Source organism: Hyphomonas neptunium ATCC 15444, from assembly GCF_000013025.1.
Lineage (GTDB): Bacteria > Pseudomonadota > Alphaproteobacteria > Caulobacterales > Hyphomonadaceae > Hyphomonas > Hyphomonas neptunia.
Window position 1 is genome coordinate 1,404,829 of the sequence record NC_008358.1, and the last position, 55,905, is coordinate 1,460,733.

The 55,905-nt window shown below is 62.4% G+C and carries 54 protein-coding genes and 1 tRNA gene (2 of these 55 cut by a window edge); 33 read left to right on the forward strand and 22 right to left on the reverse strand.

Annotated features, from left to right (window positions below):
* From HNE_RS06820 to HNE_RS06830, 3 genes are all read left to right on the forward strand, one after another.
* On the forward strand, positions 1-722 hold the 3' portion of the coding sequence (locus tag HNE_RS06820; protein ID WP_011646391.1) for a glutamate--cysteine ligase. The gene continues 655 nt to the left of window position 1, outside the view; only the last 722 of its 1,377 coding nucleotides appear in the window; the start codon falls outside the window, past its left edge; it ends in the stop codon at positions 720-722.
* A gap of 38 nt (positions 723-760) precedes the next feature.
* A complete protein-coding gene (locus HNE_RS06825) occupies positions 761-1,435 on the forward strand; it encodes an SOS response-associated peptidase (protein WP_011646392.1) in 675 nt (224 codons plus the stop codon).
* Between the two features lie 147 nt (positions 1,436-1,582).
* The gene (locus HNE_RS06830) at positions 1,583-3,607 is read left to right on the forward strand and encodes a peptide MFS transporter (protein WP_011646393.1); all 2,025 of its coding nucleotides are present in this window, start codon (positions 1,583-1,585) and stop codon (positions 3,605-3,607) included.
* A gap of 82 nt (positions 3,608-3,689) precedes the next feature.
* On the opposite strand, the gene HNE_RS06835 is transcribed toward HNE_RS06830, so the two are convergent.
* Both HNE_RS06835 and HNE_RS06840 read right to left on the reverse strand, forming a co-directional pair.
* Complete coding sequence (locus HNE_RS06835; RefSeq protein ID WP_011646394.1) at positions 3,690-4,976, reverse strand: mechanosensitive ion channel family protein; 1,287 nt, start codon at positions 4,974-4,976, stop codon at positions 3,690-3,692.
* A 105-nt stretch (positions 4,977-5,081) separates the two neighbouring features.
* Positions 5,082-5,618: an rRNA large subunit pseudouridine synthase E gene (locus HNE_RS06840; RefSeq protein WP_011646395.1), complete on the reverse strand. Its 537-nt coding sequence runs from the start codon at positions 5,616-5,618 to the stop codon at positions 5,082-5,084.
* A gap of 200 nt (positions 5,619-5,818) precedes the next feature.
* Here HNE_RS06840 and panD point away from each other — a divergent pair, with 200 nt between their 5' ends.
* Entirely contained in the window at positions 5,819-6,175 is a 357-nt protein-coding gene (panD, locus tag HNE_RS06845) for an aspartate 1-decarboxylase (RefSeq protein WP_011646396.1), read from the forward strand.
* A gap of 30 nt (positions 6,176-6,205) precedes the next feature.
* On the opposite strand, the gene HNE_RS06850 is transcribed toward panD, so the two are convergent.
* On the reverse strand, positions 6,206-6,586 hold the full coding sequence (locus HNE_RS06850) for a MerR family transcriptional regulator (protein WP_148205832.1): 381 nt from the start codon (positions 6,584-6,586) through the stop codon (positions 6,206-6,208).
* Positions 6,587-6,671: 85 nt separating this feature from the next.
* On the opposite strand from HNE_RS06850, the gene HNE_RS06855 reads away from it, so the two are divergent.
* On the forward strand, positions 6,672-7,466 hold the full coding sequence (locus HNE_RS06855; protein WP_011646398.1) for a MauE/DoxX family redox-associated membrane protein: 795 nt from the start codon (positions 6,672-6,674) through the stop codon (positions 7,464-7,466).
* Between the two features lie 36 nt (positions 7,467-7,502).
* Here HNE_RS06855 and HNE_RS06860 read toward each other — a convergent pair whose 3' ends face one another.
* From HNE_RS06860 to lgt, 3 genes are all read right to left on the reverse strand, one after another.
* Positions 7,503-8,507 carry an LLM class flavin-dependent oxidoreductase gene (locus tag HNE_RS06860; protein ID WP_011646399.1) on the reverse strand — a complete coding sequence of 335 codons (1,005 nt, stop codon included), beginning with the start codon at positions 8,505-8,507 and terminating at the stop codon, positions 7,503-7,505.
* A gap of 121 nt (positions 8,508-8,628) precedes the next feature.
* On the reverse strand, positions 8,629-9,675 hold the full coding sequence (locus HNE_RS06865; protein ID WP_011646400.1) for a class I SAM-dependent methyltransferase: 1,047 nt from the start codon (positions 9,673-9,675) through the stop codon (positions 8,629-8,631).
* The gene (gene lgt, locus HNE_RS06870) at positions 9,672-10,634 is read right to left on the reverse strand and encodes a prolipoprotein diacylglyceryl transferase (protein WP_233352013.1); all 963 of its coding nucleotides are present in this window, start codon (positions 10,632-10,634) and stop codon (positions 9,672-9,674) included. The genes HNE_RS06865 and lgt overlap by 4 nt, the downstream gene beginning before the upstream one ends.
* A gap of 74 nt (positions 10,635-10,708) precedes the next feature.
* Here lgt and HNE_RS06875 point away from each other — a divergent pair, with 74 nt between their 5' ends.
* From HNE_RS06875 to phhA, 11 genes are all read left to right on the forward strand, one after another.
* Positions 10,709-10,963 (forward strand): accessory factor UbiK family protein, encoded by a 255-nt coding sequence (locus HNE_RS06875; RefSeq protein WP_011646402.1) that lies wholly within the window; start codon positions 10,709-10,711, stop codon positions 10,961-10,963.
* A gap of 111 nt (positions 10,964-11,074) precedes the next feature.
* Complete coding sequence (locus HNE_RS06880; protein ID WP_011646403.1) at positions 11,075-11,578, forward strand: YbjN domain-containing protein; 504 nt, start codon at positions 11,075-11,077, stop codon at positions 11,576-11,578.
* 9 nt (positions 11,579-11,587) lie between these two features.
* Positions 11,588-12,394 carry a pyrroline-5-carboxylate reductase gene (gene proC / locus HNE_RS06885; protein ID WP_011646404.1) on the forward strand — a complete coding sequence of 269 codons (807 nt, stop codon included), beginning with the start codon at positions 11,588-11,590 and terminating at the stop codon, positions 12,392-12,394.
* 20 nt (positions 12,395-12,414) lie between these two features.
* Positions 12,415-13,041 carry a hypothetical protein gene (locus HNE_RS17890; protein WP_011646405.1) on the forward strand — a complete coding sequence of 209 codons (627 nt, stop codon included), beginning with the start codon at positions 12,415-12,417 and terminating at the stop codon, positions 13,039-13,041.
* A complete protein-coding gene (locus HNE_RS06895) occupies positions 13,038-14,129 on the forward strand; it encodes an oxidoreductase family protein (protein ID WP_011646406.1) in 1,092 nt (363 codons plus the stop codon). The genes HNE_RS17890 and HNE_RS06895 overlap by 4 nt, the downstream gene beginning before the upstream one ends.
* Before the next feature lie 282 nt (positions 14,130-14,411).
* Positions 14,412-14,684: a DUF1153 domain-containing protein gene (locus HNE_RS06900; protein WP_035591763.1), complete on the forward strand. Its 273-nt coding sequence runs from the start codon at positions 14,412-14,414 to the stop codon at positions 14,682-14,684.
* 96 nt (positions 14,685-14,780) lie between these two features.
* On the forward strand, positions 14,781-15,449 hold the full coding sequence (locus HNE_RS06905; protein ID WP_011646408.1) for a hypothetical protein: 669 nt from the start codon (positions 14,781-14,783) through the stop codon (positions 15,447-15,449).
* A complete protein-coding gene (locus HNE_RS06910; protein WP_011646409.1) occupies positions 15,446-16,402 on the forward strand; it encodes a FliG C-terminal domain-containing protein in 957 nt (318 codons plus the stop codon). Before HNE_RS06905 ends, HNE_RS06910 begins: the two co-directional genes overlap by 4 nt.
* Entirely contained in the window at positions 16,402-16,815 is a 414-nt protein-coding gene (locus HNE_RS06915; RefSeq protein WP_011646410.1) for a hypothetical protein, read from the forward strand. The genes HNE_RS06910 and HNE_RS06915 overlap by 1 nt, the downstream gene beginning before the upstream one ends.
* On the forward strand, positions 16,812-17,081 hold the full coding sequence (gene fliN / locus HNE_RS06920) for a flagellar motor switch protein FliN (RefSeq protein ID WP_011646411.1): 270 nt from the start codon (positions 16,812-16,814) through the stop codon (positions 17,079-17,081). The genes HNE_RS06915 and fliN overlap by 4 nt, the downstream gene beginning before the upstream one ends.
* 48 nt (positions 17,082-17,129) lie before the next feature.
* Positions 17,130-18,011, forward strand: a complete 882-nt coding sequence (gene phhA, locus HNE_RS06925) for a phenylalanine 4-monooxygenase (RefSeq protein WP_011646412.1) — start codon at positions 17,130-17,132, stop codon at positions 18,009-18,011.
* Here phhA and pth read toward each other — a convergent pair.
* From pth to HNE_RS06945, 4 genes are all read right to left on the reverse strand, one after another.
* Positions 18,008-18,631, reverse strand: coding sequence for an aminoacyl-tRNA hydrolase (pth, locus tag HNE_RS06930; protein WP_011646413.1), 624 nt, complete (start codon positions 18,629-18,631; stop codon positions 18,008-18,010). The genes phhA and pth overlap by 4 nt on opposite strands.
* Before the next feature lie 82 nt (positions 18,632-18,713).
* Positions 18,714-19,373, reverse strand: a complete 660-nt coding sequence (locus tag HNE_RS06935) for a 50S ribosomal protein L25/general stress protein Ctc (protein WP_011646414.1) — start codon at positions 19,371-19,373, stop codon at positions 18,714-18,716.
* 166 nt (positions 19,374-19,539) lie between these two features.
* Positions 19,540-20,580, reverse strand: a complete 1,041-nt coding sequence (locus tag HNE_RS06940; protein ID WP_083759031.1) for a serine hydrolase domain-containing protein — start codon at positions 20,578-20,580, stop codon at positions 19,540-19,542.
* Entirely contained in the window at positions 20,577-21,569 is a 993-nt protein-coding gene (locus tag HNE_RS06945; RefSeq protein ID WP_011646416.1) for an amidohydrolase family protein, read from the reverse strand. The genes HNE_RS06940 and HNE_RS06945 overlap by 4 nt, the downstream gene beginning before the upstream one ends.
* Positions 21,570-21,768: 199 nt before the next feature.
* Here HNE_RS06945 and HNE_RS06950 point away from each other — a divergent pair, with 199 nt between their 5' ends.
* The 4 genes from HNE_RS06950 (at position 21,769) to HNE_RS06965 (ending at position 26,970) form a co-directional block, all read left to right on the forward strand.
* A complete protein-coding gene (locus HNE_RS06950; protein WP_011646417.1) occupies positions 21,769-22,047 on the forward strand; it encodes a DUF4212 domain-containing protein in 279 nt (92 codons plus the stop codon).
* Between the two features lie 9 nt (positions 22,048-22,056).
* On the forward strand, positions 22,057-23,838 hold the full coding sequence (locus HNE_RS06955) for a sodium:solute symporter family protein (RefSeq protein ID WP_011646418.1): 1,782 nt from the start codon (positions 22,057-22,059) through the stop codon (positions 23,836-23,838).
* A gap of 113 nt (positions 23,839-23,951) precedes the next feature.
* A complete protein-coding gene (acs, locus tag HNE_RS06960; RefSeq protein ID WP_011646419.1) occupies positions 23,952-25,898 on the forward strand; it encodes an acetate--CoA ligase in 1,947 nt (648 codons plus the stop codon).
* A 94-nt stretch (positions 25,899-25,992) separates the two neighbouring features.
* Positions 25,993-26,970 (forward strand): glycosyltransferase family 2 protein, encoded by a 978-nt coding sequence (locus tag HNE_RS06965; protein WP_011646420.1) that lies wholly within the window; start codon positions 25,993-25,995, stop codon positions 26,968-26,970.
* Here HNE_RS06965 and HNE_RS06970 read toward each other — a convergent pair.
* Positions 26,967-28,568 (reverse strand): stimulus-sensing domain-containing protein, encoded by a 1,602-nt coding sequence (locus HNE_RS06970; protein WP_148205833.1) that lies wholly within the window; start codon positions 28,566-28,568, stop codon positions 26,967-26,969. The genes HNE_RS06965 and HNE_RS06970 overlap by 4 nt on opposite strands.
* 32 nt (positions 28,569-28,600) lie before the next feature.
* A complete protein-coding gene (locus HNE_RS06975; protein WP_011646422.1) occupies positions 28,601-29,065 on the reverse strand; it encodes a peptidylprolyl isomerase in 465 nt (154 codons plus the stop codon).
* A gap of 117 nt (positions 29,066-29,182) precedes the next feature.
* On the opposite strand from HNE_RS06975, the gene HNE_RS06980 reads away from it, so the two are divergent.
* Complete coding sequence (locus tag HNE_RS06980) at positions 29,183-29,656, forward strand: DUF3995 domain-containing protein (RefSeq protein ID WP_011646423.1); 474 nt, start codon at positions 29,183-29,185, stop codon at positions 29,654-29,656.
* On the opposite strand, the gene HNE_RS06985 is transcribed toward HNE_RS06980, so the two are convergent.
* The 3 genes from HNE_RS06985 to HNE_RS06995 all read right to left on the reverse strand — a co-directional run bounded on the left by HNE_RS06985 (position 29,653) and on the right by HNE_RS06995 (position 32,122).
* Positions 29,653-30,153, reverse strand: a complete 501-nt coding sequence (locus tag HNE_RS06985; protein WP_233352014.1) for a hypothetical protein — start codon at positions 30,151-30,153, stop codon at positions 29,653-29,655. The genes HNE_RS06980 and HNE_RS06985 overlap by 4 nt on opposite strands.
* 52 nt (positions 30,154-30,205) lie before the next feature.
* The gene (locus tag HNE_RS06990) at positions 30,206-30,898 is read right to left on the reverse strand and encodes a response regulator transcription factor (protein ID WP_035591755.1); all 693 of its coding nucleotides are present in this window, start codon (positions 30,896-30,898) and stop codon (positions 30,206-30,208) included.
* Positions 30,899-31,123: 225 nt separating this feature from the next.
* Positions 31,124-32,122: a pyridoxal-phosphate dependent enzyme gene (locus HNE_RS06995; protein ID WP_041298844.1), complete on the reverse strand. Its 999-nt coding sequence runs from the start codon at positions 32,120-32,122 to the stop codon at positions 31,124-31,126.
* A 550-nt stretch (positions 32,123-32,672) separates the two neighbouring features.
* Here HNE_RS06995 and HNE_RS07000 point away from each other — a divergent pair.
* On the forward strand, positions 32,673-33,950 hold the full coding sequence (locus HNE_RS07000; protein ID WP_011646427.1) for an energy transducer TonB: 1,278 nt from the start codon (positions 32,673-32,675) through the stop codon (positions 33,948-33,950).
* A gap of 30 nt (positions 33,951-33,980) precedes the next feature.
* On the opposite strand, the gene ilvD is transcribed toward HNE_RS07000, so the two are convergent.
* Together ilvD and polA are read right to left on the reverse strand one after the other, a co-directional pair.
* Positions 33,981-35,822: a dihydroxy-acid dehydratase gene (ilvD, locus tag HNE_RS07005; RefSeq protein ID WP_011646428.1), complete on the reverse strand. Its 1,842-nt coding sequence runs from the start codon at positions 35,820-35,822 to the stop codon at positions 33,981-33,983.
* 125 nt (positions 35,823-35,947) lie between these two features.
* Entirely contained in the window at positions 35,948-38,737 is a 2,790-nt protein-coding gene (gene polA, locus HNE_RS07010) for a DNA polymerase I (protein WP_011646429.1), read from the reverse strand.
* Positions 38,738-38,905: 168 nt separating this feature from the next.
* Here polA and HNE_RS07015 point away from each other — a divergent pair, with 168 nt between their 5' ends.
* The 5 genes from HNE_RS07015 to HNE_RS07035 all read left to right on the forward strand — a co-directional run bounded on the left by HNE_RS07015 (position 38,906) and on the right by HNE_RS07035 (position 42,277).
* Entirely contained in the window at positions 38,906-39,379 is a 474-nt protein-coding gene (locus HNE_RS07015; RefSeq protein ID WP_011646430.1) for a hypothetical protein, read from the forward strand.
* A gap of 84 nt (positions 39,380-39,463) precedes the next feature.
* Complete coding sequence (locus HNE_RS07020; RefSeq protein ID WP_011646431.1) at positions 39,464-39,904, forward strand: hypothetical protein; 441 nt, start codon at positions 39,464-39,466, stop codon at positions 39,902-39,904.
* 46 nt (positions 39,905-39,950) lie between these two features.
* Positions 39,951-40,976 (forward strand): NADP-dependent oxidoreductase, encoded by a 1,026-nt coding sequence (locus HNE_RS07025; RefSeq protein WP_011646432.1) that lies wholly within the window; start codon positions 39,951-39,953, stop codon positions 40,974-40,976.
* Positions 40,977-41,047: 71 nt separating this feature from the next.
* Positions 41,048-41,416, forward strand: coding sequence for a hypothetical protein (locus HNE_RS07030; RefSeq protein ID WP_011646433.1), 369 nt, complete (start codon positions 41,048-41,050; stop codon positions 41,414-41,416).
* Positions 41,417-41,503: 87 nt separating this feature from the next.
* Entirely contained in the window at positions 41,504-42,277 is a 774-nt protein-coding gene (locus HNE_RS07035) for a C13 family peptidase (RefSeq protein WP_011646434.1), read from the forward strand.
* Between the two features lie 2 nt (positions 42,278-42,279).
* Here the strand turns inward: HNE_RS07035 and metC are convergent, their stop codons facing one another.
* From metC to HNE_RS07050, 3 genes are read right to left on the reverse strand one after another with little or no spacing between them, the layout of a single operon-like run.
* Positions 42,280-43,449, reverse strand: a complete 1,170-nt coding sequence (gene metC / locus HNE_RS07040) for a cystathionine beta-lyase (RefSeq protein WP_011646435.1) — start codon at positions 43,447-43,449, stop codon at positions 42,280-42,282.
* 4 nt (positions 43,450-43,453) lie between these two features.
* Positions 43,454-44,296 carry a sulfurtransferase gene (locus HNE_RS07045; protein ID WP_011646436.1) on the reverse strand — a complete coding sequence of 281 codons (843 nt, stop codon included), beginning with the start codon at positions 44,294-44,296 and terminating at the stop codon, positions 43,454-43,456.
* Positions 44,296-45,303, reverse strand: a complete 1,008-nt coding sequence (locus tag HNE_RS07050) for a cysteine synthase A (protein ID WP_011646437.1) — start codon at positions 45,301-45,303, stop codon at positions 44,296-44,298. Before HNE_RS07050 ends, HNE_RS07045 begins: the two co-directional genes overlap by 1 nt.
* A gap of 142 nt (positions 45,304-45,445) precedes the next feature.
* On the opposite strand from HNE_RS07050, the gene HNE_RS07055 reads away from it, so the two are divergent.
* The 3 genes from HNE_RS07055 to HNE_RS17895 all read left to right on the forward strand — a co-directional run bounded on the left by HNE_RS07055 (position 45,446) and on the right by HNE_RS17895 (position 50,215).
* Positions 45,446-46,144 (forward strand): DUF6134 family protein, encoded by a 699-nt coding sequence (locus HNE_RS07055; RefSeq protein WP_148205835.1) that lies wholly within the window; start codon positions 45,446-45,448, stop codon positions 46,142-46,144.
* Positions 46,145-46,162: 18 nt separating this feature from the next.
* Positions 46,163-47,701, forward strand: a complete 1,539-nt coding sequence (locus HNE_RS07060) for a cryptochrome/photolyase family protein (protein ID WP_011646439.1) — start codon at positions 46,163-46,165, stop codon at positions 47,699-47,701.
* Between the two features lie 135 nt (positions 47,702-47,836).
* The gene (locus tag HNE_RS17895) at positions 47,837-50,215 is read left to right on the forward strand and encodes a putative bifunctional diguanylate cyclase/phosphodiesterase (RefSeq protein ID WP_011646440.1); all 2,379 of its coding nucleotides are present in this window, start codon (positions 47,837-47,839) and stop codon (positions 50,213-50,215) included.
* A gap of 35 nt (positions 50,216-50,250) precedes the next feature.
* Here the strand turns inward: HNE_RS17895 and HNE_RS07070 are convergent, their stop codons facing one another.
* On the reverse strand, positions 50,251-53,094 hold the full coding sequence (locus HNE_RS07070) for an AsmA family protein (RefSeq protein ID WP_011646441.1): 2,844 nt from the start codon (positions 53,092-53,094) through the stop codon (positions 50,251-50,253).
* Positions 53,095-53,301: 207 nt separating this feature from the next.
* Between HNE_RS07070 and HNE_RS07075 the strand changes: the two genes are divergently transcribed.
* Positions 53,302-53,378 (forward strand) — tRNA-Asp (locus HNE_RS07075).
* 436 nt (positions 53,379-53,814) lie between these two features.
* Here HNE_RS07075 and HNE_RS07080 read toward each other — a convergent pair.
* Entirely contained in the window at positions 53,815-54,408 is a 594-nt protein-coding gene (locus HNE_RS07080) for a hypothetical protein (RefSeq protein WP_011646443.1), read from the reverse strand.
* 334 nt (positions 54,409-54,742) lie between these two features.
* On the opposite strand from HNE_RS07080, the gene HNE_RS07085 reads away from it, so the two are divergent.
* Positions 54,743-54,973: a helix-turn-helix domain-containing protein gene (locus HNE_RS07085; RefSeq protein WP_011646444.1), complete on the forward strand. Its 231-nt coding sequence runs from the start codon at positions 54,743-54,745 to the stop codon at positions 54,971-54,973.
* A 152-nt stretch (positions 54,974-55,125) separates the two neighbouring features.
* On the forward strand, positions 55,126-55,905 hold the 5' portion of the coding sequence (locus tag HNE_RS07090) for a DUF6538 domain-containing protein (protein ID WP_035591654.1). Its footprint extends 618 nt past the window's final position; 780 of the gene's 1,398 nt are visible here — the first part of the coding sequence; the start codon lies at positions 55,126-55,128; the stop codon falls past the right edge of the window.

Consider the following 55,905-nt stretch of genomic DNA (forward strand, 5'->3'; position numbering starts at 1 on the left):
TGGAAGGCCGCCCGAACGGGTTCCTCTCCTATCGCTCGCATATCTGGACCGACCTTGACCCCGACCGGACGGGCATGTTGCCCTTCGTGTTCGAGGACGGGTTCGGCTTTGAGCGCTATGTCGATTACGCACTGGATGTGCCGATGTATTTCGTGCGCCGGGGCGGGAAATATCTTGACGCTTCGGGCCTGAGCTTCCGGGATTTCATGGAGGGCAAACTGCCCATCCTGCCGGGTGAGCGGCCGGCGATGGACGATTTTGTCGATCACCTCTCGACGATTTTCCCGGAAGTGCGCCTGAAGCGCTTCCTGGAAATGCGCGGCTCTGATTCCGGGCCGTGGGACCGGCTGTGCGCGTTCTCGGCGTTCTGGACCGGGATTTTCTATTCCCAGTCTTCGCTGGATGCGGCTTGGGATCTGGTGAAGGGCTGGAGCGCGGCAGAGCGCGAAGCGATGCGCCAGTCAGTGCGCACGCTGGGCCTCAGGACGCCGATCCCTGGCGGGCGGACGATGCAGGACCTTGCCAAGGACGTGCTGGCGATCAGCCGGGCGGGCCTGAAGGGGCGCGTGATTTCGTCGGCGGGCGACGATGAGACGGGCTTCCTGACCGAAATGGACCAGATTGCCACCTCCGGCGTCACACCGGCGGAGCGCCTGTTGCAGCGCTATTACGGGCCGTGGGACCGGGATGTGCGCAAGGTGTTTGCCGAAGAGGCGTATTGAGGCTGGCGCGGGCATCTCGCCCTCGCTAGCGTGACGCCATGTGCGGACGATTTTTCCGGGAAGGCGTGACCTGGGGCGAGTATTATACCTGGCTCAACATCATGGAAATTCAGGGTGTGGAGCCGCCCGAAGCCCACTGGAATGTTGCGCCGACGACGATCCAGCCGATCATTCGCCTGAACCATGACAAGTCTGCGCGCGAGATGGCGCCCGCCCGGTGGGGGCTGGTGCCGAGCTGGTGGACCAAGCCGCTTAAAGAGTGGCGGGCCCTTTCGATCAATGCGCGGGCTGAAGAGGTGGCGGAGAAGCCGACCTTTCGCGGTGCTTACCGGCACAAGCGCTGCCTGGTGCCGGTGTCGGGCTATTATGAATGGTCGGTGCAGGGGAAGAGTAAGACGCCGTTTGCGTTCCGCCTGCGCAACCGGCGGCTGTTCTGCCTGGCGGGTCTCTGGGACGCGGCGCTGATCGATGGCTCGGAAATCCAGAGCTTCACGATCCTCACTACCAAGCCCAATGACTTCACGGCTGGCATTCATGACCGGATGCCGGTGATCCTGCGGCCGGAAGATTATGACCGGTGGCTGGACCCGGCCTCGGGCGATCCGTCCGGCCTGTTCGAGCCCTTTCCCAACGAGGATATGGATGCCTGGCCGATTGGGCCGGCGGTGGGCAAGGTCAGCAATAATTACCCCGGATTGCTCGACGAGGTGTGAGGCATTGCCCCTGAAGCGCCGGGGCGGGGCATGACCGCATTGCCGGCGCCGCTGGCCTAACGGCAGAAACTGCCTTGAGCGCCCGCCCTCCCCGTGGTCAAACCTTTGACATAATTCAGCGCGCTGGGGAGCATTTACGTGACAGACATGACAGCACCGCCTTCGGAAAAGAGCTTTCTGGGCCATCCGCGAGGCCTGGTAATCTGCTTCCTCACCGAGATGTGGGAGCGGTTTTCGTATTACGGGATGCGCGGCCTGCTGCTGCTTTACCTGACGCAGCACTTCCTGTTTTCGGATGAGCGATCGAATGTGATCTATGGCGCCTACATTGCGCTGGTTTACATCATGTCGATTGTCGGCGGCGTGCTCTCTGACAAATATCTGGGCCAGCGCAAGGCGGTGACCTTTGGCGCGATCCTGCTGGTGCTCGGCCATTTCGGGATGGCGTTTGAGGGCAGCGGATCGCGCGAAACGATCATCACCGAAAGCGGCAATTACCTCGTCGAGGCCGAAGGGCGCGACAATCGCCGGCAGCTGTTCATCGACTATGAAGGCGAGCCGCGCCGGCTGATTTTTGACTCCACACAATTTGCGACGCTGGGCGATGACCGCATCCTGCCGATCAATGAGGCAGGCGTGGGTGACTATGAAATCCAGCGCGAAACGCGCGGGTTTATTCAGAATGTCTGCGCGCTTGTCGGGCTTGGCTGCGCCGGGCCGGAGCCGACCACGACGCTGATCCTCAATGGCGAAGCGTTTCCGGTTGAGGAAACCCGTGACGGCATGATGGTCGACCGTAACGGCCAGATGCTGCCGCTTGTGGAAAGCAGCGAGACCGACATTCTCGTGCTGGGTGACGCAACGACGGAAGGCGCGCCTGACATCTCCGCGCCGGTGGCGACCTTTGCCGATGGTGCCTACTCGACGCAGGTTGAGCAGGAGATGCTGTATGTGAACATCCTCTACATCTCGCTGGCGTTGATCATTGCAGGCGTCGGCTTCCTGAAGCCGAACATTTCGACCATCGTGGGTGATCTGTACCCTGAAGGGGACCCGCGGCGGGATGGCGGGTTCACGCTGTTCTATATGGGGATCAATCTCGGCTCGTTCCTGGCGACGTGGACGTGCGGTATTCTGGGCATTGTTTATGGCTGGGCCTGGGGCTTTGGCGCGGCGGGCGTCGGCATGCTGCTCGGCCTGGTCGTGTTCCACTACGGCCAGCATTGGCTGGACGGGAAGGCGGAGCCGCCATCGCGCGAGAAGCTGCGCGAGAAGGTGTTCGGGCTGATTACGGTCGAGACCGCGTGCTACGCTTCGGCGCTGGGCATCATTGCGGTGTCGATTGCGCTGCTGATGAATGCCGGGATTGTCGACACGCTGGCGATGATCACCGGCATCGGGATGTTCGTCGTGCTGATCGGATATTCGTTCCTGCGCCTCAAGGGCGCGGCGCGGACGCGGATGTGGGCGGCGGTATATTTTGCCATCGCGCAGATCCCGTTCTGGTCCCTGTTCGAGCAGGCCGGTTCCTCGCTGACACTGGTGACGAGCCGCCTGGTGAACACCAACATGTTCGGCTGGAACGTGCCGACGCCGGTGTTCCAGTCGCTGAATGCGGGCTTCATCTTCCTGTTTGCGCCGCTCGTGGCGTGGCTGTGGCTGGCGCTGGCCAGGCGGGGCTGGGAGCCTTCAACGCCCGTGAAGTTTGCCATCGGCGTGTTCGGGGCGGGGCTTGGCTATCTTGTGCTGGTGGGCGGCATGTCGAGCGTTGGCGCCGCGGCGCTGACGCCGGTGTTCTTCATCTTCGCCATCTACTGGATCCACACGATGGCGGAGCTGATGCTCTCGCCGGTTGGCCTGTCGGCGATGACGAAGCTGGCACCGGCCTCGCTGGTCGGCCTCTTCATGGCAGCCTGGTTTGTCTATTCGGGCCTGGGGAATGCGATGTCCGGCGTTATTGCGGCCGCTGCCGGTGCAGAAACCGTTGGTGGGCAGATTGTCGATGTGGCCGGGGCCAAGGCGAACTACATCCAGGTGTTCTCGTCCATCGGCTATATCGGCATGATCATCGGCTTCCTGATGCTGCTGGTGGCGCCGATCGTGAAACGCTGGATGGCCGAAGCGCAGATCGAGGAGCGCCCGCTGAGCACTGACTCCGTTGGGCATAACTGAAACCCGGTAAAAAGACGGCCTCAAATGAAACGGGGCGCTCCTGTGGGGCGCCCCGCTTTATTTCGTCCGGGAGGGGACAAAGTTATTCCTCGCCTTCTCCACGTTCTGAGTCTGAAGAAGCTTCGTCGCTCGTGGAGCCCTGCGCGCCGACTTTCCGATTGTCCGGGCCGGGGACGCGTTTGACCGGCGCCTTGTCGTCGGGTGGCGCCATGATCTCCGGCGGGTCGGACTGATCCATGTAGATCGTCTGGCTCGGGAAGGCGAAAGCTGCCCCGTTGCGCTCGATGATGTCCATGACGATGTAGGCGAACTCCTCCTTGATCTTCAGCCATTCGCCCCAGTTGGTGGTCTTGGTGAAGGTGTAGATGAGGAGGTCGATGGAGCTGGCATTGAACGCATCGACGCGCACGAAGAGGGCGACTTCCGGCGGCTTGGCGATGCGGTCGTCCTGCATCAGCCAGTCTTCGATTTCCTGGCGGATGGCTTTGAGCTGTTCCACCGTGGTCGAGTATTCCACGCCAACGGCCCATTTGATCCGGCGGTGGGTCATGCGCGTGAAGTTGGTGACGGCGGCGTCGGCGAGTTTGGAGTTGGGCACATAGACCGGGCTCTGATCGAAGCGGCGCACGAGGGTGGAGCGAAAGTTGATCCGCACGACAGTGCCTTCGACCACATCGTCCACAAGAATCCATTCGCCCGGCACGAAACGCTTTTCCCCGATGATCAGCAGGCCGGAGATCAGGTTGCGGAAGAGATCCTGCGCGCCGAGACCGACCGCGATGCCGAAGACGCCAAGACCGGCTAGCAGCGGCGCAACCGCGATGCCCCATTGCTGGGCCACCGCGCCAAGGCCAAGCGCGACCAGGATGAATTGCAGCGCCTTGATCATCCAGTCCACAGCCGGGCCGGAGAGGGAACGCTTCACATCCGACATCACATATTCCAGCATCCGCGTGGCGCGCGAGAGCGACCAGAAGATCGTCAGTGTAACGACTGACTGGATAATGCGGCTGGCATAAAGCTCCACGGCCGGATCGACATCCAGAACCTGGATGGAGGCATAAATGCCCGCGACGACCGGAATGATCTTGAGCGGTGTGGCGATGGCCTTGACCAGCGCGTCATCAATCTGTGTGGTGGAGCCGGCCGCCCAGCGGGTGACCCAGACGACCAGCGTGCGCGCGAAGAGGCCACGTATGAGGATCGCGACGCCCATGATGAGGACAACCATGATGATCTGCCCGAAGGTCAGCCCGTAAGCGCCCTCGTTCCAGATGCTGCCGATATAGTCGGTCGCATCACTGGCCCAGCGGGGCGCGTTGCGCTCCCACCAGGTTTCAAGTTCACTCATCACGGGAGGCGCCGCCATCATCAGTCCCCTTGTCTGGTTTCAGTTGCCTGAGGTGGCACCTAGGCCGGGTGGGCCGCGATGTTAACCGGCGAGGCTGTAAATTTTTGAATTTTTCGGGAATCTTCAGGCTTTGCGCCAGGCTCCGGGCGGAAGATTTTCGAGGTCCCAATCTCCAATCCGTAGGCGGATCAGACGCAGCGTCGGGTGGCCCGCGGCCGCCGTCATGCGGCGCACCTGACGGTTGCGCCCTTCGGTGATGGTGAGTTCGATCCACGTGTCGGGCACGGATTTGCGGTAGCGGATCGGCGGATCGCGCGGCCAGAGGTTTTCGGGTTCTGCGGCGAGGCGCGCCGTGGCCGGGCGGGTGCGACCGTCTTTGAGGTCCACGCCCTTGCGCAGCGCCTGGAGAGCTTCCTCTGACGGTATCCCTTCGACCTGGGCAAGGTAGGTCTTCGGGATTTTGTGTTTCGGATCGGCGATGCGGGCCTGTTCGCGGCCATCATCGGTGAGGATGAGGAGGCCCTCGCTGTCAAAGTCCAGCCGGCCGGCGGGATAGACGCCGGGAAGGGCGATAAACTCCTTGAGCGTGCGCTTGCCGCTGCCCTCATCGGTGAACTGGCTGAGGACGCCATAGGGCTTGTTGAACAGGATGAGGGTCATGAGCGCCCCTTTGCCTTGCCCGGTGGCGGGCCGTAAAGCCCTGCGAGCGCGCGATCATGCAGAATTGGTAACGCTCATGTTTACATACCGCGCCTTTACGGCCCGCATATTGCAATGCAATAAGCCCTTGCTCCGCTGTGGGGCGACCCCATATTCTCGTCGTGAGCAAAAGTGCTCACGGTGTTCTGGAGACCCGGTCCTTGATCCTCAGCATGCTCAAAGCCAAGCTTCACGGCGCAACTGTCACCCAGTGTGACCTGCATTATGAAGGCTCTGTGTCCATCGACCAGGACCTGCTCGATGCGTCCGGTATCCTGCCGCATGAGAAGGTGGATATCTGGAACGTGACCAATGGCGCGCGCATCCAGACCTATGCTCTGGAAGCCCCCCGTGGCTCCCGCACCATTGGCGTCAATGGCGCGGCGGCCCGCCACTTCGCCGTGGGCGACACGGTGATCATCGCGGCGTTCTGCGGCGTGGAAGCGGAAAAAGCCCGCCAGCATGCGCCGACCGTGGTGCTGCTCGGCGAAGGCAACGAGATCAAGCGCGCCTCCTGATTGCGCTGCCATTCCGGCTGATCTGTTTCGTCAGACTTCAAACGCGTCCAGGATCGGGCAGGAGCCGGACTTACCCGCAGCGCATTCTGTTGCCAGCCTCTGGAGGCTTTGTTTGGCGCGCTGAAGCTCGGCGATCTGTTCGTCGAGCTTCGTCAGGCGCGTTTCTGCCATTTCCCGCGCGCGATGATGATCGTGGCCGGAATCCAGTTCGATCAATTCCCTGATTTCTTCCAGCGTGAAACCGGCGTGCTGCGCCTTCCGGATAAAGCGGAGGCGGCGAACATCTTCAGTGTCATAACGGCGGATGCCGCCGTCCCGCGAAGGCGTACCGAGCAGGTTCCGGCGTTGATAGAAGCGGACGGTTTCGACGCCGACACCGCCGGCCTGGGCAAGTTTTCCGATGGTCAGCATCTTTTCCTCTTGATTCCGTACTATGGTACGGAACCTATATGTAAGCCGACCTGCTCCGCGACAAGGAAGAAAAGGAGGCACGCAAATGCCGGAACGTTCTGAAAAACTGGAAACCGTGAAAACGGCGCACCTCTACCTGATGATTATGCCGGGACACACATGCCCCTATGGGCTGAAGGCAAAGGATCTGCTGAAGCGGTCTGGATACGCGGTTGAAGATCATCCGCTCACATCCCGGGATGAGGTGGACGCCTTCAAGGCAAAACATGAGGTTGAAACCACGCCGCAGATATTCATCGGCGGTGAGCGCGTCGGTGGCCATGATGACCTGCGCCGGTTTCTCGGCAAACGGGTGGTTGATCCCAAGGCGCCCAGTTACCGGCCCGTCATCGCCTTATTCAGTATCACACTGCTGATGGCGCTTGCCGCGAGCTTTGCCGTCTACGGAACACCTCTTACAGTTCGGGCCGCCGAATGGTTCATTGCCTTCAGCATGGCGATACTTGCTTTGCTGAAGCTGCAGAACGTCGAGAGTTTTGCGACGATGTTCCTGAACTATGATCTGCTGGCCAAGCGCTGGGTGCGGTATTCCTACATCTATCCCTTTGCCGAAGGGCTCGCCGGTATACTGATGATCGCCGGCGCTTTAACGTGGCTGTCTGTTCCCGTGGCGTTGTTCATCGGAACGGTGGGTGCAGTCTCTATTATCAAGGCGGTCTATATCGACCGGCGTGAGCTCAAATGCGCCTGTGTGGGCGGGGGCAGTAACGTGCCGCTCGGTTTCGTTTCGTTGACCGAGAACCTGATGATGATCGCCATGGCGGTCTGGATGGCGCTGGGCGCGTTCGGTCTGCTGCCCGGTTGGGCGCATAGCATGTAGCGCCGCACTATTAGTCTGCTGGTAGGCTTGCAGCGCTCAGTAAGCGGGCGCTGCAACCTTCTTCCCGAGAACTTCCGCAATGATCTCGATCGAGCGGCGGCGCTTCTCGGGGTCGTACATATCCGACACGATCATCAGCTCATCGGCATGGGTCCGCTCCAGCAGCGCGTCGACGCCGCGGCGGACGGTGTCGTGGGCGCCGATGATGCTGAAGTTCAGCATGGCGGAGGCCTGGGCGCGTTCCTGCGGGGTCCAGTAGGTGTCGATGTCGTCTATGGGCGGCTGGGTCAGTTTGCGCTGGCCGCGCACGAGATTGGCGAAGGACATCTGCTGGGACGTTGCGAGGTAGCGGGCTTCCTCGTCCGTTTCGGCGGCGATGATGTTCACACCAATGAGGGCATAGGGCTTGGCCATCTTCTCGTTCGGCTTGAAGCGCGAGCGATAGGTGGAGAGGGCCTGATCGAGCGCCTGCGGGGCGAAGTGGGAGGCGAAGCCATAGGGCAGGCCAAGCTCTGCGGCGAGCTGGGCGCCGAAGAGGCTGGAGCCGAGAATCCAGATCGGGACGTTGGAATTGGAGCCGGGCACGGCTTCGATGCGCTGGCCTTCATTGACCGGACCAAGCCACATCTGCAGCTCCACCACATCCTGCGGGAAGCGTTCGGCTTCCTCGGGATGCACGCGCAGGGCGCGCAGGGTCATCTGGTCCGTGCCGGGGGCGCGGCCGAGGCCCAGGTCGATCCGTCCGGGATAGAGCGCGTCGAGCGTGCCGAACTGTTCGGCGATGATATAGGGCGCGTGATTGGGCAGCATGATGCCGCCGGCGCCGACGCGGATGGTCTTTGTGCCGGCCGCAATATGGCTGATGACGAGGGATGTGGCCGCCGTGGTAACGGTGGGCATGTTATGATGCTCGGCGACCCAGAAGCGCTTGTAGCCAAGGCTTTCGGCATGCTGGGCGAGGCGGCGGGCTTCGTTGAGGGCGTCGGTGCGGGTGAAGCCTTCGCGGACACGGCCGAGTTCGAGAATTGAGAGTTCGGCCATGGTTTTATCCTTTGATCGGGCTGGCTTCAGCCCTCCCTAGATGGGCACGCGGCGCCTTTTGCCAACCTGCGGCAGCGGTAAAGGGCCGGTTTAGCTCACCTGTCTTCAGCCGCTGAGACTGTCAGAAACCCGCCGGTTTCGGCAATCCCGCCGACGACAGGCAGATCGCCTTGAACCGTTCGCCCATCTGCTGGGGGTCAATCAGGCGCTGGGCGGCATTGTAGAGCGCTTCGGCTTCGTCCGGATTGGCCTGGATCAGCTGGTTCAGGCGGGCCTGCGCGCCGAGGCCCAGCAGGAACATGCCCTGCGGCGTGGGGCCGGAGACATCGAGGCCGATTGTGGCTGCAATCCGGGCGAAGCGGCCGAAATCGACGTCTACGGTCAGATCGCTCGCGCCAGGGGTTTCCATGGGCGAGACCTGCTGGCCTTCGCGATAGGCGCGCAGCGTGTCGCCGGGCGCGCGGTCGACCGGGCCATAATCAACGAAAAGGGCGCGGAAAGGATCTGTGCGGGAGACCAGATCGGCAATGATCAGATCCAGCCCGGATTGTACCTCGACGACATCGCCGGTCAGCGCCGTGCCCATGGGCGGGCGCGGCTCGTCGGCGGCGAGGCCCATGATGAGGCGGCGTTCGGGAGAGAGCCCGATGACGCATTCGCGCCATTGATCCCCATCGCGGCGGAACTGGCGGGCGGGCAGGCAGTCGAGATATTCGTTCGCCACAAGCAGCATCGGCCCGGCGGGCACATCGCTGAGCTGGGCGGCAAATTGCGGCTTGAAGCGTTGGAGGCGTTCGGTTTGCAGAAGGCGCAGGGCGGGGCTTGGCTCAATCAGCGTCAGCTGCAAAGCGCTGAGGAAGGCATCGCCACCGGCCAGCGCGGCGATCTTCAGCGCGTCATGCATCAGCAGGGCGCGGCCCGGGCCGATTTCGACGAGGTGGAAGGGCGAAGGCGCGCCCATCGCGCGCCACTCATGCACGATCCAGAGGCCGATCATTTCGCCGAAGATCTGGCTGGTTTCGGGCGCGGTTGTGAAGTCCCGGCCAATACCGGGACGGGCGGCATAATAGCCCTCTTTCGGGTCGTGCAGGGCGATCTGCATATAGGCCGAAAGCGGGATTGGGCCTTCGGTCTCGATCAGGCGTATCAGCCGGTCTTCCAGGCTCATTGTTGCGGGGTGCCCACCGGCGGCTTGCGCAGCGCGTTCCAGATGAGCCAGGCGCCGCCGAGCCACATGGGCGTGGAGAGAATCATGCCCATGGTCAGCCATTCCGGCAGACCATTCACGAACGCGTCGGGTTCCCGGAAATGCTCGGCGACCGAGCGGCCGAAGCCATAGAACAGGAGGAAGATACCGGCCACGAGACCGGGGCGTTTCAGCGCGCCGAACTTCCAGATGAGGACCGACAGGACCAGCAGCGGCAGCCAGCCTTCGAGCACCGATTCGTAAAGCTGGCTGGGATGGCGCGCGAGTTCGTCGCCGCGATACACCCAGTCACCTGTTTCCCAGTTATAGGCGGGCGGGGTGGAGCCGGGCACGTAGCCTTCGGGGAACACCATGCCGACGGAGGCGTCTGTCGGGCGGCCGTAGAGTTCGGCATTGGTGAAGTTGGCGATGCGCACGAGGCCGATGCCGATGGGGGCGGTCACGCCGGCGATGTCGCCTACGGATAGCAGGTTCACACCGCGCTTGGCTGCAAACCACCAGAGCACGACCGCGACGCCCAGAATGCCGCCATGGAAGGCCATGCCGCCATCCCATATGCGCAGCACCGTCATCGGATCGGAGACCAGAACGTCCATCTGGTAGGGCACCATATAGAACAGGATGTAGCCGAAGCGCCCGCCCAGGATGATGCCGATGATGATCCAGAACATCAGATCATCGAGGCTGTCCTTGGTCAGCGGCGCGGCGCCGCCGAACAGTTCGGGCCGCTTGAGCAGCTGGTTGGCATACGCCCAGGCCAGGCCGATGCCGGCGATGTAGCCGAGCGCATACCAGCGCAGATGAAACGTGCCGAGACCAATGAAGCTGAAATCGAGGGAAACGAGCGCGGGGCTCCATTCGGGGAATTTCAGAGCGGTCTGACCCATGAAAATCGTCAGTGCGGCGAGCAGTTCGGTCATGCGGCGTCTTTTCCCTGTCTGGCCGGCACCCTATCTGATAGGCCACCAGCTTACCCGGGCGAAGGAGTAGCCGCATGGCCAGCACAAATCCACTGCTTGATGACATTGCAGGCCTGATGACGGGCGCCCTCGGCGCCGCGCGCGCTGCCGGCGAAGAAGCCAGGACCGCCGCGCAGGCCCGCGTGCGCGCTCTGATTGCCGATATGGACCTTGCAGGGCGCGACGAAGTTGAAGCCCTGAAGGCGATTGCAACAGCGGCGCTGGACCGTGTGGATGCCCTCGAGGCGCGAATTGCTGCCCTTGAAGCGGCAAAATCCACTGAAAGCTGACCGTTAACTGCTTATGAACTTTGACATCCCCGGTACGCCCGGCGTTGAGTGCGGTTGGATTTGTGGTGCGAATCCGGCAGCTTATGCAAATCTCAACGCGGAGGCCCGCCCATGAGCCTGGAACTTAGCCGCAGCGACCTGCTGGCAATTGACCCCCTAGATGTCGTGGAAGACGTGCTGGAAGCCGCTGGCTGGCCAGCCGAACGCGACGAAGAAGGCACGCTTCAAGTGGTCGCCGAAACCCGCTGGGGAGATATGGGCGCGCTGTTTGCGCACCGTCCCGAGCCCGCCGCCGTGCATTTCTCGATGACGCTGGACGTGAAACCGCAGGACGGCAAACGCGCGCTGATCAACGAACTCGTGATCCTCGCCAATGAGCGCCTCTGGATCGGGCATTTCGATTTCTGGGCGGATGATGGCGTGATCGTGTTCCGCTACACTTTCCCGCTGGAAGGCCGCGAAGAGCTGACCGAGGGCGAAGTGAGCGCGGTTCTGGCCGCCTCCATCAGCGCCGCCGACCGGTTTATCCCGGCGTTCAATTTCCTTGTCTGGGCTGGCAAGTCTCCGCGCGATGCGATCGACGCGGTGATGTTTGAAACCCACGGCGAAGCCTGAGCTGACCCGATGAAGCCAGCAGCGTCCCTGACCCTTGTCGGCGCGGGCCGAATGGGCTCCGCGCTGCTGCATGGCTGGCTGAAGGGTCCCGAGCGCGAAATTTCGGTGATTGAACCTTCGCCGCGTCCCGAGATACGGGCGTTGGCGGAGGAGGGGCGTATCCAGCTCAATCCGGCGCCGTCTGAAAGCAGCATCATTGTGCTGGCGGTAAAGCCTCAGCAGTTTGCGGCGGTCTCCGAGCAGGCCAAAGCCTTCGTCGGCCCTAAATCGGTTGCCATCTCGATCATGGCGGGTGTGCGCCTGGCGCAGCTTTCGCGGCGGCTCGGCACGGAGCGGGTGATCCGCTCCATGCCGAACACGCCCGGCGCTATCGGGCAGGGCGTTACCGTTTTCACCGCGCCCGAAGGGGCCAAGCGCACCGATCTGTCTGCCGCGCGCGAGCTGCTCGCGCCGCTGGGCGAGGTGCATGGGCCGGTGGACGAGGCCATGATGTCGGCGGTCACGGCGCTGTCGGGCTCTGGCCCGGCTTATATTTTCCTGTTGGCCGAGGTGATGGCGGAAGCCGGCGTGGCGCAGGGCCTGCCGCGCGATCTTGCGCTTAGTCTCGCCCGGCGCACTGTCGAAGGCGCCGCCGCCCTGATGGGCGAGAGTGGCGACAGCCCCGAAGCGCTTCGCAAAGCCGTGACTTCACCCGGCGGAACCACCCAGGCGGCACTTGACATCCTTATGGACACGGGTGGGATGCCCGCCTTGTTCAGGAACGCTCTCAGCGCCGCTGCCAACCGCGACCGGCAGCTGTCCCAAGAGGCGGACTGACCTCACAGGAGGTAGTTCTGGTGGCCGTCACCAATACAGTCATAGAAGCCGGGCTGCTCGCAGCGCTGGAGCTTGCGGCTGAGAAACCCTGGCCGGAGATCACGCTCGCCGCGATTGCTGCCAGGGCGGGACGACCCTTGCAGGATTTTCACGGCCTCAGCGGGCGCGAAGATATTGTCGAGGCGCTGGACGGTTACTTTGACCGCGCGATGTCGGCAGAGGGCGTGCCCGAAGACAGCTCGGCGCGCGAGCGGATGTTTGATGTCATCATGAAGCGGTTCGAGGCGATGGAGCCTTACCGCGCCGGGCTCCGTGAGCTGATGAAATTCCGCGAGACATCGCTGACCCATGTGGTGCGCCTGCCGGCCCATCGCCATGCCACGGCCGCCTGGGCGCTTGCCTCTGCCGGCGTAGATGACGACAGCGGCGCGCCTGCGAGCCTGAAGCGCATAGCAATTGCCTTCGTCATTGCCGAAACAGAACGCGCCTGGCGCAGGGAAAAGAGCGCGGATTTCGCGCTCACCATGGCCGCGCTCGACAAGGGTCTGCGCCGCGCCGAGGACCGCCTCGGCCAGCTGCGCCGGTTCACGAACAGAAAACCAAGCACAACCGATACAACAGATAAACCTGATAAGGGGGAAGCATGAGCCGTCCGGGACTGGATACGAATCCACTGGAACTTGGGCCTGACTGGTTCAACACATTGTTTGCAGAGATCGGCATTGATGCCGAGGTTAAGTCTCTGACCTCAAAGTCGATCGGCACGGGCCAGATCGGCGAGAATGTGCGGTTCGTTTTCGAGTATGCCAAAGCTGGTCCGGGTGCGCCCAAAACGCTGGTCGGCAAGTTCCCGTCGGGCAACGAAACCAGCCTGATGGCTGCCAAGATGCTGAACCACTACAAGCGCGAAGTGTATTTCTACCGTACCTTCCCGAAGGTCGCCGGGCGCATCACGCCAAACGCGCTGTATACGGATTATGACGAGGCCACCAATCGCTTCGCCCTGATCATGGAAGACATGTCCCCCTCCGAGCAGGGAGACCAGCTGAAGGGTTGCGGCCTTGTGGAGGCGAAACTGGCGCTCTCCGCCGCCGCCGTGTTGCACGCTTCCCATTGGGAAGATCCCACGCTCGACGATTATGACTGGCTGCAGGGCTCCTCCAAGGCGCCGCCGCCAGGCCTCGGGCCGGAACAGGTCGCCGGGCTTTGGGGCGCCTTCAAGGAACGCTACGCCGCGCAGCTCAATGCAGACCAGATCGAAGTGGGCGACGCTTATGCCGCCAGCCTGCCCAAATGGGGCGACAGCTATACCGGCCCGCATGCGCTGACCCATTCCGACTTCCGGCTGGACAACATGCTGTTTGGCCCGCCCGGCGCGGCCAAACCGCTGGCGGTGGTTGACTGGCAGACCGTGGGCAGGGGCGCTCCGGCCAATGATGTGGCCTATTTCATCGGCGCGGGCCTCACCCGCGAGGACCGGCCCAGGCATGAGCAGGCCCTGCTGCGCTATTATCACGACTGCCTGAAAGCCGAGGGCATCACCAGCTACAGCTTTGAAGATCTCTACCAGCATTATCGCTGGTTCTCGTTCTACGGCATTTCGGTTGCCTTTGCGGCGGCGATGCTCGTGAAGCAGACCGAGCGGGGCGACGAGATGTTCCTTACGATGCTGCGCCGTCACACCGCGCAGGTGCGCGACAACAACTCGATGGAACTGCTCAAAACACTGGCCTGAATATCAGCCTGGTAGGCCAGGGGTTCATTTCCCGGTGCCTGTTATTAAGACCGCCCCCTCAAGGGGCGGTTTTTCTGTCTGCACTGTCATGATCGGGGCAGCAAAAAGGCAGGAATCCCCCCTTCGTCCCGCGCTGGAACAGCTTTGCAAACGGTATCCTAACGCAGCCTGCCAAACTGTCTTTCGAGGTTAGGGCTGGGCTTAAACTCACCTGTGTATGGTCGATTTTACAGACCCCGGAGAAGCCGGGTGTCGTGCCATCGCCAGGAACAGGTTATGCACATGGAAACGCAGAACGCTCGCCCCATCAGCGTTAAGGGGCCGGACGGCCAGAAGATGACTCTGGCTGATCTGCCTTCGCCGAACATTTCCCGTTGGGTCACCCGCCGCAAGGCTGAGGTTGTTGCTGCCGTTACCGGTGGACTGCTCACACGGGAAGCTGCCTGCGAACGCTACAACCTCACGGACGAGGAATATGAGGCGTGGGAACGCCTGTATGCCCGCCATGGGGCCAAAGGTCTCCGGACCACCCGCCTTCAGCAATACCGGCGTTAAGCGGGTATTAGCCACGTTAAACCCGCCTTAAGGCGGGGAATCTAGCCTCTCTGGATGTGTCGCAGCCTGATGGTCTGTGGCCATTCGGAGAGGTTGATGGCGTTTACTCATGCTGCAATTGCAACAGACACAGGCCGCGCGATCCGGCTTGCGGCGCTGGCAGTTGTCTTTCTGGCGCTTTCCCTCGGTGTCTGGCGGGCTTCCAGCCTGCTGACCGGAGGGGCCGATTCGCCCCGCAGCCCCGCCGAAGCCTCGCTTTCCACCCTCATCGATCCCATCGCCGGCCCCGGCAATGCGCGCACCTCCGTTGCCTTCAATGCCGAGGGCGGCCGCACCGTATTCGTGTTGCTGGATGCCCCGGCGGCCCCGGTCGCGGGCGATCTGCAACGCATTCTGCCTGAAGCGGCGGGCCTTGATTTTACACGCGGCGACAAGCTCATCATCGAACAGGCGGCGTTTGCACGCGGCCTTCCCGGCCGTCCGGACACCGCCGCCTGGCTGGAACTGGGCGCGCTGGGGCTGATCTCCTTCATTTCTGCGGGCATGGCGCTCGCCACCCTGCGCCGGAGCCCGGTGCCAGCCATCCCGGCGCCGGTGCGCGAGCCGGAAAGAGCCCATTCCGGGCCGCGCAGCGACATTCTGCGCCCCTCACGGCCCGTTATGCCCGCGCCTGTGGCCGAAGCCGGCGACGTGGCCAAACGTGACCCCGTGCGCTCAGCAGCCGTGCTGCGGGGCTGGATGACAGGCGGGGAGGACGCGTCGTGACGCTGCCCGCTACCCTTACAAGGCGCCCCGACGATGGCATTCTGCGCGCGGCGCGCCTGATGCGGGCGCTCGGCCCGGAAGCGGCCGGCATCTGGGCCGAGCTTTCCCCGGCTGAGGCCCGCGAGCTGACCGCGGCGATGGACAGCGTGGCGGATGATCCGGCCGCTGAAGCCGACGCGGCCCGCCTCTTTGCCGAGGCGGCCGGCCGGTTTGGTCAGGCCGAACAATTTCCCGCCAGCAGCCTGCACCGGCACAAGGATATCTGGTCGGCGCTCTCTGCCTTGCCAGTGGATACGCTCGTGGCGCTTGTGCGGCCCGAACGGGCGGCGAACGTTGCGCTCATCCTCTCCCGCCTCTCCAGCGAAACCTCGGCCCGTGTGCTGCGCGCCTTGCCACCGTCATTGGCGGTGGAGACGATGCAGCGCCTCCTGCATCTCGGCGCGCCCAGCACCGTGGCCGTGAAATGCCTTGAGGATTACCTCACGCGCCGCCTGCCGGCGCTGGCCTCTGAAGGCAGCCGCGGCGGTCATGAGCGCGTTGCCCGCATCTTTGACCAGCTCGATACGCGCGCTGAGTCCGTGTTCCTTGCCGCGCTGGACAGCGCCGAGCCGGGCGCTGGTCAGAAAGTTCGTGCCCTGATGTTCACTTTTGATGATCTTGCCGCGCTCGATGGCGGCGGCATGCAGACGCTGCTCTCCACAGCAGACCGCAGCGTGCTGATCCTCGCCCTGAAAGGCGCGCGCGAGACCACCGCCGCCGCCTTCTTCGCCAACATGACCCAGCGCGCCGGCGATCTGCTGCGCGAGGAAATCGCCGCCCTCGGCCCCCTGCGCCGCAGCGAAGTGGAGGCCGCCCGCCTCGAACTCGTCACGCTGACCCGCCAGCTGATCCAGCGCGGCGACATTCGGGGCGCCGCCGCCAGAGGTATTGCCGAGGACGAGTTGATCGAGTGATGACCCAGGCCGCGCGCACCCTTTCGCCCTTTGATTTCCGCCCGGACTTTACCCCGGCGCCGCCCGCTGAGGCAGGCGAGGTGCGCCTGTCCGCCGAAGAGGTGGTCGCGCTGATTGCGCGCGTGCGGTCAGACGCGCTGGCTGAAACCTCCCGCCAGGAGGCGCAGGAAACGCTCGACAGGCTGGACCGTGTGACGGCAACGATGCGCGACGTGCTCTCCGATCTGTTGAAGCTGATGCAGATCATGGATTCTGCCGCCTATGACACCGGCACCAGCGCGCAGTTGCGGAGCACCGTCACGGGCCTCGCCCAGCGCCTGCTCGACGGGCAGGGCGACCTCTTTGGCCTCACAAGAGACCTCAGTGAAAAGCTGGACAACGCCCCCACAGCCGGGCGAAGGATGGGGCAATGACCGAGCCGAAGAATCCCGCGCTTGAGAAGATGCTCATGGATGTACCCGTCCGCGTGGATGTTGTGCTGGGAGAGGCGCGCATTCCGATGGAGGAGCTGATGGCGCTTTCGCCGGGCGAGATCGTTGCCCTTGAGCGCCAGACCAATGAGCCTGTGGATATTTACGTGTCCGGGCGCCTCGTTGCGCGGGGCAAGCTGGTGGTCACTGACGGGCAATTGGGCGTCACGCTCTCGGAAATCATCGATTCCCGTCCGGAAGCGGCCTGAATTAGTTACATCTGGAACTAATTTTATTTCGCGGTTATAATTACCCGCATGGACACTGCATTTGCCAAGAATCGCTATCATGGCGCCCCCCGCGCGGACGATTACACCATCGACCAGGCGTGGGAGACCTATTCCCCCGCCGAGCATGACCGCTGGGACAGGCTGTTCCGCCGCCAGAAGGAGATCGCCACCGGGCGCGCTTCGAAGGTGGCGCTGGACGCAATGCACAAGCTGGAGCTTTCCCCCTCCGGCATCCCGCATATGGGCCGGCTGTCAGACAAGCTGGAAAAGATAACCGGCTGGCGCGTGGTGCCTGTGGCTGAGCTTGTGCCCGATGAGGTGTTCTTCGATCACCTCGCCAACCGCCGCTTTCCGGCAGGCGCCTTCATCCGCCCGGAGGAAGAGTTCGACTATCTTCAGGAGCCGGACATTTTCCACGACATCTTCGGCCATGTGCCGATGCTGGCAGACCCTGTGTTTGCAGACTTCATGGAAGCCTATGGCAAGGGCGGCCAGCGCGCGATGCGCCTCGGCCAGCTGCACAATCTGGCGCGCCTTTATTGGTACACGGTCGAGTTCGGCCTGATCCAGGAAGAGGACGGACTGCGCATCTATGGCGCGGGCATCCTCTCCAGCCCGCATGAAACCGTGTTCGCACTGGAAGACGCCAGCCCCAACCGTATCGGCTTTGACCTGCAACGCCTTATGCGGACGAAATACATTATTGATGATTTCCAGCAGACCTATTTCGTCATACCCAGCTTCGAGGCGTTGCTCGAAACCTGCTACAAGGATTTCGGCGATGTTTATGCCGAAGTGAAAGGCCAGCCCGACTATGAAGCCAATGAGCTTGCGCCGGGCGATGATGTGATCACCCGCGGCACGCTGAAATATTTCAGGGACGGCGGGCGTAAGGCCGGTAAGGCCTAAGCCTCGCCCTTGCGCGCCGTCTGCTTGGGATCATGCTTGGGCGCAGGCGCCAGGCGCATCACCTCGGTCTGGAACCGCTCATCGTCGCCCGCCAGCAGGAAGGGCAGGGCCTTGCACACGGCCTCAGTCATCGGTTCGAACCATTCCAGATCCACTTTGTGAAAATCCGAAAGCACATGCGGCATCACCATCGCCTTGTCGCCAGGATGGCCCACACCAATCCGTATGCGGCGGAAATTCTCGCCCAGATGCGCCATCATCGAACGCGCGCCGTTATTGCCCGAATGCCCGCCTCCGCGCTTCACGCGCAGCCGCCCCGGCGCCAGATCAATCTCGTCATGAAACACGGTCACGTCTTCGGGTTGCAGCTTGTAGAAGGTGACAGCCTTGGAAACAGACCGGCCCGTCTCGTTGTAGAAGGTCTGCGGTTTGATCAGCAGCACGCGCTGGCGGCCATTGGCCGTCTCAACCGTGCCTTCTGAAATCTCGGCATCAAACTTCGTGCGCCAGGGACCGAAGCCATAGGCATCATGAATCCGGTCGATCACCAGAAAGCCGGCATTGTGCCGGTTCTTGGCATATTTGGCGCCTGGATTGCCCTGGCCGGAAAGGATCAGCATGACGGTTCGCTCCTGACAGGGGCCCCGGAATCAAAGAGGCCGCCAGCTTGTGACTGGCGGCCCCTGAATTGTCCAGAAAGGATCAGTCTTTCTTGGGGGCGGCCACTTTGGTGGCAGGCACTTCAGCAGCTTCTGCCGCTGCGTCTTCCGCAGCGTCTTCAGCTTCGGCCTTGCCGCCACGGCCCGCGATGGTCGCGATGGTGAAGTCGCGGTCGGTGATCACGGGCTCAGCGCCTTCCGGCAGCGTGATGTTCGAGATCTTCACGTTGTCGCCAACTTCCAGTTTGGAGATGTCGGCTTCCAGCGCTTCAGGGATCTTCCCGGCTGGAACGTTGAGTTCGACCGAGTGGCGAACCACGTTGAGCGTGCCACCTTTTTTCAGGCCGGGCGAAGCTTCCATACCGGTGAAGTGAACCGGAACCTCAACCTTGATGATCTGGTCAACCTTGATGCGGCGCAGGTCGACGTGCATCGGCTGGTCGGTGACCGGGTGCATCTGGATGCCCTGCGGGATGACCAGCTGGCGCTCGCCCTTGTGGATGAGTGTCGCCGTCGCGCTCAGGAAGTGTCCTGTCTCGATCGCCTTGATCACTTCGTTTTTCTTGAGGCTGATGGCCACCGGGTCGATGCCGCCGCCATAGAGGACGCCGGGCACAAAGCCGTTATTGCGGGCTTCACGGGCGCCGCCGGTGCCGGTGCGCTCGCGCACTTCGACATTGAATACGATTTGAGATTTGGACATTTTGTTTCCTTTTCGCCCTGGACCGTATCTTCCCCCATGGGAAGGTCGGAACCTGACACGCACAGCCTTGCGCTGTCGTTTCTGAAGGGCGGCCTATACGCGGGAAGCAGGGGAATGGCAAGCTGGGCAGGCTGCCTGCGGCTAAATCCAAATAAAAACAGAGGCTTCATGCGCCTCTGAAGCAGTCCGCCACCGCGCCCATCCAGTCCATCACATTGTCCTTAAGCTCGTTGGGCGACTTGCCATTGCGCACCAGGATCAGGTCGAGCTCCGGCACCAGCACGGTAAACTGGCCCTCAAAGCCGTTCGCCGAGAAGCTGCCCGGCCCCGCCATGCCCAGCCACCAATGGGCGCCATAGCCAAGTCGTTCTGTCGGCGGCACCGGCGTCGGCGTGCGGGCATAGTCCACCCAGCCTTCGGGGAGGAGGCGCTGCCCCTCCCAGACGCCATCGCGCAGGTAAAGCAGGCCAAAGCGGGCAAAGTCCCGCGCCGTGCAATAGCAGAAGGACGAGCCGATAAACGTGCCGGCCTTGTCAAACTTCGGCTGGGCAGAGCGCATGCCGATGGGGCCGAACAGCTCCCGAACCATGAAATCCCGGAATGCCTCGCCTGAGGCGCCAAGGCTGAGCGCGGCAGCGCGGGCGACAAGATTGCTTGTCCCGCTCGAATAGCTCCACGCGCTGCCCGGCGGATGGATCAGCGGGGACTTGGCGGCATAGGCGGCCACATCGTCCTTGCCAGAGCCGAACAGCATCTCGATCACATCCGAGACGCCCGCATCCACATAGTCCTCAGCGAATTTAAGCCCGCTGGACATGCGCAGCAGCTGGTCCAGCGTGATCGCGCGGCGGGGATCGTCCGCCTGCTGCCATTCGGGCACATTGGCCGGAGCGTGAATATCGAGTCGGCCATCGCGCGCGAGGATGCCCACCAACGCCTGCGTCATGCTCTTGGCCTGAGACCAGGAATGATGCGTGCTCGTGGCGTCAAAGCCCGTCCAGTAGCGCTCGGCCACAATCCGCCCGCCCTGCACGGCGAGGAAGGCATGCGTCTCGCCCATCTGCGACGGCGCCGGGTCGCTGAACGCCATGTCCAGCAGCGGTTGCAGCTTTCCGGCGACAGCGGGCGCAAGCGTGCCCTCCGGCCATTCCTGCGTCGGCCAGGCAACGCCTGCAGGCTGGGCGGGCAGGGGCGGCAGCGCGCTCACAGCTTGTACACCTTCCGCGCCGTGCCGCTGAACAGCGCCGCCTGCGCGGGTTCAGGGTAATCGGCGGCAATCTTCTTCAGCCCGTTCCACAGCGTGCGATAGCTGATCGACAGCCGGTCGACCGGGAAATTGCTTTCGAACATGCACCGTTCCGGTCCGAAGCAGTCGATCGCATGGGCATACCATTTGCCCTGCGCCTCCACAAATTCATCCGAGGACGGCGGTTTCTCGCGCGTATTCCAGCCATAGCCATTGTCCGGCATCGCCATGCCGCCAAGCTTGGCATGCACATTCGGGCAGGCGGCGACCTCCGCAATGTCGTCCTTCCACTTGGCGAAAATCTCCTCCCGCTTGCCTTCATACCGGCCAACGCCCAGCGGCGTTCCGAAATGGTCAAGGATCATCGTTGTGCCGGGCACCGCGCGGGCCAGGGCGGCAAAGTCCGTTATCTGATGGTGATAGTTCCAGGTGTCATAGGTCATCCCCCGCTCGCCCAGCCGGGCGACGCCCCGCCGGAAATCCGGGTCCGCATAAAGCCCCGCCGGTGCCCGCCCGCCGATGCTCAATGCTTCGGGATTGGCGTCATAGGCTCCGGCATGGCGAATGCCCCGGAAGCGTCCCTTCGCGGCGGCTTCATGCGCGTCCAGAATGGCGTCCAGATCGTCCCGCCGCAGATCGGCATGGCCGATGATGGCCGCAATCTGCGCCTTCTCCGGCGCGGCGGCCGCGCGCTCCGCCGCAGCGGTCACAAACTCTGTCTCCCCCACGGGCCGCATCTGCTCCGGCCCCTCCTTGCGATAGGCAGAGCCGCATTCCATGAACACCGTCTGGACCACGTTGTGCCCATCCTGTGTGTCCGACCACAGCTCCTCCAGATCATAGGAGAGATGCGGGCGCGGCCAGAGGTGATGGTGGGGATCAACAATCTCGCGGCCCGGATCGACCACATCTTCGCGCACCTGGCTGAGCCATTCGGTATTGTTGAACATCCCGTCTTCCTCCCGCAACAGGCCGCTCTAGCGCGGCTTCTGCGGCCAACTTCACGCGGATTGCGCCATATTGGCAAGCAGGTTTGGCCTTTCCCCTAGGTCTTTTGGCCAGACTCCACCTGTACGAACGCCCCGGACTGTCGCAGGTTGGCCCCAGCGGAATACCGCATCAGCCAAAACGGCCAGGGAGGAACGCAGCATGTCAGAAACCCAGACAGATACCGCCGCCCCAATCGACGGAAAAGGCTATTGGAAAGAGGTGATCCGGCTGACGCTGGCGCTTCTCGCCATCTGGTTCCTCGCCTCCTTTGGCGCGGGCATCCTGTTCCGCGAAGTGCTGGACAGCGTGAACATCGGCGGCGCCCCGCTCGGCTTCTGGTTTGCCCAGAATGGCGCGATCTACATCTTCGTCGCGCTGATCTTCTACTACTGCTTCGCCATGAACCGCATCGAGCGGAAATACCGGATCGAAGGCTGAGGACGCGCGATGGACTGGACAATCTTCTGGGTCGCCTCGACCTTCGCCGTCTACATCGGCATCGCCATCTGGGCGCGCGCGGGCTCCACCAACGACTTCTACGTCGCCGGCCACGGCGTCCATCCCGTCGTCAACGGCATGGCGACCGCCGCAGACTGGATGAGCGCCGCCTCCTTCCTGTCGATGGCTGGCCTGATTGCCGTGCTCGGCTATGGCGGCTCGGTTTATCTGATGGGCTGGACGGGCGGCTACGTTTTGCTCGCCCTGCTGCTGGCGCCCTTCCTGCGCGAGTTCGGCAAGTTCACGGTGCCGGACTTTGTCGGCGACCGCTATTACAGCGACACCGCCCGCCTCGTCGCGGTCATCTGCGCCCTCTTCGTGTCCTTCACCTATATCGCCGGTCAGATGTCCGGCGTCGGCATTGCCTTCTCGCGCTTCCTCGGCGTGGATTTCAACACCGGCATTTTCATCGGTATGGGGATTGTTTTCATCTATGCCGTGCTCGGCGGCATGAAGGGTGTCACCTACACGCAGGTCGCCCAATATGTCGTGCTGATCTTCGCCTACACCGTCCCGGCGATCTTCATCTCCCTGATGCTGACCGGCAACCCCATTCCCCAGCTCGGCTTCCTCTCGAACATCAAGGGTGAAGACGTCTCGATGATCCAGAAGCTCAGCGACACGCTCACCAGCCTCGGCTTTGCCGAATACACCACCACCGACAAAACCACGTTCGACGTGTTCTGCATCACCGCGGCGCTGATGTTCGGCACCGCTGGCCTGCCACACGTCATCATCCGCTTCTTCACCGTCCCGCGCGCCCGCGATGCGCGCCTCTCGGCTGGCTGGGCGCTGGTTTTCATCGCGCTGCTCTACACCGTCGCGCCCGCCGTTGGCGCCTTCTCGCGCCTCAACGTCATCGAGACCGTCAACGAAACCACCTATGTGGCCCCGGGCGAGGCCTATGAAGCCGAAGCCGCCGCGCTCGCCGCGGAGGGCATCACACCCTCCCCAGACTGGTTCGCCCGTTGGGAGGCCACAAACCTCGTCGGCTTCGAGGACAAGAATGGCGACGGCGCCATGCAGATCCGCGGGCCAAACGCCCCGGACGGCCTCGCCAATGAAGTCACCATCAACAACGACATCGCCGTCCTGGCCAGTCCAGAGATTGCCCAGCTTCCCGACTGGGTCGTCGGGCTCATGGTGGCCGGGGGCCTGGCCGCAGCGCTATCCACAGCGGCGGGCCTCCTGATGGTCATCTCGTCGGCGATCAGCCACGATCTTTGCCGGCGCACCTTCTTCAAGGGTATGTCTGACAAGAGCGAGCTGCGCGTTGCCCGGCTCGCCGCCGCAGGCGCTGTGGTCGCCGCTGGCTTCATGGGCATTTATTCCGCTCAGCTTGCTTTCGTGGCGCAGGTCGTGGCGTTCGCTTTCGGCCTTGCGGCTGCGTCTCTGTTCCCGGTGATCCTGCTCGGCATCTTCTGGAAACGGATGAACCGGGAAGGGGCCATCGCGTCGATGCTCACCGGCCTCATCCCTACCTTCCTCTATATCTGGCACTTCAAGCTCGGCGCCGGAAAGGATGCCGGACCTGACGAATGGTTCCTGGGCGTCTCCCCGGAAGGCATCGGCTTTGTCGTCATGATCGCGTCGATCCTTGTCGGCGTTGGCGTGTCACTGGCCACGAGGGCGCCCCCGCAGGAGATTCAGGATCTTGTCGAGGACATCCGCGTTCCCGGCCGCCGCTCGCCCCATGGCGGTGGGGACGCCGATATGGCACCCGCCGAATAGGCGCGCCTGCCAGGTCCGCCGGGCAAGGGCGGTGCGATGGGGCGTTTCACCGTCTCGACAAAACATGCATTCTGGGGGAAAGCCCCGGAGAAATTACGAAGGGAATGCCGGTCATGAGCGACGATTCAAAAACGTATCCAGTTCCTGAAGCCTTTGCGAGCCAGGCAAACCTGACCCCGGAGAAATACCGGGAAATGTATGCCGCCTCCATCGCCGACCCCGCCGCTTTCTGGGGTGAGCAGGGCAAGCGTCTGGACTGGATGACGCCCTACACCGTCGTCAAGGACGTCTCCTGGGAAACCGGAGACCTGCATGTCCGCTGGTATTCTGACGGCGTCCTCAACGTCACCGCCAACTGCATCGACCGCCATCTGGACACGCGCGGCGACAAGGCCGCTTTCATCTGGGAAGGCGACAAGCCGGGCGAGAGCCACACCGTCACCTACCGCCAGCTTCACGCCTCTGTCAGCAAATTCGCCAACGTCCTGAAGGAACTCGGCGTCAAGAAGGGCGACCGCGTCACCATCTACATGCCGATGATCCTTGAGGCCGCCTACGCCATGCTCGCCTGCGCGCGCATCGGCGCGGTCCATTCGGTCGTCTTCGGCGGCTTCTCGCCTGAAGCGCTCGCGGGGCGCATTGTTGATTGCGGCTCCGAAGTTCTCATCACTGCCGATGAAGGCCTGCGCGGGGGCAAGAGCGTTCCGCTGAAAGTGAACGCAGACAAAGCCGCAGGCATTGCCGGCGGTACCGTTAAAAAGATGCTTGTCGTCAAGCGCACCGGCGGCAACGTCTCCATGACCGAAGGCCGCGACCACTGGCTGCACGAAATCGGCGCGACCGTTTCGGCAGATTGCCCGCCCGAGCCGATGAACGCGGAAGACCCGCTGTTCATTCTGTATACGTCGGGTTCCACGGGCAAGCCCAAAGGCGTGCTGCACACGACCGGCGGCTATCTCCTCTGGGCCTCGATGACGCATGAATACGTCTTTGATCTCAAGGAAAACGACATCTTCTGGTGCTCAGCCGATGTCGGCTGGGTCACCGGCCACACCTACATCATCTATGGCCCGCTCGCGAATGGCGCCACCAGCGTGATGTTCGAAGGCGTGCCGACCTATCCGGACGCCAGCCGCTTCTGGCAGGTGTGCGACAAGCATCAGGTCACGATCTTCTACACCGCGCCCACCGCCATCCGCGCCCTGATGCGTGAAGGCGAAGGGCCGGTGAACAAGACCTCCCGCAAATCCATCCGCCTCCTCGGCACGGTGGGCGAGCCGATCAACCCGGAAGCCTGGGAATGGTATTTCCATGTCGTCGGCGAAGCCCGCTGCCCCATCGTGGATACCTGGTGGCAGACCGAGACCGGCGGCACACTGATCGTGCCTCTGCCAAACACCACGGATATGAAACCCGGCGCAGGCTCTCACCCCTTCTTCGGGATCAAGCCGATCCTCGTCGATGCCGATGGCAGGGAGCTTGAAGGCGCTGCCGATGGAAATCTTCTGATCACCGATAGCTGGCCCGGCCAGATGCGCACCGTATACGGAGATCATCAGCGCTTCGTGGAAACCTATTTCACGGCCTATCCCGGCAAATACTTCACCGGCGATGGCTGCCGCCGCGACGCCGATGGCTTCTACTGGATCACAGGCCGCGTAGATGACGTGATCAACGTCTCGGGCCACCGGATGGGCACGGCGGAAGTGGAAAGCGCCCTCGTCAGCCATGATGCCGTGGCCGAAGCCGCCGTCGTCGGCTATCCGCACGACATCAAGGGGCAGGGGATCTATGCCTATGTCACCCTGCGGGCAGGCTGCGAGGCCGATGATGCCTTGCGCAAAAACCTCGTCGCTCATGTGCGCAATGAAATCGGCCCGATTGCCTCGCCGGATCTCATCCAGTTCGCGCCGGGCCTGCCGAAAACCCGTTCGGGCAAGATCATGCGCCGCATTCTGCGCAAGATCGCCGAGAACGAGTTCTCCAATCTGGGCGATACCTCCACCCTGGCTGAACCGGAAGTCGTGAAAGACCTGATCGACAACCGCCAGAACCGTTGATCAGGAACCGCTAAATCTTCGCGCGGCCATCAAGGCTTTATTATCCCTGTCATGGGCATAAGCTCTGCTTCTATGCCTGCTGAGGGGAGCCTGCATGGCCGCGCCAAAGGTTTCTGTTGTGATGCCCGCCTACAAGGCTGCCGGCTTCATCGCCTTGGCAATCGCCAGCGTGCGCGCGCAAACCCTGCCGGACTGGGAACTGATCATCGTGGACGATTGCTCGCCCGATGACACCGCCGCTGTGGCCATGGCGGCGGCTGGCGGTGATCCGCGCGTGAAACTCGTCCGGGCAGACCAGAATGGCGGCGTCGCCCGCGCCCGAAACCTCGGCAACAGCCATGCTAAGGGCGACTGGATTGCCGTGCTGGATTCCGATGACGCGTTCGAGCCCGCTCGTCTGGAAACGCTTGTCGCGGCTGCCGAAGCTGCGGGGCTCGATCTGATCGCAGACGATCTGCGCCTCGTCCCGTTCGAAAATATCACGGCGGAAGGCACCCCCTTTCTGGGGCGTGCGGACGAAACGCTTCAGCCCATAAATCTCGCGCAATGGCTCGACGGCAACCGCGCGGAGTCCAGATCGCCCATCCTTGGCTATCTCAAACCTGTTATCCGGCGGGCATTTTTGCTCCGCCACAACATTGAATATCTGCCCGAGCTGAAAGTCGCCGAGGATTGCTGGTTTGTGGCAGACCTTCTGGCCAACGGCGCCCGCTTCGCGATCCATCCGCAGGCGCTTTACCGCTACGCCATTCGCCCGGCCTCGCTTTCCCGCACCCGTGGCCAGAATGTGTTCACGATGCAGCGCCCGGTCTATGCGCCCTTCCTGGAGCGTCATGCCGCCCGCCTTTCCGAGGCAGACCGCCGCGCCGTTGCCCGCCATCAGGCTGCCCTGCGCGATGCAGAAGCGTTCGAGGGGTTCGTGATGGCTCTGCGCCAGCGCCAGCTTCCCGCGGCCTTCGGCTGGCTTGCCGGGCGCCCGCAGGCGCTGCGTTTCTTTGCAAAGCCCGTCGGTGTGCGGCTGGAGCGTGTGGCGAAACGTTTCGGGTATCGCCCGCGCGCGCGCGTCAGCTAGATCGCAGGCAAGTCTACCGTAAACCGCGCGCCGCCCTCTGGCCGGTTCTCCGCCCAGACTTGCCCGCGATGGGTCGCCACAATCTGTTTCACGATAGAAAGGCCAAGCCCGGAATTGTTGCCGAATGCTGTGCCTTTTGGCCTGTCCGTATAAAAACGATTGAAAATCGTTTCCACCTTATCTGCCGGAATGCCGGGGCCGGCGTCTTCCACCAGAATGCGGGCAATCGTGCGCGGCCCGTCATTGGTCTGCTCCAGGCGCACCTCAACCTTTGATCCCGGCCGCGAGAAGGAGCGCGCATTATCGACCAGATTGCGGAGCACCTGACCCAGCGGCCCTTCGCGGCCCCGCACCAACAGCCGCGCGCCCAGCGTCGCATCCGTAAACGCCACATGCACGGCCTGCGCGTTATCCGACAGCCCCTCATAGGTGTGAACCACATCGCGCACGAACCGGGCAATGTCGATGGTCTCGCTCGGCAGGCGCGTCATCTCGGCTTCCAGGCGCGAGGCGTTGGAAATATCCGTAATCAGACGGTCCAGCCGTTTTACATCCGACGCAATCACCGCCCGCAGGCGCGCCGCCGCGTCCGGGTCCTGCACCCGCTCCAGCGTCTCCACAGCCGAGCGGATGGAGGTCAGCGGGTTCTTCAGCTCATGGGCCACATCAGCGGCAAACTGCTCGTTCGCCTCGATCCGCTCGATCAGCGCTTCGGTCATGCCCTGAAGGGAGGTCGCCAGATCGCCGATCTCATCGGTCCGGCGCGTCAGCTGCGGGATATCCATTCGCGCCGATGAGCCTGCACGGATACGGTCTGCCGCAATCGCCAGCCGCCGCATGGGCCGCGCAATACCGATCGTCAGCAGGATTGACGTCACAAATGCCATCAGCACCGCCACGCCGACGAACGGCACCAACGCCACCCGTTCGGCCCGGATAATCTCGTCGATGTCGCTACCCTCAACGACCAGCACACCGACCACAGCGGACACCCGCTGAATCGGCATCGACACGGAAATCACCCGCAGGCCCCGGTCCGAAAAACGCTGGCTTGCCGCCTGCTCGCCCAGGGCGGCGACGCGGAACTCTTCCTCAAACGTCTGTGTCCGGAGCGCTTCGGAGCTGCGCCTTGGCGAGAAAACGCCAAACACTTCGCCCGCCCATTCGGAAAGGTCGCGCCCCGTGCGTGCAATCCAGCCCGGCTCCCTCAGAGGGGGCAGCGCGGCCACATCCACCATGTCGGACAGGAAATAGCTGTCAGCCACCATTTCGCCGGTTGGCGTATAGATGCGCGCGCGCACCCGTTCAGGCAGGTTCAGCCGGGCAATCGCCAGACGCGCCGCTTCGGGGTTGAGCGCGGGCTCGGGCGTGGTCGCATCATCGGAAAGCAGGCCGGAGAATACCTGCGCCTGCGCAATCAGATCCTGCTTCTTCGAAACCACGAAGCCCGCCCGCATCTCGTTCAGCACCATGGCGCCGACGATCAGAATGGCGAGCCCCGCAAGGTTCGAAGCAAAGATCAGCCGCGCAATGCGCGAGCCGAGGAGGGAGGGGCCACGCCTCTGGTTCTTCCGGCGAGGAGGGGTCGTCTCCGCCATCGCTTTCCTGCCTTGGCGCCCCCCGTCCGCCATCAGGTGTCGGCGGCGACCCGCATCGTCACGATACGGTCCGGATTGCGTGGCGGCTCGCCTTTGGCCAGCTGGTCAATGATGTCCATCCCTTCGCTCACCTTGCCCCACACGGTATATTGCCGGTCAAGGAAGCGGGCTTCGTCGAAGCAGATGAAGAACTGGCTGTTGGCCGAATGCGGCGCAGAGGTGCGCGCCATCGAGCAGGTGCCGCGCACGTGCGGCTCGGCATTGAACTCGGCTTTCAGGTCCGGCTTTTTTGACCCGCCGGTACCATTGCCTTTCGGGCAACCGGCCTGCGCCATGAAGCCGGCAATCACGCGGTGAAAGACGATGCCATCATAAAACCCTTCACGGGCGAGTTCCTTGATGCGCGCAACGTGACCTGGCGCAAGATCGGGGCGCAATTCGATGGTGATGCTGCCCTTGGAGGTTTCAACGAGAAGCGTGTTTTCTGGGTCGGACATAATTTTCTTTCCTGGCTGGGCCGTCGCTGGCACTGTGGCTATTCAATCGCGGCACTGGCGGCAAGCGCTACCTGCATGTATTATTAAGTCATTCTGGTTCGGCTGACGAGGACAACCGTGGCTCCGCTGCTAGGCACCCTTCTGGCGATTGTCCTGGGCTGCCTTGGCTTGCTCCATTTGATATGGGCGGCCGGGATCGCATTTCCATTCCCGAATGAGCAGTCTCTGGCCCGCTCCATCGTCGGCCGGCGCGGCATCACCCGGCTGCCCTCGCGCGCCTCGGTTGCGCTTCTGGGGGCGTTGCTCATCTGTGGGGCGTGTGCCGCCGTCATCATGGGGCATTACGCAGCCGCATTTCCGGCGCTGAAGCTCCTCCTCGTGCCCGTTGGCCTGTTCCTGTCGGCCATCTTCCTGCTGCGCGGCCTGGTCGGCATCCTGCCGGCCTTCGAGCGTGCCGCCCCCGAGCAGCCCTATCTTTCGCTCAACCGCCGCCTCTATTCTCCGCTTTGCGCCCTGATCGGGGTGGGCTTCCTCGCGCTCACCTTCTCGCTGCCCAACTGGGCGTGGCACTTCTCGCGCATCTTCGGCTAGGCTGGCGCCAGGGCTGCAAGCCAGTCCTCAGCTGATTTTCCGTCCGCCCCCTTCGCGGCCATCATCCCGGCGAAGTTCCAATGGTTCAGCCCCGTGGGGATGGTCACATCCGCCTCCCGCCAGGCGCGGTGAACCCCGCCGCCCGCCAGATAGCCGAACGATTTGACCCGGTCAGACCGGTCGGGCGCTTCGGCCACCGCATCCACATGCACCACAAACTGCGCCGAAGCGGGCCGCCCCTGCCAATAGGAGAGCGGCAGGGAAGGTTTGGCCACCGGGTCCGCCCCGATCAGAACCACATCGCCGTCAATCCGCCGGGCCACGCGCAACGCTGCGTCCGCGCCCCAGCTATGGCCGATCAGGGCCAACGGTTTCCCATCGGCCAGCAAGCTGCGCGCCAGCTCCAACGCCGCCACCGCCTTGTAATGAGGGAAATACCGAACCACACGGCCTGTGGGCTCCATCAACCGGCGGCGCGCCTCCGCATAGCTCAGCACAAGGCGTGAGCTTTCGTCTGCCGCGCCGCCGAGATAAAGCTCCGCAGGCGGTCTATTCGGTATAGCGGTAGCCGACACCATACAGCGTTTCGATCGCATCGAACTCGTCGGTCACTTCGCGGAACTTCTTGCGAAGGCGCTTGATGTGGCTGTCGATGGTGCGGTCGTCCACATAGATCTGGTCATCATAGGCAGCGTCCATCAGCTGGTCGCGGCTTTTGACGTATCCCGGCCGCGTGGCCAGCGCCTGAAGGATCAGGAACTCGGTTACCGTCAGGCGAACCTGCTTGCCGTCCCAGGTGCAGGCATGGCGGTTGGGGTCGAGCACCAGCTTGCCGCGCACGATGGCTTTCACGTCGCCTTCTTCGGGCACTGCCGACGCCCCGCGCGAGCGGCGCAGAACGGCTTTCACGCGCTCGGCCAGCAGGCGGTTGGAGCAGGGTTTGCGCACGAAATCATCGGCGCCGATATTGAAACCGATCACCTCGTCGATTTCTTCATCCTTGGAGGTGAGGAAGATCACCGGCAGCTCGGATGTCTGGCGCAGGCGGCGCAGCAATTCCATGCCGTCCATCTTCGGCATCTTGATGTCGAGGATGGCGATGTCAGGTGGGGAGTCGGTCAGCGCGGGCAGGGCAGATTCGCCATCATGATAGGCGCGCACCTGATACCCTTCGGCTTCAAAGAACATCTTCAGCGAGGCTACGATGTTTTCGTCGTCGTCCACGAGTGCCAGTGTGGTCATGTCCCGGTCCTTGTCTGCCAGCTTATGCTCAGCCCCTGCTGCGGGGCGGCCGCCATTGGTATGTTCAAACATTGTTCGCGTCATCGAGATAGCCCTCCTTCCTTGCTGTTGCAATGTAAGGCGGAGACTTCGGCGAGCGCTTGCTCACATTACGGTCTTTTAAGGGAGAATTGGGGCAACGCGGTGTTCGCCGGCCCGGCCGGGCTTGGCCGGCGCCGCAAAGGCTCAGGCCGCAACCTCAGGCGCCATAGACGCGATCACCGGCTCCAGCCGCGCGCGCGCCGCATCAAACGCGTCCGCGCCAACCGACGGGATATACCGGCTGTCGATCTCGTCCAGATACCGTTCGTCCCCATCGGCGCAGACGCACACCACCCGCCTGCGCTCACTCTGCCGCGACAGCCATTCCAGCGCGCCGACCACCACGCCCACGCTGGACAGCCCGATATGCGTCAGCCCGCGCGCTTCCAACAGGGTGAAGGCCGCCAGAACCGACGCCTCATCCACCCGCAGCATGCCGGGGTCTGGTCGCATCCCGGCAAAGCTGGATCGCCGCTGGCTGCCATAGCCCGGCACTTTCAGCTTGCCGCTCTCGCAAGCGGGCGCAAGGAAGGCGGAGGATGCTTCCGGCTCCACCAGAACCAGCTGCGTGCCGTTCCGCTCGGCCTTCAGATAGTCCGAAAAGCCCCGCGCCGTGCCGCCGGAGGAAGATGTGACGAAGCAGGCATCAAACGGCCCGTCTGCAAACACTTCCGGCGCCGTCCAGTGCTCGTGGGAGGCCGGGTTCATGAAATTGGCGTACTGGTTGAGGAAGGTCTGTCCCTCGGCGGCGCTGATCTCGCCCGCCACCCGCATCCGCGCCGCGTTGGAGCATTCTCCCGGCGCCGGCTCGGCGATCACCAGCCGCGCGCCCGCCCGCTTGATGCCCTCGGCATTGAACGCGCTGATCGAGGATGACGACACAATCGTCGCCGCGATGCCCATCTCCTGGCAGATGCTGGCCAGCGCGTAGCCGTAATTGCCCGAGGACGCATCCACGACAGCCTCGACAGGGCCCTTTTCAGCAATGGTCTGCGAGAGGATGTACCACGCCACCCGGTCCTTGACCGAGCCGAACGCGTTGCACCGTTCTTCCTTCAGCAACAATTCATGGCGAATGCCGTTCAGGGTGATGGAGAAGGGGGTCAGCGGGGTATTGCCGATTCCAAAAGGGCAATCCGTCATGTCTGTTCTGGCTGTCATCAGCCTGCCTCGATCTTGGTCTGTTGCGGCGCAGCACATGGCTAGCAGTCTCCGGCGCGTTCGGGAATGCGGCATCTGCTTTGTATGAATACGTAATGCGGAAAGGATTCGGGCGAAATTGCGGGGACAGGCAGAGGTCTTATCCTCGCCCGCGCGAATGCCCGAACCTCGAATTTTCAGCACATTGAGCGAGAATTTCCGGCGCGTTATCCGCCGGGGGGCGTCTGCCTTTATCTTCGGTATCAGGCTGGAAGTTCGCCCTTTCAGCCTCGGGTCCGGCGGTCTTCAAAGGAGGCTTGCCACGGCCGCCACTCTGCGGATGGGAACGCCACGGGACGCCGGGGACAAACCTTCCACCACCATTAAACCACTCCGTCCCCGGACCAACAGGGCCAAGCCCATCCGCAGGACCTGCCAGAAACGCAAAACCGGAAGGGGAGCCCCTGTCCGGGTTTTGGTGTGGGCGCCCTGAGGTTGAACTATGGGAGTACACACGTTAGACGTTTTCAGCATTTTACTGGGGGATGCTCTGATGAGCGTGAAAAAACTGCTTGCAATATCACTATTGGCTACGTCGTTTGCTCTTCCTGGATTTTCCGAAGAGCAAATTTGCGACCAGCCTACGCTAACTACACGCGAGTATTATGCGTTGCTCAATGCTGCGAGCTTAGATGAGAAGGATTTTCAGGACAGGCTCTCATTCTCTCTTCAGGTTCTCGAAGATGGTGGTTCGGAATGCGCGCTTCGTCAATTAGCTTTAATAGATCAAGCGATAAGCTTGTTTGCGCTTGAGCGTTTTTCGGAGATGGTTGATTTGCTAGGGCCAATATTTGAGGGAGATCTCATTAAGCGCCCTGAGATGAAATCTGCTCTTAAGTATCTTGCGGAAGCGGGGGCAGTGTCAGGTTACTGGAGCGGCAAGGCTGACGAAGTGGAGTCTGCCCTTCAGGGCCATATCAATGTGTTGTTGTCTCCAGCTCCTCAAGATGCCCACTGGATTGCCGAGTTCTTGTCAGTAACTAAAGGGTACAAGCTTGAAGCAGTTTCGATGGCATCGTTGATACTGGATGAACATCTAAGGCGGGCTTCACAAGCTGAGCGCAACAACTCACGCCCTTCATCTTCAGATCCTCAGTCGAAACGTCGCCTGAATGCGGCGCTGATGTCGTTATATAATGCTGGGGAAGCAGACAGATTTATCGATTATGTTTCAAGGATAAATTCCGCAGACGGAATTACTAATCTCGACCTTCTTGCATTGTCGGCTGTTCCTCAAACCTCTGATCCGGCATCCGCCTTGCAGAAGTTGCAAGTCAAAATTGACTATGTGAAGCTGCGTGACGAGAATGGATATGTATCTCCAGAATTTGGCGCGGCGTTAGCAGGGGCATCAGTGCTTGGTTATCGGGCTGCCGGTCGAATTGAGGATTCCGAGCGTGAACTTCGGAGTGCGAAAATGCGGTTTGGGGCCGAGTTTGATCCTGAAAAAGCCCTATCGACCGAATTGGTGTGGATGTCTCGCCCAGGAATGTCCCCACGTATAACAGCGTTTGAGGAAGCAACCCTTCTGGACCCAATTGCTCCGAACTGGCCGTGGGAAGTTAATGATCGAGCTGAAGCGAGCTGTGTGGCCCAGTTCAATATTGATGAGCAGGGAAAGCCTATCCGGATAAAAGTAGAATGTAGTGACGAGCGATTCGAAAAGTCCGCAACCAACGCGATCAAGCGCGCGCGATTTGCCCCGCTTATGATAGATGGCAAACCGAAAGTTAGGTATGGAGTAGTCCAGCCCTTGGACTATAAATTGTAATAATCTCTGTAGAGGGACTTTCCTGGAAAACTAAGGATCGAGCCGCACTGCGCCCAGAGAAGCATTCCCCACATGCGCCGCATAAACCTTCAGCGCACGGCTCACCTTGCGCGGGCGCTCTTCCACCGGCTTCCAGGCGGCCGCCCCCTTGGCGTCCATCTCGGCGCGGCGTTTGGCGAACTCTTCGGCTGAAACCTTCGCATTGATCGTCCGGTTCGGGATGTCGATCTCGATGATATCCCCTTCGTGCAGAAGCCCGATCGCCCCGCCTTCAGCCGCTTCCGGGCTGACATGCCCGATCGAGAGGCCAGACGTTCCGCCCGAGAAGCGTCCGTCCGTGATCAGAGCACATTCCTTGCCCAGCTGCATCGCCTTGAGATACGATGTCGGATAGAGCATCTCCTGCATGCCGGGGCCACCGCGCGGGCCTTCATAGCGGATGATGACGACATCGCCCGCCTTCACGCGCTTCTTCAGGATGCGCTCGCACGCCTCTTCCTGGCTCTCGCAGATCACCGCCGGGCCGGAAAACTTCAGAATGCTGTCATCCACGCCGGCCGTCTTCACCACGCAGCCCATCTCAGCAATGTTGCCAAACAGCACTGCGAGCCCGCCATCCTTCGAGAAGGCATGCTTGGCCGAGCGGATGACGCCCTTTTCCCGGTCCGTATCCAGATCTTTATACCGGCGCGCCTGGCTGAACGCCTGCGTCGTGCGAACCCCGCCCGGCGCCGCCAGGAACAGCTCCTGCACCTCGGGATTGTTCGTTACCGCAATATCCCATTTGCTCAGCGCCTCGGCCATCGTGTCTTCATGGATCGTGCGCACGGAGGTATCGAGTTTCCCCGCCCGGCCCAGTTCTCCGAGGATGCCGAAAATCCCGCCCGCGCGGTGAACATCTTCCATGTGCACATTCTGCACCGCGGGCGCCACCTTGCAGAGGCACGGCGTCACCCGGCTCAGCCGGTCAATATCGGCGAGCGTAAAGTCCACCTCGCCCTCACGTGCCATCGCCAGCAGGTGGAGGATCGTATTGGTCGATCCGCCCATCGCGATGTCCAGCGTGATGGCATTCTCGAACGCCGCCTTGGTGGCAATCCCGCGCGCCGAAACGCCGGTGTCGCCGCCTTCATAATAGGCTTTGGTCAGCTCCACGATCCGCCGTCCCGCGCGCCGGAACAGCGCCTCGCGGTCAGCATGCGTCGCCAGTGTCGAGCCATTGCCCGGCAGCGCGAGGCCGAGCGCTTCGGCGAGGCAATTCATCGAGTTGGCCGTAAACATGCCCGAGCACGACCCGCAGGTTGGGCAGGCATTCTTCTCAAACTCGTCGACTTCCGCGTCCGTGCGGTCAGGGTTTGCCGCTTCGATCATCGCGTCGATCAGGTCCACCGCGCGCAGCTCGCCATCGATGTTCACCTTGCCCGCTTCCATCGGCCCGCCGGAAACGAACACGACCGGAATGTCGAGGCGCATCGCGGCCATCATCATGCCGGGCGTGATCTTGTCGCAATTGGAGATGCACACCATCGCGTCCGCGCAGTGGGCGTTGACCATATATTCCACGCTGTCGGCAATGATCTCGCGCGAAGGCAGAGAGTAGAGCATCCCGTCATGGCCCATGGCGATGCCGTCATCGACCGCAATCGTGTTGAATTCCTTGGCCACGCCGCCGGCCGCCTCGATTTCCCGGGCTACAAGCTGGCCGAGATCCTTCAGGTGCACATGCCCCGGCACGAACTGGGTGAACGAGTTCACCACCGCGATGATCGGCTTGCCGAAATCGCTGTCCGTCATGCCCGTCGCGCGCCAGAGGCCGCGGGCACCGGCCATGTTGCGGCCGTGGGTGGAGGTGCGTGAACGGTAGGGGATCATGGGCTCAGGTCTCGCAGTTTCCGCAAAATTTTGCCTTCCGGAGCGGAAATGGGGCCGGAAAGCGGTGAATTCACCCGCTCTTTAACATCTGCGGGAAAGATTGGAATGGGGGGATGTAAGCGGTCCTAGTGCGCCGCCGCCCAAGTATCCGCCGCCTTGGCCTCCACCACCAGCGGCACGGAGAGCCTCAGCGACGGCCCATCGGCCGCCGCCATCGTCTTCTGCACCAGCTTGATCAGCTTCTCGGCCTCTTTCTCCGGGCATTCGAAGACAAGTTCATCATGCACCTGCAGCAGCATCTGAGCCTTCAGTCCCGCCTCTGCCAACGCCTCCGGCATCCGGATCATCGCGCGCTTGATGATGTCCGCCGCTGAGCCCTGGATCGGCGCGTTGATCGCCTGGCGCTCGGCAAAGGAGCGCGCCGGGCCCTTGCTCTTGATGTCGGGCAAATGGATCTTCCGCCCGAAAGCCGTCTTCACAAAGCCCGTCGCGCGCGCAAACTCCTTAGTTTCGTCCATATACTGACGAATGCCGGGGAAGCGCTCGAAATAGGTCTTGATATACTGGTTCGCCTCGCCCGAAGGAATGCCCAGCTGGCGGCCAAGCCCAAAGCCGGAGATGCCATAGATGATGCCGAAATTGATCGCCTTGGCCTGCCGGCGCACCATCGGGTCCATGCCTTCAATGGGCACGCCGAACATCTCGCTCGCCGTCATCGCGTGAATGTCGAGCCCGTCCTTGAACGCCTGTTTCAGCGCCGGAATATCTGCCATATGCGCCAGAATGCGCAGCTCGATCTGGGAATAGTCGGCCGAGACCAGCACATTGCCTTCCTCGGCGATGAACGCCTGGCGTATCTTGCGGCCTTCTTCGGTCCGTACCGGGATGTTCTGGAGGTTGGGATCGGTCGAGGACAGTCGCCCCGTCTGCGCGCCCGCCATCATATAGCTGGTGTGAACGCGGCCCGTCTTCTTGTTGATCGCCGCCTGCAACGCCTCGGTATAGGTTGAGCGCAGCTTCGACAGCATCCGCCAGTCGACAATCGTGCGGGGCAGGGCGTGACCGTCTGCGGCAAGGCCCTCCAGCACATCGCCATCGGTTACCCAGGCGCCGGTCTTGGTCTTCTTCCCGCCCGGCAAATTCATCTCGTCAAAGAGGATTTCGCCAAGCTGCTTCGGAGAGCCGATATTGAAGCTGCGCCCGGCCTGCTCATGTGCCTCGGCCTCCAGCGCGGCCATGCGCTGGTTGAAGTCTGCCGAGAGGCGCGAGAGCATGTCCCGGTCCACCTTGACCCCCGCCTGTTCCATCTCTGCCAGCACGGGGCCCAGCGGGCGGTCCAGCGTTTCGTAAACCGCCGTCACCTGCTCGGTGCGCAGGCGAGGTTTGAGCGCCTGCCAGAGGCGCAGGGTCACATCCGCGTCTTCAGCCGCGTATTCCGTCGCCTTGTCCAGCGCCACCTGCGCAAAGCTTTTCTGCGCCTTCCCGGTCCCTGCCACATCCTTGAAGGTAATCGGCTTGTGGCCAAGATAGCGCTCGGACAGATCGTCCATCCCATGGCCGTGAATGCCGGCGTTGAGCGCGAACGAGATCAGCATCGTGTCATCAATCGGATGCACATGGATCTTGTGCTGCGCAAACACGCTGAGATCATATTTAATGTTCTGGCCAATCTTCAGAACGGCCGGATCTTCCAGCATTGGCTTCAGCACTTTCAGCGCTTCGGCCATCTTGATCTGGCGCGGCGGATCGGCGCCAAACATATCGCCATCGCCCTTGGCTTCCGGGTCCACATGCGCCAGCGGAATGTAGCACGCTTCGCCGGGGGCAAGCGCCAGTGACACGCCCACCAGCCCGCCGGATACCGAATCCAGACTGTCCGTCTCCGTATCAACCGCTACATGTCCCTGCGCCGTCGCGCGCGCCACCCAGTCTTCCAGCGTTTTCAGGTCGCGGATGCAGGCATAGGCCGAAACATCAAACGGCTGCGCCTCGGGGGCGGGGGCCTCGATGGCGCCTTCCAGCTCCATCTGCTCGCGCACGCGCCGGGTGATGGTGCGGAATTCCATTTCCTCCAGAAAGCCGATCAGCACTTTGGGATCAGGATCCTGCACCGCCAGTTCCTCCACGGGAAGAACAACCGGAACATCCTCCTTGAGCTGAACAAGCTGTTTGGACACGCGCACCTGATCGGCAAAATTGATCAGCGTCTCGCGCCGCTTGGGCTGTTTGATTTCGCCCGCCCGCTCCAGCAGGGCCTCAACCGTGCCATATTCGCCAAGCAGCTGCGCCGCCGTCTTGATGCCGATGCCGGGCGCGCCGGGCACATTGTCCACGCTGTCGCCGGAGAGGGATTGCACATCCACAACACCTTCCGGCCCCACGCCGAACTTCTCGATCACATCGTCCCGGCCCAGCAGCTTGTTCTTCATCGGGTCCAGCATCAGCACCTTGTCGGTGATCAGCTGCATCAGGTCCTTGTCTGAGGAAACGATGGTCACCCGCGCGCCCTTGGCTTCGGCGAGCCGCGCATAGGTCGCGATCAGGTCGTCTGCCTCAAAGCCCGTCTGCTCGATCGCATGGGCGGCAAACGCCACCGCTGCGCGGCGCACGAGCGGAAACTGCGGCACCAGCTCCTCGGGCGGGTCAGACCGGTTGGCCTTGTAGAGGGGATAAATCTCGTTCCGGAATGTGTCACCCGAAGCATCAAAGATGCAGGCAAAATGCGTCGGGCGTTCCTTGCCTTTCAGGTCTTCCAACAGCTTGAACAGCATGTTGCAGAACCCCGCCACCGCGCCCACGGGCAGGCCATCAGAGGCGCGCGTCAGCGGGGGCAGGGCATGGAAGGCGCGGAACACATAGGCGCTCGCATCTATAAGGTAGAGGTGGCTGTCCTGAGTGATGGGCGCCGTGGCCATGTGCGATTCCTTTGATTTGTTCCCGGTTTAGCCCGCAAGCGCGGCCACGTCACCCGCCGGGTCAGAAATCGCGCGGATCGCCCGCCGTTTCGGCACCTGTCTCTTTCGTAACGCGCCGGATCGAAATTAGGCTTTTCCGTGGCAACGGGGGTGTGCTACTTTTATCACATGGACCGTGATCTGGACTTCGAAGAAGTGACGGCCCTCATTCCGGCAGTGCAGAAGCACGTGCGGAAGGCGCCGTGGCACTTGGCCCTCATAGGGGGCATCGCCGTGTTGTGGAGCCTGCTGGGCGTCTTCGACCTGCTGGCGATGGTCACCCGTTTTGCCCCCTATATGAACCAGATGCCGGAGCTGACGCGGGAGTTCATCTATGAGCTTCCCTTCTGGGTGCTCGGCCTGCGCGCGGTCGCCGTAGCTGCCTCGCTGATCGGCGCGGTGCTGCTGATGCGCAAGCGTCTCGCCGCCGTCCGCACGCTCGCGCTTGGCGCCACCGCCACCATTTTCGGCACCGGCTTCAGCTTCGCCGGCCATGTTCCCGATGACCCGACTATTCAGGCCGTATCGGTCTTCACCATCGTGGTGTCGGTACTCCTTCTCTACTACGCGCAGACCTGGGCCAAGCTCGGCGTTCTGAAATAGCGCCCCACCGCAAGCGATTGCCTCCCTCTGAATTCGGCGTACACTTACGCAGCGTCAATAGAGCTGTCTGGGGAGGCCGCGCACATGACCGAAGACACTTCCGTAATTTCACCGCGTGCCAGCTGGCACCTCTGGGCCGTCGGCATTCTCGGCGTCCTGTGGAACGGCTTTGGCTGTTTCGATTTCACCATGACCGTCACCCGCAATGAGGGCTACCTCGCCGGCTATCCCGAAGAGATGCTGGCCTATTGGTTCGCCATGCCCTGGTGGATCTTCGCCCTCTGGGCCGTGGGCGTCTTCGGCGGCCTTCTGGGCAGCCTCGCCCTGCTGATGAAGAAGCGCCTGGCCGTGCTCCTCTTCGCGGCCTCACTGCTGGCCGCCATCATCAGCAACATCATAGGCATGACGGATACCGACGCGCCGAAAATGGAAGGCACGGAGATTATCCCCGTCATAATCATCGCCCTTGCCGCAGCGTTCCTGGCCTATGCCTACTGGCAATCCCGCCGCGGCGTCTTGCGCTGAGCCGGATTCCCACTAGCCTCCCGGCCGAAAGTCTAGGGAGGACAACATGGTCAACGAAAAGAACCTGACATGGGTGCTGCGCAAGCGGCCCGTCGGCGATCTGCAACAGGGCGACCTGGAGCTGGTCGAAAGCGCGCTCACCCAGCTCGAAGACGGGCAGGTGCGCGCCAAGACCATCTACCTCTCGCTCGATCCCACCAACCGCATCTGGATGAGCGATGTGGACGCCTACCTGCCGCCCGTCGGCATCGGTGACGCCATGCGCGGCGGCGGCCTCAGCGTCATCACCGAGAGCCGCTTTGACGGCCTTGAGCCCGGCGACATCGTCAATACCGGCCTCGCCGGCTGGGCGATCTACAACACGCTGCCGGGCGCCTCGCTCGCCAAGCTGCCCAAGCTCCCCGGCGTCCCGCTCACAGCCTTCATGGGGCCCCTCGGCGCCACCGGCATGACCGCCTATTTCGGCCTGATGGACATCGCCAAGCCCAAAGCGGGCGAAACCGTTGTCGTCTCCGCCGCGGCCGGCGCCGTCGGCTCGATGGTCGGCCAGATCGCCAAGATCCAGGGCTGCCGCGTTGTCGGCATCGCAGGCGGCGCAGACAAATGCCGCTGGCTCACCGAAACGGCCGGCTTCGACGCCGCCATCGACTACAAGAACGAAGACGTCGGCAAGGCCCTCGACAAGCATTGTCCAAACGGCATCGACATCAACTTCGAGAATGTCGGCGGCAAGATCATGGACGAAGTCATCGCCCGCCTGAACGACTTCTCGCGCATGCCGCTCTGCGGCCTCATCTCCACCTACAACGCCACAGACCCCGTGCCCGGCCCCTACAACTTCTCAAACCTCCTGATGCGGCGCACGCTGGTGAAAGGCTTCATCGTCATCGACTATTTCCCCCGCTTCCCGGAGGGCATGCAGCAGATGGCGCAGTGGTTCATGGAGGGGAAACTCAAATACGAGACCGACATCGTCGACGGTTTCGAGAAAGCCCCCGCCAGCCTCTCGCGCCTCTTCGAGGGCAAAAATCTCGGCAAACTCGTCGTCCAGGTCAGCCCCGAGCCGGTTTAAGCCTCCGGTTCAGCTTGCATTCATTTCCCGCATTACCAAACTGTCATCAGCAGGTTGGTGGGAGGTGACACATGCTGAGACGAGTGACGGGGACCGCGCGGATATGGATTGCAGGCGCAGCGCTGATGAGCGTTGGCGCCTGTTCCCACTCAGACTGGGAGGCGATTGCCACCGGGCTCGACATGGCGGCAGACGACATGGCCGTCACGCTGACCCAGGTCGCCCCCTATGGCTGCGATTACAACGCGCAGGGCTATGCCGTCTGCGACGACACCGGCGACGGCTTTGCAGACCGCTACGCCGAAGATGGCTGGGACTATGTGCCCGTTTATTCATCAGGCCCGCTCATCCGCGTGAATGATTACGGCGAAGCCTATCAGTATGATGGTGGCTGCGACTGCTGGTATCGCGAGCCATCGCTGGACACCTACCCGGACTAGCAGCCGGCACCCGGCAACTCGCCGCTTGCGCCGGCGCGGCGCCGCTGTTCATATGAATGCGGGAAACGACGGCTTAGGAGAACACGGATGCGGTTGCGGCATCTGTTTGCAGGGACGCTCCTCTGGGCCGCCTGCGCGGCTTGGCCGGCGCAGGCGGAGCCTGTCGCCGAAGACGTTCCGCTGAAAGACTGGGCCGTCGGCATCCTCGCGGCAGACTGGCGCGACAGCGAAGGCGCCCCCATTGAGGCCTTCGAGAACGCCCGGCGGGATCTCGCTCGCGCCTTTGCCGATGTCGGCTTTGATGCGGACAACATCACCCAGCTGTCGCTGCGGCCGGAACAGCCCGGCGGCGCCGCCCTGCGCTCGGACGAGGTCTTCACCGCTTTCGAGCAGCAGGCACAGTCGGCGCAGGCCGGATGCCTCCTTTACTTCACCTCGCACGGCGTACCCGAAGGCATGGTGCTGGGCGGCGAAGGCCTGCTCAGCCCGGCGCAGCTCAACGGTCTCGTTGGCCAATGGTGTGGCGAGCGGCCAACGGTCGTGGTCGTCTCGGCGTGCTATTCGGGCGTCTTCGTGCCTGTGCTTGCTGCGCCAAACCGTCTCGTGATGACCGCCGCGCGGTCAGACCGCTCCTCCTTCGGCTGCGGCGCGGGCGCGATCTATCCGGTCTTTGACAATTGCGTGCTCGACTCGCTCACCAGCGCCGATGACTTCGTGCATCTCGCCCGGCTCACGCGCCAGTGCGTTACCCTGCGCGAGCGGGAACAACGCCTCTGGCCGCCCTCAGAGCCCCAGGCGCAGATCGGCACGGATGTCGACGATCTGTTCGTTTTCCTGAACTTTGAGCGCCCGGCGCCCTGAACTCAGCCTGCGGACAATGCCGCAAAGCCTGCCTCAAGGTCGGCTTTCAGATCGCTCACCGCTTCCAGCCCTACATGCACGCGCATCAGCTGGCCGGGCTTGTCTTTCGTCCAGCAGGTTTCGCTGCGGGTCAGCTGGTCATCGCACGGAATGATCAGGCTCTCGAAGCCGCCCCAGGAGAAGCCCATGCCGAACAAGCTCAGCGCCTCGAAGAACCGCTCCAGTGCGCCTGCCGGATAATCCTTCAGCACAAAGGAAAACAGCCCGCAGGCGCCAGTAAAATCCCGCTTCCAAAGCGCATGATCGGGGTGGGAGGGCAGGGCAGGATGGATCACGCTTGCCACTTCGGGCCGCCCTTCCAGCCACTGCGCCAGCTCCAGCCCCGCCGCCTCATGCGCCTTCAGGCGCGTGGTCAGGCTGCGAATGCCGCGCACGGCGAGATAGGCGTCATCCGGCGCGAGGCCAATGCCCCAATCCTCCGAACAGTTGGCCACCTTGTTGGCAAGGCTCAGCTCATTGGTCATTACTGCGCCGCCAAAGGCGTCGGAATGGCCCACCACATATTTCGTCAGCGCCTGCACGGAAAGGTCCGCCCCCAGCGCCAGCGGCTTGTAATGCAATCCCGCGCCCCAGGTGTTGTCACACACAATGCGTATGCCGCGCGCCTTTGCCACTTGCGCCATGGCAGGCAGGTCTGAAATCTCAAACGTCAGAGAGCCGGGCGATTCCACAAGGATCGCCTGCGTATTGTCGCGGAACAGCCGCTCAATGCCCGCGCCCATGCGCGGATCGAACCGCTCGGCCTCCACGCCCATCGCCTTCAGCCGCTTCTCGCAGAAGCGCGCGGTGGGGCCATAGGCACTGTCCGTGAACAGAAAATGTCCGCCTGCCTCCACCACGCTCGCAATCGCCAGCGCGCAGGCTTGCAGGCCATTGGAGGCAAGGCGCGTATGCTTTGCCCCCTCCAGAATGCACATCGCTGCTTCCAGTTCGCGGTGAACCGTCAGCCCCATCCGGCCATAGGTGGGCTTGGGCCCGTAAAGCTGCGCCTCGGTGCGGAATAGCACGGTCGAGGCACGCTCCACCGGCGGGTTCACGGTCACCCGGCCAAGGCGTTCGGCGCGGGTGTGGATCAGGCGGGTCTGGGGCTCGGCGTCATCCCGTGCGCTCATCGCTTCAGCCTTTCGCGATTGGCCGGGCGGGGTCAGACACCCATTCGGTCCACGAGCCGTCATAAACGGCGACGTCCCAGTTTCCGAGGCGCGCCAGCGCCAGCGCCGTGATGGCCGCGGTTACACCAGAGCCGCAGGTGGCAACGGTGGGTTTTGCGGGCTCGGGGATCAGCCGGGCCAGTTCGCTGGCAGATTTCATCCGCCCGTCCTCGGTCACCAGCAGGTTACCCGGCACATTGATGCTTCCGGGAATGTGTCCGGAAGGCATGCCGGGGCGTGGCTCGGGATCGCGGCCAAAGAAGCGTCCATCGGGCCGGGCATCTATGATCCGTACACGCGCAGAGCCCACCAGCTGTTCCATGCCGCGCGCGTCCATGATCAGGTCGCTGCGCACGCGCGGGGTGAAGTGGCGCTCGCCGGGCGGTGTCGGCAGATCGTCCAGCGCGCCGCCTTCGGTCACCCAGGCATGCAGTCCGCCATCGAGCACATGCACATCCTTGTGCCCCATCACGCGCAGCATCCACCAGGCGCGCGCCGAGGCGAAAAACCGGTTCTGGTCATACACAACAATCCGGCTTCCATCGCCCAGGCCCAGCTTGCGCACGCGTGAGGAAAACTTCACGGCATCCGGTAGCATGTGCGGGTAGGGGGAATTGAGATCGGCAATATCGTCGATGTCGAAATAGACCGCCTTCGGAATATGCCCGCGTTTCCACAGGTCATGTGCCGTTTCGGGCGGGTCGGTCCAGGGCGCAAACCAGGTCGCGTCCACAATGCGCACATCCGGCGCGCTGATATTCGCCATCAGCCAGTCTGCACTGACCAGCGGGTCGCCGCTCTCGCTCATTATTTCGCCTCCATCCAGGACGGAACCGGCAGGCCTTTGGAGCGCAGGAATTCCGGGTTGAACAATTTCGTCTGATACCGGTTGCCGTAGTCACAGAGGATCGTGACGATCGTGTGCCCCGGCCCCAGCTCACGGGCGAGATGCACAGCCCCCGCCACATTCACGCCCGATGATCCGCCAAGGCACAGCCCCTCATCCTCGACCAGGCCGAAGATATAGCCCAGCGCCTCATCATCATTGATGCGCCACGCCTTGTCGACCGGAATGCCTTCCAGGTTTGCCGTAATGCGCCCCTGGCCAATGCCCTCGGTGATCGAAGTGCCTTCGGCTTTCAGCTCACCGGTCGTGTAATAGGAATAGAGCGCCGCGCCGCCGGGGTCGGCCAGGCCGATGGTGATCTTCGGGTTGCGCTCCTTCAGGCCCAGCGCCACCCCGCCCAGCGTGCCGCCGGAGCCCACCGCGCAGATGAACCCGTCCACCTTGCCGCTCGTCTGCTCCCAGATTTCCTTCGCGGTGGTGTTGTAGTGCGCGCGGCGGTTGGCCTGGTTGTCGAACTGGTTTGCCCAGATCGCGCCATTGGGCTCGCTCGCGGCCAGCTCCTCGGCCAGGCGCCCGGAATAGCGCACATAGTTGTTGGGGTTGGCGTAGGGCACCGCGTCCACCTCGATCAGCTCAGCGCCCAGAAGGCGGATCGCGTCCTTCTTCTCCTGGCTCTGTGTGCGCGGCATGACGATCACCACCCGGTAACCCAGCGCCTTGCCGACCAGCGCCAGGCCAATGCCGGTATTGCCGGCGGTGCCTTCCACGATGGTGCCGCCGGGCTTCAGCGCGCCGGACTCTTCGGCCTCACGGATGATGCCCAGCGCCGGGCGATCCTTCACCGACTGGCCGGGATTGAGAAACTCGCACTTGCCCAGGATCTCGCATCCGGTCTCATCTGACACACGATTGAGCCGGAGCAGCGGCGTATTGCCGATGAGGTCGATAACGGACCTGTGAATGGTCATAAGGGAACTCGATTCTGGTGTTGTGCGTTTGTCTCAGGCTACGCGCCCGCGCGGGCAGGTTCAATCGGTCAGCACCTCCAAACTGATCCACCGGGCCGGCCGCGCCGTACAAATGGTTCATATACCGGAAGGATCAACTGACATGACCTTTAAGCGTCTCATAGTGTCCCAGATTGTCCTGCTTATGTCGCTGGGTGGCACTGCCCTGGCCGACGATGCAGCTGTTCCGACCGCTTCTGGCCTCGAAAACGCGTGGAAACCCAAAGCCGGCGACGAGATCCGTTTCAATGTTCTGCGCAAGGGCAACGAATTCGGCTCCCACACCGTTGTGTTTGAAGCCGGCCCCGATAACGCCCTGATCGCAAAGACAAAAGTTGGGCTGAAAGCGGGCCTCGGCCCGATCACCGTCTTCCGGTACGACCTTTCCGCCAGCGAAACCTGGCGCGCCGGCGAACTCGTCGCGGTTGCCGGCCAGGTCAATGATGATGGCAAGAAGCACTCGATGAAAGCCACCCTCGATGGCGCCGCGCTTGACGTCCAAGGCACTGTTTTTACAGGGGAAGCTCCCGCTGAAATCATCCCCGCCAGCCATTGGAATTACGCCCAGACAAAGGTCTCCGAGCTTCTCTCCACCGAAGACGGCGAAATCCTCAAAGTCACCGTCAAACCCCAGGGCCGCGAAACCATCCAGGCCGGCGGCCAATCCATCGAAGCCAATCGCTATCTCATGGATTCCGACATCGACGTGGACGTCTGGTATGATGACCAGGGCCGTTGGGTAAAACTCGCCTTTGAGGCCCGCGGCCAGGAAATCGAATACGTCCTCGACCAGATGTATTGATAAAACAGGGCGTTGGCGGTGGGGAAACTCAGACTTGTGCTCGGCGACCAGCTGTCGCCGGACATCTCCTCCCTTCGTGACGCATCAAAGAAGGACGACGTTATCCTTATCGCTGAGGTGATGGAGGAGGCAACCTACGTCCCCCACCACAAGAAGAAGATCGCCTTCCTCTTCGCCGCCATGCGCCACTTCGCGCAGGAGCTGAAATCGGCCGGCTACACCGTCCGCTACGCAGCGCTCGACGATCCTCTCAACCAGGGCTCCCTGCGCGCCGAAACGGCTCGCGCACTCGAAGACCATCCAAGCCTCACGCAAGTCATCGCCACCAAGCCCGGCGAGTGGCGCCTCCTTCAGGACATGGAGCTATGGGCGGACATCCTTCCCGTACCCGTAGATCTGCGCGAAGACACCCGCTTCATCGTACCCCTAAAGGCGTTCAATGCCTGGGCCGAGGGCCGCAAACAGCTGCGCATGGAATACTTCTACCGGGACGTCCGCCGCCAGACCGGCCTCCTCATGGACGGCGACCAGCCCGAAGGTGGCCAGTGGAACTACGACAGCGAAAATCGCAAACGCCTGCCCAAATCCATGACCACCCCGCAGCGTTTCCTGCCCAAGCCCGACGCGCTGACACAGGACGTCATCGCCCTCGTTGCCGAACGCTTCCCGGATAATTTCGGCGATCTCGACCCCTGGGTCTTCGCCACCACCCGCGCGGGCGCTGAAGAGGCGCGCGATCACTTCCTCTCGGAAATCCTCCCCGGCTTTGGGGACTGGCAGGACGCCATGGCCAGGGGCGAGCCCTGGATGTGGCACTCGCTGCTTTCGGTCTACATCAATTGCGGCCTGCTGGACCCGCTGGACGTCTGCCGCCGCGCCGAAGCCGAATGGAAAGCGGGCAGGGCGCCGCTCAATGCGGTGGAGGGTTTCATCCGTCAGATCATCGGCTGGCGGGAATATGTACGCGGCATCTACTGGCTGAAGATGCCCGCCTATGCAGAGCTCAATACGCTGAACGCTCATCGTCCGCTCCCGGACTTCTACTGGACCGGCGAGACAGACATGCGCTGCATGGCCGAGGCCATTGGCCAGACCAGACGCCATGCCTACGCCCATCACATCCAGCGCCTGATGATCACCGGCAACTTCGCGCTCTTGGCCGGGCTTTCCCCGGCGCAGGTCAATGAATGGTATCTGCTGGTCTATGCTGACGCCTATGAATGGGTAGAGCTGCCCAACACCCACGGCATGGCGCTGCATGCCGATGGCGGGCTGATGGCGTCCAAGCCCTACGCCGCCAGCGGCAACTACATTTCCAGGATGTCGGACTATTGCGAGAGCTGTTCCTACGACGTGAAACAGCGCACCGGCGCAAAAGCATGCCCGTTTAACTTCCTTTATTGGGATTTCATTGATCGGCATCAAGAGCGCTTTAAAAACAACCCCCGGATGGCCATGATCTGCAAGTCCCTCGACAGGATGCAGCCTTCAGAGAGGGCCGCCATACGCGCTGAAGCGGAAAAGTTTCTCGACGGTCTCCGTCTGAAAACCCTGTAACAATCGCATTTCCACAGGCAGGTCGATGAAATTGCACCGATCTTGGTCGCATGTGCCTAACCCGCTCATGATAACTATTCTCAGTAGAAACGCGGGGCGCTGTAAGCGTGTAAAAGCGTGCAGGAGATGGGTGGCATGCCGTATCGTCAGGATGGCTCGGCGACGCTTTGGTCGTTGAGGATGCTCATGCAGGGCGTGGAGGTGCCGGAAAAGCACATCCCTGGCCTGCGCGCTCAGCAGATGAATTCGATGAGCCGGATCACGAACGTGATCATCCTCTCGAACGTGCTCAACATCATCGCGATTCTCGCCATCTTCCTGAATTACGGCCAGACGCATTTTCTTTATGCGTGGTCCGTCTGTGGTCTGATCATCAATATCGGCGCCTGGTTCAAATACCGCAGCTTTCTGCGCATAAACCCTCAGCGCCGCAGCAACCGCCGCGCCATCGCAGACTTCACCCGCGTCGCCATCTGCAATGGACTGCTCTGGGGGCTCGCGCCGATCGTTGTGCTGGGCACCGCCGATGTGCAGGGCCACATGGTCATGGGTATCATCTCGGCGGGCATGATGTTCGCCGGCGGTTTCCTGCTCTCGCGTATCCCGATTGCGGCCATCTATTACATCGTTCCGTCGGGCCTGGGGCTCGCGACAGCCCTGATGCTCCAGACCGGCCCGAAATATTCGATCCTCTCCATCCTGATGGTCTATTATCTCATGGTGCTGCTGGTCGCCGTGGCCTGGACCCACCGCCAGTTCGTCGAACAATATCTTGGCCGCGCCGCCATTCAGGAACAATCCGAGCTGATCGGTCTCCTGCTGCGCGACTTTGAAGAGAGCACATCGGATTCGCTCTGGCAGACGGATGAAGCGGGCGTATTGCAGGAACTCCCGATTGTGGCCGAAGCCACCGACTCGCTCTGGAGCGCGAATGAAGTGCTGCGCCGCGGCGCGCCATTGACCAGCATCTTCCATCCCGGCGAAGCGCGCGACGCGCTGCAGGCTGCGCTGGAGGGACAGGTTCCCTTCCGCGATCAGGTCGTGCCGATCAAGGACGGAAATGGAGAGATGCACTGGTGGTCGGTCACCGGCAAACCAGTGATTGAGCGCGGACAGTTCTTCGGCTTTCGCGGGGTCGCCTCGGATGTGACCCAGTCCAAGAAGATCGAAGACCGCATCGCGCATATGGCCCATTATGACGGCCTCACCGGCCTGCCCAACCGCATCACGATGCAGGAGCGCCTGGAGAGTCTGCTACGCCGTCAGCCGCCGCCGCCGGCCTGCCGCGCCTTGCTGATGATGGACCTCGACAGCTTTAAATGGGTCAATGATACGCTCGGTCACCCTGCCGGCGATGAGCTCCTCCGCCAGGTGGCGGCGCGCATCCGGGCCCTGTCGGAACCCGGTGATTTTGTCGCCCGGCTTGGCGGCGATGAATTTGCCATGGTGGTGGAGCGGCGCAATGTGCATGACCTGCATGGCTTCCTGGACCAGTTCGCCTCCGAGATGAGCGAGCTTTACGATGTGTGGGGATCAACCGCGAACTCTTCAGCGTCCATCGGCGTGCGTCTGTTCGATCCTGCGATCCATGACAGCCGCACAATGTTCCGTCAGGCAGACCTCGCGCTCTATCAGGCCAAGCATCTGGGCAAAGCCAAATGGTGCATGTTTGACGATGAGCTGGAGCAACGCGCCCAGGCCCGCCTCGACATTCAGGAGGAGCTTCAGCGCGCCATTGACCGCAATGAACTGCGCATACATTTCCAGCCAATCGTCGATGCCACGACCCACAAGACCGTCGCTTGCGAAACACTCCTGCGCTGGCAGCATCCCGAACGCGGCCTCGTCTATCCCGGCGAGTTCATCGAGCACGCGGAAGAAAACGGCCTCATCACGCGCATGGGAGAATGGGTCATCCGCGCGGCCCTCGCCGAGGCGACCCGTCTGCCCGAGCATGTGCGTATCTGCGTGAACATATCGCCATTGCAGGTCCATTCCGCTTCGCTGGCCTCAACCATCGTCAATGCCATCGCCGCAAGCAATATGGACCCCAGCCGCCTGGAGCTGGAAATCACCGAAACAGCGTTGATGAGCAATACCGAATTCACGCTCCGCCGCCTGCATCAGCTGCGCTCGCTCGGCGTGCGGATTGCGCTGGATGATTTCGGAACGGGCTTCTCCTCGCTCAACCATCTGCGCTCTTTCCCGTTCGACCGGATCAAGATCGACCGCACTTTTGTCAGCGACATCGAAACACGCGCCGACAGCCAGGCCATCACGAAATCCATGGTCAGCCTTGCCCGGTCGCTGGGAATGCAGTGTACGGCAGAAGGTGTGGAGACCAGCCTGCAAGCCGAATATCTCAGCAAGCTGGGATGCGAGGAGTTGCAGGGCTACTTCTTCAGCCATGCCCATCCGCTGGAACAGCTGGGCCACCTTGTTCAACTCCAGAAGGCGTCGGTTGCCCCGCCCCTTCAAATCCTCGAGGCCGGCGCGCAGAGCCGCGCCAGCTGATCCCTCAACATCCGAAATGAAAGACGGAAGGGCGCTTATTCTGCGCCGTCGTCTGGCGTTTCCTCGGCAGGCTTTGGCGCGCTGCGCCGGCCGAACAGATTGCCCAGCGCATCACGCGCCGCCTTCTCTGCGGCTTCTTCCAGCTGCTCCTCGGCGGAGGGGGCGGGGGTCTCCGGCTGGGCTGCTGGTGTACCCGTATCCGTGGGGGTGCCAGTGGGCGCCGCCGGAGTCGCAGGTGGGGTCGTCTGAGGTTTGCCGCCAATGATATTGCCAATGATCGCGCCCGCGGCGCCGCCCGCCCGATCATTCAGCTCCTGCTGAAGGCGCCCGGTCAGTTCTGCCTGCAACGCAGATTGTACGCCGGAGAAATCGGGCGTTACCTTCAGGGCGTTCCAGCTGCCGGAAAGACGCACAGGCACCGGAATACCGTTGAGCTGAACCACCGACCCCTGGCCCTGACCACTCTTGTCGATGGCCGTTGCGAGGCGAATATCGAGGGACTGTCCGCCCAGATCGATCTTGCCGCTGCCATCAATGCCCAGCACCGGACTCAGCAGCTTCAGGATGTCGACGGTCGCAACACCGTTCTGCATACTGAGCACCGTGTTGAATGTGGTGAACTCGGTTTCAGCGGCCGGCGAAAGGACACTGCGGAAGTCCAGATTATTCAGGTTCCCGGTTGTGACCGCCTGTTGCAGCGACTGCGCGCTGCGCACCAGTTGGGTGACGTTGAGGCCCTTCAGGGCGCCCTCATTGAGATTGGTCGAGAGCTCGCCATCAAGGCCGCGCATGATCTCGTCAATCGACGTGCCGCGAGAAGACGCGTTCACCTGGAACGCGCCGGTGCCTGTGAGTTTGTCGAAGCCCGCCAACGTGCCCAGAAGGCTCGAAATGGCAACGCTGTTGCCCTCCATCGCGAGGTTCACGGCCGGCACCTGGCTGGCCGCGTCAACCACCATCTGGCCTTTCCAGTTGCCGCCAAAGGCTTTGAACTGGGAAAGGTCCGTCGTCAGCTTGCCGGCATTCAGCTTGGTGGACATCGCCGCATCGGTCAGCTCCACGCTGCCCAGGGTCAGCTTGCTGGTCTTGATCGTAAGGTCGGCGTCAGCCGCCTGGAGGCCGGCAAGGTCGAGCTTGTCCTTGCTCCAGGCTTCCAGGGGCTGGGGCTCCTGCGGCTTCTGGTCGGCAGGGGCGAGGAACGGGGAAAGGTCCAGCGCGCCCATATCCAGATTGCCGGTCAGGCGCGGGCGCTCGCCTGTCAGGTCAATGCCCGCGGTGCCTTTGGCCGTGATGTTGTCGAGTTTCAGATCAAGCGCCGACAGCGAGATTTTCGTGAACGTCCCGCTGGCCTGGCCCTTGGCGCTGAAGCTCTGAAGCGTGCTGCCCGGCGCCATCTCCACCTCTGCCGCAGCAAGCAGATCGCGCAGGCGCGTGCTGGCGGCCGAGAGCTGGCCTTTGAGGCTGCCTTCGCCGCCAAGGCCGACGTCTCCGGTGTAGGAGGCTGTCAGCAGCTCGCTTTCCTGGTTGAACTCCAATCCCGAAAGAACAAGCGCATCAACGGGGCCACTGATCGCCGAAGTGAGGTCCACCTTACCCAGCGCGCCTGAGGCGGGAAGGTCAAACTCCAGCTGCCGTGCCAGTTCCCCTGCATCGGGTGAGCGCAACTCAAGGGCGCCCTTCAGCGATGGCACTTCGCCAAGCTGGATCGTGCCGGCATAGTTGGCGTTGATCAGCTCGCCTTTGACGCCCAGCTTCTCGAAGGTGAGGTCGGGCTGCATCAGCGCGCCGCTGATGGTGCCCTTGATGTCAGCTCCGCCCAGCGGCGTGAGATTTACCGGCATCTCGATATCGGCAAAGCGGACGAGGTCCGCCAGGCTCGGCGCGTCCAGGCTCAGCTCGCCGGAGATCGTGGGGGTCTCGGAGAGGTTCAATTGTCCGGCAAAACTCGTTCTGGCGAGGTCGGAGGTCTGGGTCAGCTTTTCGATGTCGACCCGAAGCGCGTTCGCTGGTCCTTCGAGGCTGCCCTCAAGATTGATCTTGCCGAGCTTGGAAAGGTCGAAAGGAACATCTGCCCCGGTAAGGGCTGCCAATTGCGGCAGAGAGTCCGAAGATGCCCTGAACTGTCCGGAAATGACCGGAATTGTCCCGAGTTTGACCGAGCCTGCATAGTGAACTTTGCCAAATGTCGTATCCAGATCGGCCTTGATGTCGGCTGGCAGTTCCTTGGTCAGCGCGTCGATTGTATCGACCGTGGAATTGATCTCGAAGGCATGCGCCTGGAAAAAACCCTTTGCCTTCAGGCGAAACGGTTCATCGGTCGAGGCCATCGACGCCAGCAGGTCGAGATCGCGCAGTTCGTAATACTCGCCCGTCTCGCCATCGCGGTATGTCAGCGACGCATTCTCCAGCCGGGCCTGCTCCACCCCACCATTGAACCCCTTCTGCTCGCCCGCCGGCCGGGTCGGCGCGGGCTGAGTAGGTTCTGCAGGGGTGAACACCCAGTTCGTTTGCCCATTGGCGAGTTTCTGAAGGGATACCCTCGCATCCACGAAGGCCAGTTCCTTCACCTCAACCCGCCGCGAGAGCAGGGGCATGAGCCGGACAGACCCGCGCAGTTCGCCCGCTTCCACCATGTACGGCCCGTCGAACCCTTCGGGATTGGCCACGGTTACCCCGCCCACGCTGGCGGCAATGCTGGGGAATATCGAAATTTTGACATCGCCTGTCAGCGTGATCTGGCGCTGCAATGCCTGCGTCGCTGCACGTTCGATCTGGGCTCTGTAAACTTCCTTCGGAACGAGGAAGGGAACCGTCACCAGTCCTACGAGCAGAAGGGCAACAATACCGCCAGCGATCAGGCCTGCGCGTTTGATATTCATGGGGTCGAATCCCGGCTTTTTCCAAGTTTATTACCAGATGGGTCCGGAATGTGTCGTGTGAATGGCAAAGGGGGCACAAAAGGGTGGAAACCGGTTCAGGGCGGGGCACAACACAGGCTTGTGAATTGCCTGAAGAAGTGTGCTTGACCCGCCCGCCGCGCTTGATTAGAGAGGCGCTTCGCTTCCGAAGGGGGCGGCAAAAAATGCGCGGGTGTAGCTCAGTCGGTTAGAGTGCCGGCCTGTCACGCCGGAGGTCGCGGGTTCGAGCCCCGTCACTCGCGCCATTTCTTACGAAATGAACTCCAATAAAATCAAGGTCTTAGGGCGATTTTCCGGGTTCGATTTCCCCTGTCGCCCAAAACTGGGATACAAATTGGGTACAAAGTGGGATACAAAGAGGGCTGGCTGACGGCCCGTACGGAGGCATTTTTCCCGGCCCGACAACTTCCTGATCGGTCAGGATGCAATCGCCCGACACGGAAAGCGATTCTGACTGACTTCGCGTGAAGCAGGGTAAACGTTGATACTATCGAGGATGTATTTCGAACCCGTTTTGCCCGCCTCCATCGTCGGCGCTCGTGACTGCTTTTCAAGCCACCGGATCGCCGGACGGATGAGCGTGATCCAATAGTCTTTTCGACAGGCGCAGGATCGATCCTTTCATTGCGTCATGCGACGGCGAGAATATCCGGAAAATCCCGAAGCGTGTGTGCAGCAGCCTTACGCCGCCGCCGCAAGGGGCGCTTCCAGAACAGGCTCCAGCAGTCGCTGCGCCCGCGCAGAGCCAAACTCCCTGACCGCCTTTGCCAGCCGTTTTCGGTTCATCCCGCGCGCCCGCGTCAGCGCTTTGGGGAGAACAGACGATTGATCTTCCGGCAGACGATCGAGATTGTGAAGCAGATCGACCAGCAGGACTTCCGCGCTCAGCTTTGCGGGCACGCAGGCACGCATCCGGAAATCATACCAGCGCCCGTCCAGTTCGAACCGGCCATGCCGTTTGTGGTTGTAGACGACCGGCTCATTGCAGAGCTGCGTCGTGCCCAGTCCGAGACTGTTATAGGCGTTGGGTGACACGATCAGAAAACGGTCGTCTCCCAGAAAAGCTTCCACCAGCTTTTGCGGATCGGCTGGCGCCAGGCCAAAACGGGTTTTGCGCGGCGCCATGTAAAGCCCGGCCCCGACCTTCTCAAGCCGACCCTCCGCCAGAAGGCGCTGGAGGTGGCGGTCGACAGCCGTCGACCAGCGCGCAAGCTCCCGGCGCCGATATACCTCGCCTGGCCGCAGGTGTTTCGTCAGATCTGTCAGTGCCGTCATCACTCCGCGCCTTCACCTCTTATATTCGGTCCAGGAAGGTAATAATGTAAGTTTTCTTATTAAAAATACATGCACTTCGGAGGGCGTTACGGCCACTGCGCGCCCCGCTTGTCACGTGCCAGCTGTCAACAGCACAGGACCGCCCTGAGGGTGGGAGCATCAAGCGGGGAGAGAAACGGATATGTGCGCCTGGGCATTCTGACTGGTGTCTCCTGTGCTGTCCCGAACTCGTTTGCCGACCTTGATGTCCGGGTCTTTGATCTTCCCGGTCGGGAAGATTTAGGAGTGTTTCAACCCTTCTGGTCTGCTATCTTCCCGATCGGGAAGATTTCATATGATCAACAACGCCTCAGAATTCGGCCAGATGGTTGCCCGCGCCCGCAAGGCACTGGGAATTACCCAGCGCGAGCTCGCCCTGGCGATCAATGCCGGAGAGCGCTTCATCGTGGACCTGGAAGCTGGCAAGCCAACCGCCCAGCTGGGAAAGGCGCTCGCCGCCGCGAGGGCCGCCGGCGTCCGCCTGGAAGACGTTTCCGGCAACCGCTTTGACACGGCACGCAGATGAGGCTGCCGGTCTGTGCCAATGGAATGAGCGTTAGCGCGTTCCTGCCCGGCGAGGCAGAGATTACTTTCCGGCGTGCCGGCCGAGGGCACCGATAAGGTGCCGGTCAGCAATTAGGGGTAGAAATAAGGAGTGCAGTAGGATACGAAGGGTGGATGGCTGAACGTCGCGACCCGGATCGGTTCCTCCTGAGGCGCGGTCGCCGCTGGTACTATCAGCGGCGCGTTCCGAACGCGTTTTCCCATTTCGATAACCGGGCCTTCGTGAAGGTCTCTCTGAAGACCGGATCGCATGAAGTCGCGCGCCTGCGCCGGGACCATCTGGCCGAAGCCGATGACCAGTACTGGAGGGCACTCGCCGCTGAGGCGGGCAGCTCCGCCGGCAGAGGGCCGGCCCTTCGAGCCGCCCTCGAGCACCGCTACAAGGCGGCCGTCGCCCGCGCCATGGCTTATGGGTTTTGCTATAGCCCGGCCGAACCGCTCGCGGAGAGCCGGGCCATCGCTGAACTCATGGAGCGTATCGCTCTGCTTGAGGCGCAGGCGGGCAGGGGCGGGCACCCGAGCCGGGCGGACGCCGAGGCGCTCCTTGGCGGCTCGCCGGATCCGTCTTCCCGCATCATTGTGTCAGAAGCGCTCGAGCTCTACGTCAAACGCATTGCGTTTGATGACCAGTACAACAAGTCGCCGGCCCAGCGCCGGTCCTGGGAAAAGACCAAGCGAACGTCGATCACCTACTTCATTCAGCAGATGGGCGACGTGCCTTTCAGCGACATCACCCGGGAAATAGCGCTGGAATACCGGGACTGGTGGATGGAGAAGATGCAGCCGCAGTCAGACGGCTCGGCGCCGGTCGCCCCCAACACAGCCAACCGGCATATCGGTAACATCCGCTCGCTCTATGAGCGCTACTTCAGGCATATCGGCGTGAGCGATGTG

Bases quoted from the DNA above. Each gene is read 5' to 3' on its own strand.
- metC (WP_011646435.1), bottom strand. From the start codon at position 43,449: ATGAGCGCACGGGATGACGCCGAGCCCCAGACCCGCCTGATCCACACC.
- HNE_RS06880 (WP_011646403.1), top strand. From the start codon at position 11,075: ATGAGCCTGGAACTTAGCCGCAGCGACCTGCTGGCAATTGACCCCCTA.
- HNE_RS07020 (WP_011646431.1), top strand. From the start codon at position 39,464: ATGACCGAAGACACTTCCGTAATTTCACCGCGTGCCAGCTGGCACCTC.
- lgt (WP_233352013.1), bottom strand. From the start codon at position 10,634: ATGACCGAACTGCTCGCCGCACTGACGATTTTCATGGGTCAGACCGCT.
- HNE_RS06865 (WP_011646400.1), bottom strand. From the start codon at position 9,675: ATGAGCCTGGAAGACCGGCTGATACGCCTGATCGAGACCGAAGGCCCA.
- HNE_RS06945 (WP_011646416.1), bottom strand. From the start codon at position 21,569: ATGTTCAACAATACCGAATGGCTCAGCCAGGTGCGCGAAGATGTGGTC.
- ilvD (WP_011646428.1), bottom strand. From the start codon at position 35,822: ATGATCCCCTACCGTTCACGCACCTCCACCCACGGCCGCAACATGGCC.
- HNE_RS06975 (WP_011646422.1), bottom strand. From the start codon at position 29,065: ATGTCCGACCCAGAAAACACGCTTCTCGTTGAAACCTCCAAGGGCAGC.
- pth (WP_011646413.1), bottom strand. From the start codon at position 18,631: ATGCTGATCCTTTCCGGCCAGGGCAATCCAGGCGCCAAATATGCCAAG.
- HNE_RS07070 (WP_011646441.1), bottom strand. From the start codon at position 53,094: ATGAATATCAAACGCGCAGGCCTGATCGCTGGCGGTATTGTTGCCCTT.
- HNE_RS06970 (WP_148205833.1), bottom strand. From the start codon at position 28,568: ATGGCGGAGACGACCCCTCCTCGCCGGAAGAACCAGAGGCGTGGCCCC.
- HNE_RS06830 (WP_011646393.1), top strand. From the start codon at position 1,583: ATGACAGCACCGCCTTCGGAAAAGAGCTTTCTGGGCCATCCGCGAGGC.
- polA (WP_011646429.1), bottom strand. From the start codon at position 38,737: ATGGCCACGGCGCCCATCACTCAGGACAGCCACCTCTACCTTATAGAT.
- HNE_RS07055 (WP_148205835.1), top strand. From the start codon at position 45,446: ATGACCTTTAAGCGTCTCATAGTGTCCCAGATTGTCCTGCTTATGTCG.
- HNE_RS17895 (WP_011646440.1), top strand. From the start codon at position 47,837: ATGCCGTATCGTCAGGATGGCTCGGCGACGCTTTGGTCGTTGAGGATG.
- phhA (WP_011646412.1), top strand. From the start codon at position 17,130: ATGGACACTGCATTTGCCAAGAATCGCTATCATGGCGCCCCCCGCGCG.
- HNE_RS06875 (WP_011646402.1), top strand. From the start codon at position 10,709: ATGGCCAGCACAAATCCACTGCTTGATGACATTGCAGGCCTGATGACG.
- HNE_RS06935 (WP_011646414.1), bottom strand. From the start codon at position 19,373: ATGTCCAAATCTCAAATCGTATTCAATGTCGAAGTGCGCGAGCGCACC.
- HNE_RS07080 (WP_011646443.1), bottom strand. From the start codon at position 54,408: ATGACGGCACTGACAGATCTGACGAAACACCTGCGGCCAGGCGAGGTA.
- HNE_RS06825 (WP_011646392.1), top strand. From the start codon at position 761: ATGTGCGGACGATTTTTCCGGGAAGGCGTGACCTGGGGCGAGTATTAT.
- proC (WP_011646404.1), top strand. From the start codon at position 11,588: ATGAAGCCAGCAGCGTCCCTGACCCTTGTCGGCGCGGGCCGAATGGGC.
- HNE_RS06900 (WP_035591763.1), top strand. From the start codon at position 14,412: ATGGAAACGCAGAACGCTCGCCCCATCAGCGTTAAGGGGCCGGACGGC.
- HNE_RS06855 (WP_011646398.1), top strand. From the start codon at position 6,672: ATGCCGGAACGTTCTGAAAAACTGGAAACCGTGAAAACGGCGCACCTC.
- HNE_RS06840 (WP_011646395.1), bottom strand. From the start codon at position 5,618: ATGACCCTCATCCTGTTCAACAAGCCCTATGGCGTCCTCAGCCAGTTC.
- HNE_RS06915 (WP_011646410.1), top strand. From the start codon at position 16,402: ATGACCCAGGCCGCGCGCACCCTTTCGCCCTTTGATTTCCGCCCGGAC.
- HNE_RS07085 (WP_011646444.1), top strand. From the start codon at position 54,743: ATGATCAACAACGCCTCAGAATTCGGCCAGATGGTTGCCCGCGCCCGC.
- HNE_RS06965 (WP_011646420.1), top strand. From the start codon at position 25,993: ATGGCCGCGCCAAAGGTTTCTGTTGTGATGCCCGCCTACAAGGCTGCC.
- HNE_RS07030 (WP_011646433.1), top strand. From the start codon at position 41,048: ATGCTGAGACGAGTGACGGGGACCGCGCGGATATGGATTGCAGGCGCA.
- HNE_RS07015 (WP_011646430.1), top strand. From the start codon at position 38,906: ATGGACCGTGATCTGGACTTCGAAGAAGTGACGGCCCTCATTCCGGCA.
- HNE_RS07045 (WP_011646436.1), bottom strand. From the start codon at position 44,296: ATGAGCGAGAGCGGCGACCCGCTGGTCAGTGCAGACTGGCTGATGGCG.
- HNE_RS06850 (WP_148205832.1), bottom strand. From the start codon at position 6,586: ATGCTGACCATCGGAAAACTTGCCCAGGCCGGCGGTGTCGGCGTCGAA.
- HNE_RS06835 (WP_011646394.1), bottom strand. From the start codon at position 4,976: ATGGCGGCGCCTCCCGTGATGAGTGAACTTGAAACCTGGTGGGAGCGC.
- acs (WP_011646419.1), top strand. From the start codon at position 23,952: ATGAGCGACGATTCAAAAACGTATCCAGTTCCTGAAGCCTTTGCGAGC.
- HNE_RS06995 (WP_041298844.1), bottom strand. From the start codon at position 32,122: ATGACGGATTGCCCTTTTGGAATCGGCAATACCCCGCTGACCCCCTTC.
- HNE_RS06860 (WP_011646399.1), bottom strand. From the start codon at position 8,507: ATGGCCGAACTCTCAATTCTCGAACTCGGCCGTGTCCGCGAAGGCTTC.
- HNE_RS07050 (WP_011646437.1), bottom strand. From the start codon at position 45,303: ATGACCATTCACAGGTCCGTTATCGACCTCATCGGCAATACGCCGCTG.
- HNE_RS07035 (WP_011646434.1), top strand. From the start codon at position 41,504: ATGCGGTTGCGGCATCTGTTTGCAGGGACGCTCCTCTGGGCCGCCTGC.
- HNE_RS07025 (WP_011646432.1), top strand. From the start codon at position 39,951: ATGGTCAACGAAAAGAACCTGACATGGGTGCTGCGCAAGCGGCCCGTC.
- HNE_RS06990 (WP_035591755.1), bottom strand. From the start codon at position 30,898: ATGACCACACTGGCACTCGTGGACGACGACGAAAACATCGTAGCCTCG.
- HNE_RS06955 (WP_011646418.1), top strand. From the start codon at position 22,057: ATGGACTGGACAATCTTCTGGGTCGCCTCGACCTTCGCCGTCTACATC.
- HNE_RS06950 (WP_011646417.1), top strand. From the start codon at position 21,769: ATGTCAGAAACCCAGACAGATACCGCCGCCCCAATCGACGGAAAAGGC.
- HNE_RS06895 (WP_011646406.1), top strand. From the start codon at position 13,038: ATGAGCCGTCCGGGACTGGATACGAATCCACTGGAACTTGGGCCTGAC.
- HNE_RS06905 (WP_011646408.1), top strand. From the start codon at position 14,781: ATGGCGTTTACTCATGCTGCAATTGCAACAGACACAGGCCGCGCGATC.
- HNE_RS07000 (WP_011646427.1), top strand. From the start codon at position 32,673: ATGAGCGTGAAAAAACTGCTTGCAATATCACTATTGGCTACGTCGTTT.
- fliN (WP_011646411.1), top strand. From the start codon at position 16,812: ATGACCGAGCCGAAGAATCCCGCGCTTGAGAAGATGCTCATGGATGTA.